Source organism: Rahnella victoriana, from assembly GCF_021276285.1.
GTDB lineage: Bacteria > Pseudomonadota > Gammaproteobacteria > Enterobacterales > Enterobacteriaceae > Rahnella > Rahnella victoriana.
Map to the genome: position 1 here is coordinate 2,590,365 of NZ_CP089919.1, position 56,583 is coordinate 2,646,947.

At 53.3% G+C, this 56,583-nt stretch carries 55 protein-coding genes, 4 tRNA genes and 3 rRNA genes (2 of these 62 running past the window's edge); 49 read left to right on the top strand and 13 right to left on the bottom strand.

Annotated features, from left to right (window positions below; all coding sequences use genetic code 11):
* The 11 genes from lpxD to J9880_RS12045 all read left to right on the top strand — a co-directional run.
* On the top strand, positions 1-493 hold the 3' portion of the coding sequence (gene lpxD, locus J9880_RS11995) for a UDP-3-O-(3-hydroxymyristoyl)glucosamine N-acyltransferase (RefSeq protein ID WP_095923208.1). The gene continues 530 nt to the left of window position 1, outside the view; only the last 493 of its 1,023 coding nucleotides appear in the window; its start codon lies beyond the left edge, outside the window; it ends in the stop codon at positions 491-493.
* Positions 494-641: 148 nt separating this feature from the next.
* Positions 642-1,097 carry a 3-hydroxyacyl-ACP dehydratase FabZ gene (gene fabZ / locus J9880_RS12000; protein WP_095923207.1) on the top strand — a complete coding sequence of 152 codons (456 nt, stop codon included), beginning with the start codon at positions 642-644 and terminating at the stop codon, positions 1,095-1,097.
* A gap of 3 nt (positions 1,098-1,100) precedes the next feature.
* Positions 1,101-1,889, top strand: a complete 789-nt coding sequence (gene lpxA, locus J9880_RS12005; protein ID WP_095923206.1) for an acyl-ACP--UDP-N-acetylglucosamine O-acyltransferase — start codon at positions 1,101-1,103, stop codon at positions 1,887-1,889.
* Positions 1,890-1,907: 18 nt separating this feature from the next.
* Positions 1,908-3,056 (top strand): lipid-A-disaccharide synthase, encoded by a 1,149-nt coding sequence (gene lpxB / locus J9880_RS12010; RefSeq protein ID WP_131693849.1) that lies wholly within the window; start codon positions 1,908-1,910, stop codon positions 3,054-3,056.
* Complete coding sequence (gene rnhB / locus J9880_RS12015; RefSeq protein ID WP_119822817.1) at positions 3,053-3,649, top strand: ribonuclease HII; 597 nt, start codon at positions 3,053-3,055, stop codon at positions 3,647-3,649. Before lpxB ends, rnhB begins: the two co-directional genes overlap by 4 nt.
* A 71-nt stretch (positions 3,650-3,720) precedes the next feature.
* Complete coding sequence (dnaE, locus tag J9880_RS12020) at positions 3,721-7,203, top strand: DNA polymerase III subunit alpha (protein ID WP_095923203.1); 3,483 nt, start codon at positions 3,721-3,723, stop codon at positions 7,201-7,203.
* A gap of 12 nt (positions 7,204-7,215) precedes the next feature.
* Positions 7,216-8,175: an acetyl-CoA carboxylase carboxyl transferase subunit alpha gene (gene accA, locus J9880_RS12025; protein ID WP_013574209.1), complete on the top strand. Its 960-nt coding sequence runs from the start codon at positions 7,216-7,218 to the stop codon at positions 8,173-8,175.
* Between the two features lie 190 nt (positions 8,176-8,365).
* A complete protein-coding gene (locus tag J9880_RS12030) occupies positions 8,366-10,513 on the top strand; it encodes a lysine decarboxylase LdcC (RefSeq protein WP_131693847.1) in 2,148 nt (715 codons plus the stop codon).
* Positions 10,514-10,599: 86 nt separating this feature from the next.
* Positions 10,600-10,989, top strand: a complete 390-nt coding sequence (locus J9880_RS12035; RefSeq protein ID WP_131693846.1) for a VOC family protein — start codon at positions 10,600-10,602, stop codon at positions 10,987-10,989.
* Positions 10,990-10,996: 7 nt separating this feature from the next.
* Positions 10,997-12,343: a tRNA lysidine(34) synthetase TilS gene (gene tilS, locus J9880_RS12040; protein WP_095923200.1), complete on the top strand. Its 1,347-nt coding sequence runs from the start codon at positions 10,997-10,999 to the stop codon at positions 12,341-12,343.
* 68 nt (positions 12,344-12,411) lie between these two features.
* Entirely contained in the window at positions 12,412-12,720 is a 309-nt protein-coding gene (locus tag J9880_RS12045; protein ID WP_232769378.1) for a c-type cytochrome, read from the top strand.
* 66 nt (positions 12,721-12,786) lie between these two features.
* On the opposite strand, the gene rof is transcribed toward J9880_RS12045, so the two are convergent.
* Together rof and J9880_RS12055 are read right to left on the bottom strand one after the other, a co-directional pair.
* Entirely contained in the window at positions 12,787-13,047 is a 261-nt protein-coding gene (gene rof, locus J9880_RS12050; protein WP_095923198.1) for a Rho-binding antiterminator, read from the bottom strand.
* The gene (locus J9880_RS12055; protein WP_015696108.1) at positions 13,034-13,234 is read right to left on the bottom strand and encodes a YaeP family protein; all 201 of its coding nucleotides are present in this window, start codon (positions 13,232-13,234) and stop codon (positions 13,034-13,036) included. The genes rof and J9880_RS12055 overlap by 14 nt, the downstream gene beginning before the upstream one ends.
* 215 nt (positions 13,235-13,449) lie before the next feature.
* Here J9880_RS12055 and J9880_RS12060 point away from each other — a divergent pair, with 215 nt between their 5' ends.
* From J9880_RS12060 to nlpE, 3 genes are all read left to right on the top strand, one after another.
* Complete coding sequence (locus J9880_RS12060) at positions 13,450-14,010, top strand: YaeQ family protein (protein ID WP_095923197.1); 561 nt, start codon at positions 13,450-13,452, stop codon at positions 14,008-14,010.
* Positions 13,977-14,426 (top strand): alternative ribosome rescue aminoacyl-tRNA hydrolase ArfB, encoded by a 450-nt coding sequence (gene arfB, locus J9880_RS12065; protein WP_408637201.1) that lies wholly within the window; start codon positions 13,977-13,979, stop codon positions 14,424-14,426. Before J9880_RS12060 ends, arfB begins: the two co-directional genes overlap by 34 nt.
* A gap of 66 nt (positions 14,427-14,492) precedes the next feature.
* On the top strand, positions 14,493-15,170 hold the full coding sequence (gene nlpE / locus J9880_RS12070; protein ID WP_095923195.1) for an envelope stress response activation lipoprotein NlpE: 678 nt from the start codon (positions 14,493-14,495) through the stop codon (positions 15,168-15,170).
* A 78-nt stretch (positions 15,171-15,248) separates the two neighbouring features.
* Here nlpE and proS read toward each other — a convergent pair whose 3' ends face one another.
* The 6 genes from proS to metN all read right to left on the bottom strand — a co-directional run bounded on the left by proS (position 15,249) and on the right by metN (position 20,938).
* Positions 15,249-16,967 (bottom strand): proline--tRNA ligase, encoded by a 1,719-nt coding sequence (proS, locus tag J9880_RS12075; protein ID WP_119822813.1) that lies wholly within the window; start codon positions 16,965-16,967, stop codon positions 15,249-15,251.
* A gap of 118 nt (positions 16,968-17,085) precedes the next feature.
* Complete coding sequence (gene tsaA, locus J9880_RS12080) at positions 17,086-17,793, bottom strand: tRNA (N6-threonylcarbamoyladenosine(37)-N6)-methyltransferase TrmO (RefSeq protein ID WP_232769379.1); 708 nt, start codon at positions 17,791-17,793, stop codon at positions 17,086-17,088.
* Positions 17,790-18,197: an Rcs stress response system protein RcsF gene (gene rcsF, locus J9880_RS12085; protein WP_015696113.1), complete on the bottom strand. Its 408-nt coding sequence runs from the start codon at positions 18,195-18,197 to the stop codon at positions 17,790-17,792. The genes tsaA and rcsF overlap by 4 nt, the downstream gene beginning before the upstream one ends.
* Positions 18,198-18,382: 185 nt before the next feature.
* Positions 18,383-19,198 carry a MetQ/NlpA family lipoprotein gene (locus tag J9880_RS12090; protein WP_095923192.1) on the bottom strand — a complete coding sequence of 272 codons (816 nt, stop codon included), beginning with the start codon at positions 19,196-19,198 and terminating at the stop codon, positions 18,383-18,385.
* 62 nt (positions 19,199-19,260) lie between these two features.
* On the bottom strand, positions 19,261-19,914 hold the full coding sequence (locus tag J9880_RS12095) for a methionine ABC transporter permease MetI (protein ID WP_015696115.1): 654 nt from the start codon (positions 19,912-19,914) through the stop codon (positions 19,261-19,263).
* Positions 19,907-20,938 (bottom strand): methionine ABC transporter ATP-binding protein MetN, encoded by a 1,032-nt coding sequence (metN, locus tag J9880_RS12100; protein ID WP_119822811.1) that lies wholly within the window; start codon positions 20,936-20,938, stop codon positions 19,907-19,909. The genes J9880_RS12095 and metN overlap by 8 nt, the downstream gene beginning before the upstream one ends.
* Before the next feature lie 177 nt (positions 20,939-21,115).
* Between metN and gmhB the strand changes: the two genes are divergently transcribed.
* The 25 genes from gmhB to dkgB all read left to right on the top strand — a co-directional run bounded on the left by gmhB (position 21,116) and on the right by dkgB (position 43,111).
* On the top strand, positions 21,116-21,682 hold the full coding sequence (gene gmhB, locus J9880_RS12105) for a D-glycero-beta-D-manno-heptose 1,7-bisphosphate 7-phosphatase (protein ID WP_133823608.1): 567 nt from the start codon (positions 21,116-21,118) through the stop codon (positions 21,680-21,682).
* 413 nt (positions 21,683-22,095) lie between these two features.
* Positions 22,096-23,636, top strand: a 16S ribosomal RNA gene (locus tag J9880_RS12110).
* Between the two features lie 71 nt (positions 23,637-23,707).
* Positions 23,708-23,784 (top strand) — tRNA-Ile (locus tag J9880_RS12115).
* Positions 23,785-23,921: 137 nt separating this feature from the next.
* Positions 23,922-23,997 (top strand) — tRNA-Ala (locus tag J9880_RS12120).
* A gap of 214 nt (positions 23,998-24,211) precedes the next feature.
* Positions 24,212-27,115: ribosomal RNA gene (locus J9880_RS12125) — 23S ribosomal RNA — on the top strand.
* A 127-nt stretch (positions 27,116-27,242) separates the two neighbouring features.
* Positions 27,243-27,358: ribosomal RNA gene (gene rrf / locus J9880_RS12130) — 5S ribosomal RNA — on the top strand.
* The 16S, 23S and 5S rRNA genes sit together here with 3 tRNA genes alongside, the layout of an rRNA operon.
* Positions 27,359-27,460: 102 nt before the next feature.
* Positions 27,461-27,537, top strand: a tRNA-Asp gene (locus J9880_RS12135).
* Positions 27,538-27,908: 371 nt separating this feature from the next.
* Positions 27,909-28,634 (top strand): beta-ketoacyl synthase chain length factor, encoded by a 726-nt coding sequence (locus J9880_RS12140; protein WP_095923189.1) that lies wholly within the window; start codon positions 27,909-27,911, stop codon positions 28,632-28,634.
* Positions 28,634-29,446 (top strand): lysophospholipid acyltransferase family protein, encoded by an 813-nt coding sequence (locus J9880_RS12145; RefSeq protein WP_195817512.1) that lies wholly within the window; start codon positions 28,634-28,636, stop codon positions 29,444-29,446. Before J9880_RS12140 ends, J9880_RS12145 begins: the two co-directional genes overlap by 1 nt.
* 3 nt (positions 29,447-29,449) lie before the next feature.
* Positions 29,450-29,707 carry a phosphopantetheine-binding protein gene (locus J9880_RS12150; RefSeq protein WP_095923187.1) on the top strand — a complete coding sequence of 86 codons (258 nt, stop codon included), beginning with the start codon at positions 29,450-29,452 and terminating at the stop codon, positions 29,705-29,707.
* Between the two features lie 10 nt (positions 29,708-29,717).
* On the top strand, positions 29,718-29,972 hold the full coding sequence (locus J9880_RS12155; protein ID WP_095923186.1) for an acyl carrier protein: 255 nt from the start codon (positions 29,718-29,720) through the stop codon (positions 29,970-29,972).
* Between the two features lie 20 nt (positions 29,973-29,992).
* The gene (locus J9880_RS12160; RefSeq protein WP_131692823.1) at positions 29,993-30,583 is read left to right on the top strand and encodes a COG4648 family protein; all 591 of its coding nucleotides are present in this window, start codon (positions 29,993-29,995) and stop codon (positions 30,581-30,583) included.
* Complete coding sequence (locus J9880_RS12165; protein ID WP_232769380.1) at positions 30,550-31,929, top strand: AMP-binding protein; 1,380 nt, start codon at positions 30,550-30,552, stop codon at positions 31,927-31,929. The genes J9880_RS12160 and J9880_RS12165 overlap by 34 nt, the downstream gene beginning before the upstream one ends.
* Entirely contained in the window at positions 31,926-32,270 is a 345-nt protein-coding gene (locus J9880_RS12170; protein WP_095923184.1) for a 3-hydroxyacyl-ACP dehydratase FabZ family protein, read from the top strand. The genes J9880_RS12165 and J9880_RS12170 overlap by 4 nt, the downstream gene beginning before the upstream one ends.
* On the top strand, positions 32,267-33,988 hold the full coding sequence (locus J9880_RS12175; RefSeq protein WP_232770468.1) for a glycosyltransferase family 2 protein: 1,722 nt from the start codon (positions 32,267-32,269) through the stop codon (positions 33,986-33,988). The genes J9880_RS12170 and J9880_RS12175 overlap by 4 nt, the downstream gene beginning before the upstream one ends.
* Before the next feature lies 1 nt (position 33,989).
* The gene (locus J9880_RS12180) at positions 33,990-34,433 is read left to right on the top strand and encodes an acyl-CoA thioesterase (RefSeq protein WP_131692824.1); all 444 of its coding nucleotides are present in this window, start codon (positions 33,990-33,992) and stop codon (positions 34,431-34,433) included.
* Positions 34,430-35,035 carry a LolA family protein gene (locus J9880_RS12185; protein WP_131692825.1) on the top strand — a complete coding sequence of 202 codons (606 nt, stop codon included), beginning with the start codon at positions 34,430-34,432 and terminating at the stop codon, positions 35,033-35,035. Before J9880_RS12180 ends, J9880_RS12185 begins: the two co-directional genes overlap by 4 nt.
* Complete coding sequence (locus J9880_RS12190; RefSeq protein ID WP_232769381.1) at positions 35,025-37,331, top strand: MMPL family transporter; 2,307 nt, start codon at positions 35,025-35,027, stop codon at positions 37,329-37,331. The genes J9880_RS12185 and J9880_RS12190 overlap by 11 nt, the downstream gene beginning before the upstream one ends.
* Positions 37,328-37,903, top strand: coding sequence for a DUF3261 domain-containing protein (locus J9880_RS12195; RefSeq protein ID WP_232769382.1), 576 nt, complete (start codon positions 37,328-37,330; stop codon positions 37,901-37,903). The genes J9880_RS12190 and J9880_RS12195 overlap by 4 nt, the downstream gene beginning before the upstream one ends.
* A 1-nt stretch (position 37,904) precedes the next feature.
* Positions 37,905-39,077, top strand: coding sequence for a beta-ketoacyl-[acyl-carrier-protein] synthase family protein (locus J9880_RS12200; protein ID WP_232769383.1), 1,173 nt, complete (start codon positions 37,905-37,907; stop codon positions 39,075-39,077).
* Complete coding sequence (locus J9880_RS12205; protein WP_131692829.1) at positions 39,074-39,553, top strand: ApeP family dehydratase; 480 nt, start codon at positions 39,074-39,076, stop codon at positions 39,551-39,553. The genes J9880_RS12200 and J9880_RS12205 overlap by 4 nt, the downstream gene beginning before the upstream one ends.
* Positions 39,550-40,281 carry a 3-ketoacyl-ACP reductase FabG2 gene (locus J9880_RS12210; RefSeq protein WP_095923178.1) on the top strand — a complete coding sequence of 244 codons (732 nt, stop codon included), beginning with the start codon at positions 39,550-39,552 and terminating at the stop codon, positions 40,279-40,281. Before J9880_RS12205 ends, J9880_RS12210 begins: the two co-directional genes overlap by 4 nt.
* Entirely contained in the window at positions 40,278-41,507 is a 1,230-nt protein-coding gene (locus J9880_RS12215; protein ID WP_095923177.1) for a beta-ketoacyl-ACP synthase, read from the top strand. Before J9880_RS12210 ends, J9880_RS12215 begins: the two co-directional genes overlap by 4 nt.
* 3 nt (positions 41,508-41,510) lie before the next feature.
* Entirely contained in the window at positions 41,511-42,197 is a 687-nt protein-coding gene (locus J9880_RS12220; RefSeq protein ID WP_232769384.1) for a 4'-phosphopantetheinyl transferase superfamily protein, read from the top strand.
* 110 nt (positions 42,198-42,307) lie between these two features.
* Entirely contained in the window at positions 42,308-43,111 is an 804-nt protein-coding gene (gene dkgB, locus J9880_RS12225; protein ID WP_119822754.1) for a 2,5-didehydrogluconate reductase DkgB, read from the top strand.
* 39 nt (positions 43,112-43,150) lie between these two features.
* Here dkgB and yafC read toward each other — a convergent pair whose 3' ends face one another.
* Positions 43,151-44,047 carry a DNA-binding transcriptional regulator YafC gene (gene yafC / locus J9880_RS12230; RefSeq protein ID WP_232769385.1) on the bottom strand — a complete coding sequence of 299 codons (897 nt, stop codon included), beginning with the start codon at positions 44,045-44,047 and terminating at the stop codon, positions 43,151-43,153.
* A 106-nt stretch (positions 44,048-44,153) separates the two neighbouring features.
* Between yafC and J9880_RS12235 the strand changes: the two genes are divergently transcribed.
* A complete protein-coding gene (locus tag J9880_RS12235) occupies positions 44,154-45,329 on the top strand; it encodes an MFS transporter (protein WP_232769386.1) in 1,176 nt (391 codons plus the stop codon).
* 193 nt (positions 45,330-45,522) lie between these two features.
* A complete protein-coding gene (locus J9880_RS12240; protein WP_119822751.1) occupies positions 45,523-46,323 on the top strand; it encodes an endonuclease/exonuclease/phosphatase family protein in 801 nt (266 codons plus the stop codon).
* An 87-nt stretch (positions 46,324-46,410) separates the two neighbouring features.
* On the opposite strand, the gene mltD is transcribed toward J9880_RS12240, so the two are convergent.
* Together mltD and gloB are read right to left on the bottom strand one after the other, a co-directional pair.
* A complete protein-coding gene (gene mltD, locus J9880_RS12245) occupies positions 46,411-47,796 on the bottom strand; it encodes a murein transglycosylase D (protein ID WP_232769387.1) in 1,386 nt (461 codons plus the stop codon).
* A gap of 69 nt (positions 47,797-47,865) precedes the next feature.
* Positions 47,866-48,621 (bottom strand): hydroxyacylglutathione hydrolase, encoded by a 756-nt coding sequence (gloB, locus tag J9880_RS12250; RefSeq protein ID WP_232769388.1) that lies wholly within the window; start codon positions 48,619-48,621, stop codon positions 47,866-47,868.
* Between the two features lie 43 nt (positions 48,622-48,664).
* Here gloB and J9880_RS12255 point away from each other — a divergent pair, with 43 nt between their 5' ends.
* On the top strand, positions 48,665-49,390 hold the full coding sequence (locus tag J9880_RS12255; protein WP_095923169.1) for a methyltransferase domain-containing protein: 726 nt from the start codon (positions 48,665-48,667) through the stop codon (positions 49,388-49,390).
* Between the two features lie 39 nt (positions 49,391-49,429).
* On the opposite strand, the gene rnhA is transcribed toward J9880_RS12255, so the two are convergent.
* Complete coding sequence (gene rnhA / locus J9880_RS12260; protein ID WP_095923168.1) at positions 49,430-49,897, bottom strand: ribonuclease HI; 468 nt, start codon at positions 49,895-49,897, stop codon at positions 49,430-49,432.
* A gap of 260 nt (positions 49,898-50,157) precedes the next feature.
* Here rnhA and aguB point away from each other — a divergent pair, with 260 nt between their 5' ends.
* From aguB to J9880_RS12280, 4 genes are all read left to right on the top strand, one after another.
* Positions 50,158-51,042, top strand: a complete 885-nt coding sequence (aguB, locus tag J9880_RS12265; protein ID WP_232769389.1) for an N-carbamoylputrescine amidase — start codon at positions 50,158-50,160, stop codon at positions 51,040-51,042.
* 3 nt (positions 51,043-51,045) lie between these two features.
* Positions 51,046-52,131, top strand: a complete 1,086-nt coding sequence (aguA, locus tag J9880_RS12270) for an agmatine deiminase (protein ID WP_119822749.1) — start codon at positions 51,046-51,048, stop codon at positions 52,129-52,131.
* Positions 52,132-52,213: 82 nt separating this feature from the next.
* Positions 52,214-52,951, top strand: coding sequence for a DNA polymerase III subunit epsilon (gene dnaQ, locus J9880_RS12275; RefSeq protein WP_095923165.1), 738 nt, complete (start codon positions 52,214-52,216; stop codon positions 52,949-52,951).
* A gap of 139 nt (positions 52,952-53,090) precedes the next feature.
* Positions 53,091-53,167 (top strand) — tRNA-Asp (locus tag J9880_RS12280).
* A gap of 86 nt (positions 53,168-53,253) precedes the next feature.
* Here the strand turns inward: J9880_RS12280 and J9880_RS12285 are convergent.
* Positions 53,254-54,756: an NCS1 family nucleobase:cation symporter-1 gene (locus J9880_RS12285; protein ID WP_095923164.1), complete on the bottom strand. Its 1,503-nt coding sequence runs from the start codon at positions 54,754-54,756 to the stop codon at positions 53,254-53,256.
* Between the two features lie 177 nt (positions 54,757-54,933).
* Between J9880_RS12285 and J9880_RS12290 the strand changes: the two genes are divergently transcribed.
* The 3 genes in view from J9880_RS12290 to puuE are tightly spaced (each overlapping or abutting the next) and all read left to right on the top strand, a layout consistent with a single transcriptional unit that may run on beyond the window.
* On the top strand, positions 54,934-55,668 hold the full coding sequence (locus J9880_RS12290) for a GntR family transcriptional regulator (protein WP_232769390.1): 735 nt from the start codon (positions 54,934-54,936) through the stop codon (positions 55,666-55,668).
* Positions 55,668-56,426: an aspartate/glutamate racemase family protein gene (locus J9880_RS12295; RefSeq protein ID WP_232769391.1), complete on the top strand. Its 759-nt coding sequence runs from the start codon at positions 55,668-55,670 to the stop codon at positions 56,424-56,426. Before J9880_RS12290 ends, J9880_RS12295 begins: the two co-directional genes overlap by 1 nt.
* Positions 56,419-56,583 carry the beginning of an allantoinase PuuE gene (gene puuE, locus J9880_RS12300; protein ID WP_119822746.1) on the top strand. 774 nt of this gene lie beyond the right edge of the window, so 165 of the gene's 939 nt are visible here — the first part of the coding sequence; the start codon lies at positions 56,419-56,421; the stop codon falls past the right edge of the window. The genes J9880_RS12295 and puuE overlap by 8 nt, the downstream gene beginning before the upstream one ends.

Sequence of the window (56,583 nt, forward strand, 5' to 3'; positions counted from 1 at the left end):
GATCGGCGCTGATGGTTTTGGCTATGCCAACGATCGGGGTAACTGGATCAAGATCCCTCAGCTGGGCACCGTGATTATCGGTGATCGTGTTGAGATCGGAGCCTGTACCACCATCGACCGTGGTGCACTCGATGATACGATCATCAGTAACGGTGTCATCATTGATAACCAATGCCAGATTGCACACAACGTCGTGATTGGAGACAATACGGCGGTTGCGGGCGGTGTTATCATGGCCGGTAGTCTGAAAATCGGTCGTTACTGCCAGATTGGCGGAGCCAGTGTTATCAATGGTCACATGGAGATTTGTGACCAGGCCGTTGTGACAGGAATGGGAATGGTAATGAGACCAATCACTGAACCTGGGGTATACTCCTCCGGTATCCCGTTACAACCGAATAAAGTTTGGCGTAAGACGGCTGCATTGGTAATGAATATTGACGAGATGAATAAGCGCTTGAAAGCTGTCGAGCGTAAAATCGAAAAAGACTAATTACCACCTACGGTGCTGCTTTGTGTTCCCTTCGTTGAGTGAACCTGCGACATACGTTCCTATTTGCGGCCTGCCTGATGACCTTCTTTTGGGGTCTGGCAGGCCGTGTTATTGATGCCATCAGTTTTTTATAGACAGGAAGAGTATTTTGACTACTGACACTCATACTCTGCGTATTGAAGAGATACTGGATTTACTGCCACACCGTTACCCGTTCTTACTGGTTGACCGCGTGCTGGATTTTGAGAAAGGGAAATTTTTGCGCGCTGTGAAAAACGTTTCTTTTAACGAACCGTTCTTCCAGGGCCACTTCCCGGGCAAACCGATTTTCCCAGGTGTTTTGATTCTGGAAGCGATGGCGCAGGCCACCGGCATTCTGGCGTTCAAAAGCGTAGGAAAACTGGAGCCAGGTGAATTGTATTACTTTGCAGCAATTGACGATGCACGCTTTAAACGTCCGGTCTTGCCAGGTGACCAGATGGTTCTGGAAGTTGAATTCATTAAAGAGCGTCGTGGCGTTGCTCGTTTTAAAGGTGTCGCTAAAGTCGATGGTGAGATCGCTTGTGAGGCATCAATGATGTGCGCCCGTCGCCGGGAGTCCTAATACATGATAGACAAAACCGCCTTTATTCATCCAAGCGCTATTGTTGAAGACGGTGCCGTAATCGGCGCCGGAGTGCATATCGGTCCTTTCTGCTACGTGGGTTCCCAGGTAGAAATCGGAGAAGGTACCGAGCTTAAATCACACGTAGTTCTTAATGGCGTGACCAAAATTGGTCGCGATAACCGCATTTTCCAGTTCGTTTCCATCGGTGAAATTAACCAGGATCTGAAATATGCCGGTGAACCAACACGCGTTGAGGTCGGCGATCGCAACAATATTCGTGAGAGCGTCACCATTCATCGTGGTACCGTTCAGGGCGGTAGTCTGACAAAAGTGGGCAGCGATAACCTGTTGATGGTTAACGCGCATATCGCTCATGATTGTGTCATTGGGAATCGCTGTATTCTGGCGAACAACGCGACCCTTGGTGGCCACGTTGAAGTCGATGATTTCGCGATCATTGGCGGTATGACCGCAGTGCATCAGTTCTGCATTATCGGCGCGCATGTGATGGTTGGCGGGTGTTCTGGCGTGGCTCAGGACGTTCCTCCGTTTGTCATTGCGCAGGGTAACCACGCGACACCATTCGGTATCAATATCGAAGGGCTTAAACGTCGTGGTTTCGAAAAAGCCGATCTGCACGCTATCCGCAATGCTTATAAGTTGCTGTATCGCAGTGGTAAAACGCTGGAAGAAGCACAACCGGAAATCGCTGCTATCGCGGCTGAATTCCCGAAAGCTAAACCCTTCAGCGATTTCTTTGCCCGCTCAACACGCGGCATTATTCGCTGATCTGCGCTACGGAAAACAATGCAAAAGCCTGTTCTGACAATTGGTCTGGTAGCCGGTGAAACATCCGGCGATATTCTTGGCGCGGGTCTCATTCGTGCGCTGAAAAAGTATCATCCTGATGCCCGCTTTGTCGGAGTTGCAGGTCCGCTGATGCAAGCGGAAGGATGCGAAGCCTGGTACGAAATGGAAGAACTGGCGGTGATGGGCGTGGTGGAAGTGTTAGAACGGCTGCCACGCCTGTTGAAAATCCGCAAAGATCTGACCCGTCGTTTTAGCGAACTGCAGCCTGATGTGTTTGTGGGCATCGATGCCCCTGATTTCAACATTACGCTGGAAGGGCGCTTAAAGCAGCGCGGTATCCGCACGATTCATTATGTCAGCCCGTCTGTCTGGGCCTGGCGACAAAAACGTGTTTTCAAAATCGGGAAAGCCACGGATCTGGTTCTGGCATTTCTGCCTTTCGAAAAAGCGTTTTACGACAAATTCAATGTTCCCTGCCGTTTCATTGGCCACACGATGGCTGATGCAATGCCGTTGCATCCTGATAAACAGGCTGCGCGTCAGACTCTCAATATTCCTGATGATGTGCACTGTCTGGCGTTACTGCCGGGAAGCCGTCATGCTGAAGTTGAAATGCTCAGTGCGGATTTCCTCAAAACCGCGTTGCTGTTGCGGCAGACCTATCCTGATTTGCACATTGTTGTGCCACTGGTGAATGCCAAGCGCCGCGAGCAGTTTGAGCGTATTAAAGCGGAAATTGCCCCTGATTTACCGGCCCACTTGCTGGATGGCCAGGGTCGCGAAGCGATGATCGCCAGTGATGCCGCGCTGCTGGCTTCGGGCACGGCTGCGCTGGAGTGCATGCTGGCAAAATGTCCGATGGTTGTCGGTTACCGTATGAAGCCTGCCACTTACTGGCTGGCAGAGCGTCTGGTGAAAACACCCTATGTTTCTTTGCCGAATTTGCTGGCAAGACGGGAAATTGTGACCGAACTCCTGCAGACTGAATGCGTGCCGGACAAACTCTCTGCGGCATTGCTGCCTTTACTGGCCGGCGGTGAGAAAAGTCAGGCGCTGCGCGAGACTTTCCTTGAGCTGCATGAAAGCATCCGCCGCGATGCAGACGAACAGGCTGCTCAGGCCGTGATGGAGCTGGCAAACCGATGAGCGATATATTTATCTATCCGCAGGCCGTGTGTATCGCCGGCGTGGATGAAGTCGGGCGTGGCCCGTTGGTGGGCGCCGTGGTCACCGCTGCCGTCATCCTTGATCCCGCAAGACCGATCCTGGGGCTGGCGGATTCCAAGAAGCTGACGGAAAAGCGTCGTGAGGCGCTCTACATCGAAATTAAAGAGAAGGCGCTGGCCTGGAGCCTTGGGCGCGCTGAGCCGCACGAAATCGATGAACTGAATATTCTTCATGCCACCATGCTGGCGATGCAGAGAGCCGTTGCCGGTTTGGCTATCACGCCTGATATGGTGTTGATCGACGGTAACCGTTGTCCGAAGCTGCCAATGGCCTCACAGGCGGTGGTGAAAGGGGACAGCAAAGTGGCTGAAATCAGTGCGGCATCTATTCTGGCGAAGGTCACCCGCGATCGTGAAATGGTTGAACTGGATTTACAGTTCCCTGAATATGGATTTGCCAGGCACAAAGGTTATCCGACGCCGGTGCATCTCGAAAGCCTCGCCCGTCTCGGCGCAACCGCACATCATCGTCAGAGTTTTGCACCGGTGAAACGCGTACTCGGGCTGGCATAACGCCTCATGTGTTACTGCCCGCCCGGGTGAAAGAAATACACTTTTAATTCACTCATTTCTGGATCCTGGATATGGCCGAACCTCGTTTTATTCATCTGCGTGTACATAGCGACTATTCCATGGTGGATGGGCTCGCCAAAGTCGGCCCGCTGGTGAAATGCGCAGCGTCGCTCGGCATGCCTGCTCTGGCGATTACCGATTTTACCAACCTCTGTGGTCTGGTGAAATTTTACGGCGCGGCGCACGGTGCAGGCATTAAGCCGATCATTGGTGCTGACCTGAATGTGCAAAGTGAAATTCTCGGTGATGAGCTGGCTCAACTGACTGTTCTGGCGATGAACAATCAGGGTTATCAGAACCTGACGCTGTTGATTTCACGCGCCTATCAGCGTGGCTACGGCGCGGCCGGGCCGATTGTTGACCTCGACTGGCTGGCAGAACTCAATGAAGGGCTGATCCTGCTTTCCGGCGCAAGAATGGGCGATGTCGGTAAGTTTCTGACCCGTGGCAATGATTTACAGGTCAGTCAGTGTCTCGACTTCTACCAGCAGTATTTCCCCGATCGTTATTATCTCGAACTGATCCGTACCGGCCGTGCGGAAGAAGAAAACTATCTGCATGCCGCAGTCGCGCTGGCGACTGAACGCGGTCTGCCGGTGGTGGCAACCAATGACGTGCGCTTTATGGTGCCGACCGATTTTGACGCCCATGAGATCCGTGTTGCGATCCACGACGGCTTCACGCTGGATGATCCTAAGCGTCCGCGCAATTACACCTCACAGCAATATATGCGCAGCGAAGATGAGATGTGTGAGCTGTTTGAGGATGTACCGGAAGCGCTGCAAAACAGCGTGGAAATCGCCAAACGCTGTAACGTCACTATCCGTCTCGGCGAGTATTTCCTGCCGCAATTCCCGACCGGTGACATGACCACCGAAGATTTTCTGGTGGAGAAATCAAAAATCGGCCTGGAAGAGCGTCTGGAATTTCTGTTCCCTGATCCGGAAGTTCGCGCACAACGACGTCCTGAGTATGACGAGCGTCTGGATATCGAACTGAAAGTGATCAACCAGATGGGTTTCCCCGGCTACTTCCTGATCGTCATGGAGTTCATCCAGTGGTCGAAAGATAACAGTGTACCGGTGGGGCCGGGGCGTGGGTCCGGTGCGGGTTCTCTGGTGGCGTATGCCCTGAAAATTACCGATCTGGATCCGCTCGAATTTGACCTGCTGTTCGAACGTTTCCTTAACCCCGAACGTGTTTCCATGCCCGACTTTGACGTCGACTTTTGCATGGAAAAACGCGACCGGGTGATCGATCACGTTTCAGAAATGTATGGCCGTGAAGCCGTTTCGCAGATCATCACGTTTGGTACCATGGCAGCCAAAGCGGTTATCCGCGATGTGGGCCGCGTTCTGGGCCATCCGTATGGTTTCGTTGACCGTATTTCCAAACTGGTGCCGCCTGATCCGGGGATGACGCTGGAGAAAGCGTTTGCCGCTGAGCCGCAGTTGCCGGAAATCTATGAGGCTGACGAAGAAGTTAAGTCGCTGATCGACATGGCGCGTCAGCTGGAAGGCGTCACCCGTAACGCCGGTAAACACGCCGGGGGGGTGGTGATCGCACCGACGAAAATTACCGACTTCGCACCGCTGTATTGCGATGCTGAAGGCAACCATCCGGTTACCCAGTTCGATAAAAATGACGTGGAATACGCTGGGCTGGTCAAGTTCGACTTCCTCGGTCTGCGAACATTGACCATCATCGACTGGGCGCTGGAAATGATCAACGCCCGTCGTGCAAAATCCGGCGAAGCCCCGCTGGATATCGCTGCCATTCCGCTGGATGACAAAAAAAGCTTCGACATGCTGCAACGCTCGGAAACCACGGCGGTGTTCCAGCTTGAATCCCGCGGCATGAAAGATTTGATCAAGCGTCTGAAGCCCGACAGCTTCGAAGATATGATCGCACTGGTGGCGCTGTTCCGTCCGGGGCCGTTGCAGTCAGGCATGGTAGATAACTTTATCGACCGTAAACACGGCCGCGAAGAGATTTCCTATCCGGATATTCAGTGGCAGCATGAATCCCTGAAACCTGTTCTGGAGCCGACCTACGGCATCATCCTGTATCAGGAACAGGTCATGCAGATCGCGCAGGTCCTGGCGGGTTATTCGCTGGGTGGCGCGGACATGTTGCGTCGTGCAATGGGTAAGAAAAACCCGGTAGAAATGGCCAAGCAGCGCGGCGGTTTTGAAGACGGTGCGAAATCACGCGGCATTGACGGCGAACTGGCGATTAAAATCTTCGATCTGGTAGAGAAATTTGCGGGTTACGGTTTTAACAAATCCCACTCCGCAGCCTATGCTTTAGTGTCGTATCAGACGCTGTGGCTGAAAGCGCACTATCCGGCGGAGTTCATGGCAGCGGTAATGACCGCCGATATGGATAACACCGAGAAAGTGGTCGGGCTGGTGGATGAATGCTGGCGTATGGGGCTGAAAATCCTGCCGCCTGATATCAACAGCGGTCTGTACCATTTCCACGTGAACGACGAAGGTGAAATCGTTTACGGCATTGGCGCAATCAAAGGCGTGGGTGAAGGCCCGATTGAAGCCATCATTGAAGCACGTAATGAAGGCGGCTATTTCAAAGAGCTGTTTGATCTCTGCGCACGCGCCGACGTCAAAAAGCTCAATAAACGCATTCTTGAAAAACTGATCATGTCCGGGGCATTTGACCGGCTGGGGCCGCATCGCGCCGCGCTGATGAGCTCGCTCAGTGATGCGCTCAAGGCGGCTGATCAGCATGCCAAAGCGGAAGCCATTGGTCAGGTGGATATGTTTGGTGTGCTGGCAGAGGCTCCTGAGCAGGTTGAAAAGTCCTACTCGAACGTGATGCCATGGCCGGAACAAACGGTTCTCGATGGTGAACGTGAAACGCTCGGGTTGTATCTCACCGGCCATCCGATCACCCAGTATCTGAAAGAAATTGAACGTTATGGCGGCGGCCAGCGTTTGAAAGATATGCATCCGACGGAACGGGGCAAAATGACCGTTGCGGTGGGGCTGGTTCTCGCCGCGCGTGTCATGGTCACCAAACGGGGTAACCGTATTGGGATCTGTACGCTTGACGATCGTTCCGGTCGTCTCGAAGTGATGTTGTTCACCGAAGCGTTGGAAAAATTCCAGCATTTATTGGAAAAAGACCGTATCCTTATCGCCACAGGACAGGTCAGCTTTGATGACTTCAGTGGCGGGCTTAAAATGATGGCCCGCGATGTAATGGACATCAGTGAAGCACGGGAAAAATATGCTCGCGGTCTTGCTATCTCGCTGACTGACAGGCAAATTGATGACCAGCTTTTGAACCGTCTCCGCCAATCGTTGGAACCACATCGATCGGGGACGATACCAGTGCATCTGTATTACCAACGAGAAAACGCAAGAGCCCGGCTACGATTCGGGGCGTCATGGCGTGTTACGCCAACGGACAAACTATTGCTGGATTTGCGAGGCCTGGTCGGTACTGAGCAGGTGGAACTGGAATTTGACTAAAATAGGAATGCTATGAGTCTGAATTTTCTTGATTTTGAACAGCCGATTGCGGAACTGGAAGCGAAAATTGACTCGCTGACTGCAGTCAGCCGTCAAGACGAAAAATTAGATATTAATCTGGACGAAGAAGTTGCACGCTTGCGCGAGAAAAGCGTTGAACTGACCCGTAAGATTTTCTCTGATCTGGGTGCCTGGCAGATTGCCCAACTGGCACGCCATCCTCGTCGCCCTTATACGCTCGATTACATCAAACATATTTTTACTGATTTTGATGAACTGGCGGGCGATCGTGCCTTCGCAGACGATAAAGCTATCGTTGGCGGTATTGCCCGTTTGGGTGAACGTGCTGTGATGATCATTGGTCATCAAAAAGGCCGTGAAACGAAAGAGAAAATTCGTCGTAACTTCGGCATGCCTGCACCAGAAGGGTATCGTAAAGCGTTGCGTCTGATGGAAATGGCTGAGCGTTTTAAACTGCCAATCATCACCTTCATCGACACCCCGGGCGCTTATCCGGGTGTGGGCGCGGAAGAACGTGGTCAGTCTGAAGCGATCGCCCGTAACCTGCGTGAAATGTCCCGTCTGAACGTTCCGGTTATCTGCACCGTTATCGGTGAAGGTGGCTCCGGTGGCGCACTGGCGATCGGCGTGGGTGACAAAGTTAACATGCTGCAATACAGCACCTATTCGGTGATCTCGCCGGAAGGTTGTGCGTCAATTCTGTGGAAGAGTGCGGATAAAGCCCCTCTGGCTGCGGAAGCGATGGGCATCATTGCACCGCGTCTGAAAGAGCTGAAACTGATCGACTCCGTGATCCCGGAACCTCTGGGCGGCGCTCACCGTAACGTAGAGGCGATGGCCGCTTCCCTGCGTGCACAACTGGAAGCTGACCTCAGCGATCTGGATGTGCTGAGCACGGAAGAATTGCGTAACCGTCGTTATCAGCGTCTGATGACGTACGGCTACTGCTGATCCTGAATGTGATTTCCGAAAGGCCGCGCACTGCGTGGCCTTTTTTTATGGCCCGTTTTCTCTCTCCAATTTTCCTGCATTCTTAAATTTCCCTCTTTTCACCTTAAACTCAATGGCAAAGGGTACCCTGCAGGGACTAACCGTGTTTCTATAATTACCTGAGAGAATTAACAACAGAAGGATTTGTCAGATGAATATTATCGCTATCATGCGCCCGGAAGGGGCCTACTACAAAGATGAGCCAATCCGTGAACTGGATAGCGCACTGACGCTTCTCGGGTTTCAGATCATTTATCCGCGCGATCGGGCTGATCTGCTCAAACTCATTGAAAACAACGCCCGCATTTGCGGCGCTATTTTCGACTGGGATCAGCACAGCGAGGAGTTGTGCACAGCCATTAACGAGCTGAATGAGTATCTGCCGCTGTATGCTTTCATCAATACACATTCGACGCTGGACGTTGATGTGAATGAAATGCGCATGGTGCTGTATTTCTTTGAATATGCCCTGAGTGCGGCGGAGGATATTGCCAAACGCATCCGCCAGTACACCGATGAATACATCGACACCATCACGCCGCCGCTCACCAAAGCGTTGTTTACCTACGTGGAAGAAGGGAAATATACCTTCTGTACGCCGGGGCATATGGCCGGTACGGCATTTCTGAAAAGCCCGGTCGGGACGCTGTTCTATGATTTCTTTGGCGCGAAAACGCTGAAAGCCGATGTGTCGATTTCGGTGACAGAACTGGGTTCCTTACTGGATCACACCGGACCGCACCTCGAAGCGGAAGAGTATATCGCCCGCACATTTGGCTCCGAGCAAAGTTATATCGTCACCAACGGGACCTCGACAGCCAATAAAATTGTCGGAATGTATGCCGCACCGGCGGGCAGTACGGTATTGATTGACCGCAACTGCCATAAATCGCTGGCTCACCTGATGATGATGACCAATATCGTGCCGGTCTATTTGCGGCCGAACCGTAATGCCTATGGCATTCTCGGCGGAATTCCTAAGCGGGAATTCACCAGAGAAAGTATCGAGGCGAAAATCGCACAGACTGAGAATGCCACCTGGCCCGTCCATGCGGTGATCACCAATTCCACGTACGATGGCTTGCTGTACAACACGGATTACATCAAAAGTACGCTGGATGTGCCGTCGATTCATTTCGATTCCGCCTGGGTGCCATACACCAATTTCCACCCGATTTATGACGGTAAAAGCGGGATGAGTGGCGAACGAATTCCGGGAAAAGTCATCTACGAAACGCAATCGACACATAAGTTACTGGCGGCTTTCTCACAGGCTTCGATGATCCACATTAAAGGGGATTACGATGAAAGCACCTTTAATGAAGCTTATATGATGCACACCACCACATCGCCGAACTACGGCATTGTGGCTTCCGCAGAAACTGCCGCAGCAATGTTGCGGGGCAATCCCGGGCGTCGCCTGATCAACCGCTCGGTGGAACGTGCGCTGCATTTTCGTAAAGAGATCCAGCGGCTGCGTGAAGAAACCGAGGGCTGGTTCTTTGATATCTGGCAGCCCGAACATATTGATGAAGCCGAATGCTGGCCGCTGAATCCGGATCAAAACTGGCATGGTTTCGCGAATGCAGATACGGATCATATGTATCTGGATCCGATCAAGGTGACGATCCTGACACCCGGTATGGATGAAACAGGCAAACTGGAAGAAGAGGGGATCCCGGCCGCATTAGTGGCGAAATTCCTCGATGAACGCGGCGTGGTGGTGGAAAAAACCGGGCCGTATAATCTGCTTTTCCTGTTCAGCATCGGCATTGATAAAACCAAATCCATGAGCCTGATGCGCGGGTTGACCGATTTCAAACGCAGTTACGATCTCAATCTGCGCATCAAAAATATGCTGCCGGACCTGTACGCAGAAGATCCTGATTTTTATCGCAATATGCGTATCCAGGATCTGGCACAAGGGATCCACAAACTGATCGTCCGCCATGACCTGCCGCGTTTAATGCTGGAAGCGTTCGATGTGTTGCCGGAAATGAAAATGACGCCATATGAAATGTTCCAGCATCAGGTTCGTGGTCATATTGATGAATGCGACATTGATGAACTGGTGGGCAAAGTATCAGCCAACATGATCCTGCCTTATCCCCCTGGCGTGCCGGTGGTGATGCCGGGTGAGATGATCACGGAGGAAAGCCGCGCGGTACTCGATTTCCTGATTATGCTTTGCTCGATCGGCGAACGTTACCCGGGATTTGATACGGATATTCATGGAACCCGTCTCACAGAAGACGGGCGCTATCTGGTGAAAGTCTTAAAACTTCCGGAAGCCAGCTAACAAACCGCCCTCTTCATGAGGGCTTTTTATTGACGAGTTCAGACGCCCTGAGTAACGTGCACATCAGAAATCAACAGGACATGACAATGCTAAATCTTCGCCAGATCCATCACATCGCCATCATCGGTACTGATTATCAGACCAGCAAACGTTTTTACTGTGACATTCTCGGGTTCACGTTGCTGGGCGAGTTTTACCGCGAAGAACGCGATTCCTGGAAAGCCGATCTGGCGCTGAACGGTCAGTACACCATTGAACTCTTTAGTTTTCCGCATCCCCCGGCCCGGCCAAGCCGTCCTGAAGCCTGCGGATTGCGCCATCTGGCGTTCAGTGTGGAAGATATCGGACAGTCGGTGTCCGCGCTGACGGACGCGGGAGTTATCTGTGAACCGGTAAGAACCGACCCTTATACCGGGAAAAAATTCACATTCTTCAACGATCCTGATGGATTACCCCTGGAACTGTACGAATCCTGATAATTCTATGAACTCAAAAACAGCCGCAACATTCCTTTCTGAACATCTGCGCACGAAGATCGGCAACGCGCGAAAGCTCTGCGTGGCGTTCAGTGGCGGCCTGGATTCCTCGGTTCTGCTGGCCGGGTTGGCCGGATTGCGCGACAGTACGCAGCCTGATATCGAATTGCGCGCGCTGCATATCCATCATGGATTAAGCCGTTTTGCGGATGACTGGGTCGTTCACTGCCAGACATTTTGTCAGCAACGCAATATCCCCTTCTCCGTAGTAAAAGTGCAGGTCAATGCGCAGGAAGGCGGGATTGAAGCGGCGGCGCGAACGGCACGTTATCTGGCATTTTCTGAAAATCTGACTGACGGCGAAGTATTACTGACTGCGCAGCATCTGAATGACCAATGCGAAACGTTCATGCTGGCGCTTAAGCGTGGCAGCGGGCCAGCCGGTCTCTCGGCGATGAGTGCCGACAGTTCCGCTCACGGCTATCGTTTATTGCGGCCGTTGCTTGATCTCAGCCGAGAACAGCTTGAGGCATACGCGGCGCAGCATCAGCTGAACTGGATTGAAGATGACAGTAACCGCGATGACCGTTTCGATCGTAATTTTTTGCGCCTGAAAATTCTGCCCGATCTCTATGAACGCTGGCCGCACTTTGCTCAGGCTACCACCCGCAGCGCCTTGCTTTGCGCAGAGCAGGAAGCATTGCTTGATGAGTTACTCAGTGAATCTCTGGAAACCCTCACCGATCGGCAGGGGAGCTTGTCCGTCGATGGCCTGAGTCAAGTTTCGGCAGTGAGACGCCCGGCGTTAATACGCCGCTGGCTGGCAACCTGTGGCGCAAAAATGCCCTCGCGTGAACAATTGCAGAGAATATGGGATGAAGTGGCACTCAGCCGCGAAGATGCGCAGGCGCAGTTAGTGCTGGGTAAACGGGTCGTCCGGCGTTTTCGTCAGCGTCTGTATTTATTGCCAGAATTTCAGTCCCTGAGGGAACTGGTTCTCCGCTGGGATCCGGCGGAAAAACTGATGCTGCCGGACGGGCTGGGTTTTCTTGCTGTCGATCCTGATCTCACCGCAGAGGTCAATGGCTGTGCGATTCGACAGCCACGCGCTGATGAAACGATCACTGTGCGGTTTCAGGCGCAGGGAATGATCGAAAAAGTCGGGAGGGATCGCGCGCGTCAGGCTAAAAAATTGTGGTCAGAGTTGGGGATACCCCCCTGGCAGCGGGATCGTATCCCGTTGATTTATTACAATGAACAACTGATGGCCGCGCCGGGGTGGTTTATTACCCGCCAGGCTCTGGCCGATAATTATGAAGCGCAATGGCAGGTTATCTGGTCGGTTGCGCCATAAAAATGAAAGATTTATTTGGGCGAAGGGGATTCGTCCGCGGAGGCGTAATACAGGTAATGGCAACACTCATGGCAGGAATCGCGGGACTTGTGCTCGCAAGTACACCGGCGCTGGCGGGCGGGAATATTGCTGACGGGCAGGCTAAGTCCGCCAGTTGCGCGGCATGTCACGGTGCAGCGGGAAAAGCCGTTAATTCGATTTACCCTAATCTGGCCGGGCAACATGCAGATTATCTGGCGCTTTCGCTGCATGCTTACAAGAAAGGTGACCGAAGTGGCGGGCAGGCTGGTGTGATGCAGGCTTTTAGTTCGTCATTGTCCGATCAGGATATCAGTGATTTGTCGGCTTATTACGCCAGTCTGACGCCGCTGAAATAGGGCTGTCGCAGAAATGCAAACGGGCAATCCTGAGATTGCCCGTTAGGTAAACTGAGACGGTTGTCGCTATTCTGCGCTGACGACAACGGTGCCAATTTCCGGATGGCTAAAGCTTTCAATGTGATCCAGACGCAGATCCCGTTGTTCGCCGTTCGCCTCTACCACCAGATATTCCACTTTCTTACGCATTAATAGATCGTTCGCTTTAGCCTCAACGACTTCTCCACTACGTAGCTTCAGCGTCAAAACCAGGTGATGCTGGCAGGCGAGCTCGAGATTATCGTAGTCATCACAATTGATGGGTTGGTACTCATCATTCATCGACATAATCGCTCACCAATAAGTTAGCGGCGGCGTAGGCCGCCTGGTCCCTAACGGAAGACGGAAGTTCAGCATTTGCTGCGACTTCGTCCAATGCTTTCAATACACAGCCCAACGCATCGGGCACATATCCAAGATCGCCACTGGCGATTTCGGAATATTTACGGCGTACCAACTCACAGTATTGTTGCATAAGTTCTCCCTAAAAAGCGTATCCCTCTGAGGAAAGCGCAGAAAGATAAGCTCTCAGTATTTAACGACTATAGCACAGGAGAGTGTGAGTTATTAGCAGCCCTGTAAAGGTAAATCGTTTGCGTAAAGCCATTATTGAGGATAACCATCGGGGGAAAACTGGTCGCGGCAGGATGCTTTCAAGTACACTGTGCGTCTATTATCAAGGGGTTTACCATGGCGTTAAAAGCAACCATTTATAAAGCAGCGGTCAATATCGCTGATATGGATCGTAATTTCTTTCATGACGCCAGCCTGACTCTGGCACAGCATCCTTCAGAAACAGAACAACGCATGATGCTGCGTCTGCTGGCATGGATTTACCATGCCGACGAACGACTGACTTTTACCCGCGGACTGAGTGCCGAAGACGAGCCTGAAATCTGGCGTAAGAATGACCACAATGGCATCGAGTTATGGGTAGAACTGGGTTTACCTGATGAGAAGCGTCTGAAAAAGGCCTGTAACCAATCGCGTGAAGTCGTCCTTTACGCGTATGGTGAGCGTGCGGCGAAAGTCTGGTGGTCGCAAATCGAAGGGAAAGTCAGAGGTTTTGAGAACCTGCGCATCCGTTATTTAGAAGATGAGTTGTTGAATCAGCTGACTGCTTTTGGCAGCCGGACCATGAATCTACAGGCGACGTTGCAGGACGGAACTATCTGGCTTTCTGATGCTCAGAGTAATTTGGAAATTCATTTTTCTGAATGGAAAGAGTCTGTTGTAAAAGAAACCAGGTAATCAGCGTGCTAATCCTTTCTGAAAAACTGGAAATACCCGACAGCGAGATCGAATTAACGGCGATCCGTGCGCAGGGTAACGGCGGTCAGAACGTCAATAAAACCTCAACGGCTATCCATTTACGCTTTGATATTAAAGCGTCGAGTTTGCCAGAATATTATAAAGAGCGGTTACTGGCGTTTAATCATCATTCTGTGACCGCTGACGGCTGGGTGATTATCAAGGCTCAGGAATACCGGAGTCAGGAGATGAATCGTGAAGCGGCTCTTGCCCGCTTGAGCTCATTGATTTCGCAGGCGATGGTTATTGAAAAACCGCGCCGGGCAACAAAACCGACCCGGGGATCGAAAATTCGTCGGGTAGAAAGTAAGGTTCGCAAAGGTGCGACGAAAGCATTGCGGGGCAAGATTCGTTAGCCCTAAATTCGTGCTGCAGGACATTTTTTATCGCAGCACCGGGATAAAAGCAGTAGGGGAGAAACTGTGAAAAAAATCATTATTAGTGCAGTGCTGGCGCTCGGGGCGCTGTCACTGTTTGGCTGTCATACCGCCGCGTTTAATCATGAAAAACCCTTGCAGGCGATGCAGCAAAGTTACAGCGGCATATTGCCTTGTGCCGATTGCAGTGGCCTGAAGACGTCACTTTTCCTTCAACAGGACGGAACCTATATCCTGCAGGAAATTTATCAGGGAAGTAAAGACGGCGATCAGGCGTTCGCCAGTTACGGAAGTTGGGCACGGACGGCTGATAAACTGGTACTGACAGGAAACGATGGTGAGAAACGCTACTTCCATCCGAAAGATGAAAATCTGGAAATGCTGGATCAAAGCGGGGAGCCAATCACCTCCACATTCAATTACACGTTGAAACCGGTGCAGCAGAATTTGCCGAAGACGCCGATGGCATTGACCGGAATGATGCAATACAGCGCCGATGCGGCATCCTTTAAGGATTGCGCGACCGGCAATGTATTCCCGATGTCAGCCAATAAATCGCTGGAAGAAGGGTATCTTGCAGCGCGGAAAACCCCGAATCAGCTGGTCTTTCTTTCAATGGACGGACATTTCATGACAGAACCGTCAATGGAAGAAGGGCAGATGCAGAAGGCTGTAGTGGCAGATAAAAATGTCAGGTTTGATGCCACCAAATCCTGTCCGTAATCACATTCACTAAAGCGCACAAAGAAAAATGCCCGCATTATGCGGGCATTTTTACAGGCAAATGATCGTCAGCTGATCTTAACGCGGGATCTGGCTCAGCAGATATTCAACGATATCGCTTTGTTTGATCATCTGTTTTTCGCCAGTGCGACGGTTTTTGTATTCCAGCTCTTCAGCATCCAGATTACGATCACCAATCACCACGTGATGCGGCACACCGATCAGTTCCATATCCGCGAACATAACGCCCGGACGTTCTTTGCGATCATCGAGGATCACATCAATACCGTGTGAGCGCAGTTCTTTGTACAACGCTTCTGCGGCATCTTTCACGCGGAAAGATTTATGCATGTTCATTGGCAGAATAGCGACCTGGAATGGTGCGATAGCATCCGGCCAGATAATGCCGCGATCGTCATGGTTCTGCTCAATCGCCGCAGCGACCACACGGGTCACGCCGATACCGTAACAACCCATGGTCATCACCTGGTTTTTGCCATCTTCGCCCTGAACGGTCGCGTTCATCGCTTCTGAGTATTTTGTCCCCAGCTGGAAGATATGACCGACTTCAATCCCGCGTTTGATCACCAGCGTACCCTGACCATCCGGGCTTGGATCGCCTGCGACCACGTTACGGATATCGGCGACTTCTGGCAGCGCAGTATCGCGATCCCAGTTAATACCGAAATAGTGTTTACCGTCGATGTTTGCGCCTGCGCTGAAATCGCTCATGGCGGCAACAGTGCGGTCGGCAACAATTGGCATTGGCAGATTTACCGGGCCGAGTGAACCCGGGCCAGCCGCAACGATTTCACGAATTTCTGCTTCTGTTGCAAAGGTCAGTGGTGACGCCACTTGCGGCAGTTTTTCGGCTTTGATTTCGTTCAGCTCATGATCACCGCGAACCAGCAGGGCGACCAGCTTATGGCCGCTTTCTTCTGTTGCGTGAACCATCAGGGTTTTCACGGTTTTCTCAACCGGAACCTGGAACTGTTCAGTCAGTTCAGCAATGGTTTTTGCGTCCGGCGTTTCAACAACACGCATCTCTTCGGTTGCAGCAGCACGTGGCGTACTTGGTGCCAGTGCTTCAGCAAACTCAATGTTGGCGGCAAACTCAGAAGAGTCAGAGAACACCACATCATCTTCGCCGCTTTGTGCCAGTACCTGAAACTCATGTGAGGCGCTGCCGCCGATAGAACCGGTATCCGCCAGCACGGCACGGAAATCCAGACCCATGCGGTTGAAAATCTGGCTGTAGGCCGCGTACATCGCGTCATAGGTTTCCTGCAAAGATTCCTGCGTCGTGTGGAACGAGTAGGCATCTTTCATCAGGAATTCACGGGAGCGCATCACACCAAAACGCGGGCGAACTTCGTCACGGAATTTGGTCTGGATCTGGAAGAAGTTCAGTGGCAGCTGTTTGTACGAGCTGACTTCATTACGGATCAGATCGGTAATCACTTCTTCGTGGGTTGGACCCAGAACGAAAGGACGCTCGCCGCGATCAACGAAACGTAATAATTCCGGACCATATTGTTCCCAACGTCCGCTCTCCTGCCATAAGTCGGCGGGCTGAACTACCGGCATCGACACTTCAATAGCGTTCGCGTTGTTCATTTCTTCGCGTACGATGTTTTCAACTTTTTTGAGAACACGTAAGCCGGTCGGCAGCCAGGTATACAGGCCCGAGGCCAGTTTACGGATCATCCCCGCGCGCAGCATCAACTGGTGGCTGATAACTTCCGCGTCGGCTGGCGTCTCTTTCAGTGTAGAGAGCAGATATTGAGTAGTACGCATGATGTGTTGGTTCCGTTAGCACTGCAAATTGCAATCGGGCTGCCATAGGCAGCCAAAACGTGAAAAGTGGCTTAGTTTACCAGCGAGTTGCTGTTGCCAAAAGAGACGCAGAGGAAATTTAGTTTTCGTCGAGGGACAATACCTGATTCAGAGAACCCACAACCCGCCAGCGGACATTAAATTCCAGCAGGCGAACAGCGTAATCGCGTTCTGCGGATTCCCCTTTGCGGTAAGCAGGACGCGGATCCTGACCTAAAACCTGCGTGATGAAACGGCGCAGATGCGGATAGTGCCGCGCTTGTTCCGCCAGCTGTTGTTCAGCCTGAGGTAAAAACTCGACCGGCATATCGGCATCCGGCGCGTGCTGGGCAAACCCGGCGCGCGCATCAGGATGGCTTTCCGCAAAAGGCAGATAGGGTTTAATATCGACAACCGGCGTGCCATCCACTAAATCCAGACTGCCAAGTTGCAGAACGACATTCTGTCCCTGACAGCGGATCCCTTTCAGTTCAACCAGAGACATGCCGAGCGGGTTAGGCCGAAAAGTGGACCGTGTGGCAAAAACACCGGTGCGCGCATTGCCACCAAGGCGTGGCGGGCGAACCGTCGGGCGCCATCCTCCCTCCATCGTCTGATGAAAAATGAACATCACCCATAAATGGCTGAACTCTTCCAGCCCGCGAACGGCTTCAGGCTGGTTGTAAGGCGCATGCAGATGTAATTCACCGCCGCCATCCTCAATCAAACCAGGCTGACGCGGGACAGCAAACTTCTCTTTATAGGGCGAGTGAATTGTCCCTATTTGTTCAAAAGCAAAAGAGGTCATTTAAACGTGACGTTCAGGGCAGAACCCTGACAAATTGCCTGCTGGAAGCAGCCTGGCACACCGCTGATGATCTGGCACTGATGCAGCAACACGGCATTGGCTTTCATATAAGATGCGCGGGTCAGCATTCTCTTACGCGCCGTTGCCAGACTTGGCGGCGTATCGTTTTGAGCGCTCTGGCAGGACTCTCCGGAGACTTCACCCAGATCACGGAACGGCGTTCCGACTAGAGCTTCTGCATCTTTATACAGTTTTACAGGAGCAGGGCGCACTGGAGCCGGCTTTGGTTTGACTGGTTTTGGTTCTTCTTTAACAACAGGCGCAGGAGGTGTTGGCTGTGTGTGTTGAGTCAGGGAACAACCCGCCAGCAAAAGTGCCGACAAACAGAGAGGTAAAGCACGCATGGTATATCCTCTGCTTTTTAATATGTTTACAGGAAAGAATGTGGCGTTATTGAACCAAGGTATTGAGAAAATAACAAGGCGGGCAACTGCCCGCCTTGTTATTTATTTCTGAAAAAGGTCTTTGAGAAAGTAATATTTGCGAAATGAATCGCCCGGAGAAATCCTCAGCGGCTCATTTCACGTCATTACCAGCCTTTTACAGCGCCGCCGTTGAAGATTTTGTTCGCAGCAGCGTTCACTTCGTCAGACTGATACGCCTGAACGAATTTCTTCACGTTTTCTGCGTCTTTGTTATCTTCGCGTGCAACGATCAGGTTTACGTATGGAGAATCTTTATCTTCTACGAAGATACCGTCTTTTTCCGGCGTCAGGTTGATCTGGCTGGCGTAAGTGGTGTTGATAACTGCCAGTGCGATTTTCGCATCATCCAGTGAACGTGGCAGCTGTGGTGCTTCCAGCTCGACCAGTTTCAGGTTTTTAGGATTCTCAGTCACATCCAGAACGGTCGGCAGCAGGCCAACACCGTCTTTCAGTTTGATCAGGCCTTGTTTTTGCAGCAACAGTAAAGAACGGCCGAGGTTAGTCGGATCGTTTGGCAATGCAACCTGATCGCCATCTTTCAGTTCATCAATTGATTTGATTTTCTTAGAGTAACCCGCGATAGGGTAGACGAAGGTGTTGCCGACCGGCACCAGCTTATAGCCACGATCTTTAATCTGCTGATCAAGATAAGGTTTGTGCTGGAAAGCGTTAACATCAATATCGCCTTTGCTCAACGCTTCGTTAGGCAATACGTAATCGTTGAATGTCACCAGCTCAACATCAAGACCGTATTTTTCTTTCGCCACTTTCTGTGCAACTTCAGCAACCTGCTGTTCAGAACCGACAATCACACCCACTTTGATGTGGTTTGGATCTTGTTCTTTTGGCCCGCAGCCAACTAAAGCCAGCGATCCCAGAAGCGCGCCGACAACTGCAATGGATTTGAATTTGTTAGACATGTCCTTTCCTCAATAAGCGGATAAAAATCATTCACAGGGTAGCTATTACCGCTGTTGTTTCGTTATTTATGTGTGACTGCTTTTACGATGCGGTCGCCACAAAACTGAATTAAATACACCAAAACCACTAACAGGACTAATACCGTATTCATCACCGTGGCGTCATAACCGATATAACCGTATTGATAACCGATTTGCCCCAGACCACCGGCACCGACAGCACCACCCATAGCAGAATAGCCTACGAGAGTGATCAGTGTGATGGTGGCGGCATTGACCAGACCTGGCAGGGCTTCCGGTAACAGGATTTTACGGATGATCTGCATCGGCGTTGCGCCCATTGCGCGGGAAGCTTCCACCAGACCGCTTGGGATCTCCAACAGGGCGTTTTCAACCATACGGGCAATAAAGGGTGCCGCACCTACGGTCAGCGGGACAATTGCCGCCTGTAAACCGATAGAGGTACCCACAATCATGCGGGTGAACGGAATCATCCACACCAGCAGGATAATAAAAGGAATGGAACGGAAAATGTTCACCAACGCCGACATCACGCGGTAGACATTTTTATTCTCTGCAATCTGGCCCGGACGGGTGACATACAGCAGCACGCCAAAAGGCAGACCCAGCACAAAACCAAAGAAACCAGAGGTCAGCGTCATGATGACTGTTTCCCAGATACCCCGGCCCATTAACCACATCATTGCCTCAGACATAACCGAGCACCTCTACTTTCACCTGATTCTCATGCAGGAACTGAATCGCCGCCTGAGTGTTTTCTTCTGAACCGTGCATTTCCGTCAGCATAATCCCGAACTTCACACCGCCGGCATAATCCATCTGAGCACTGATAATATTGTTGTTAATGTCAAAGCGACGTACAGCTTCTGATAGCAGCGGAGCATCCACTGACTGACCGGTAAATTCCAGCCGCAGTAAAGGCACACGACCTTCTTCCGCTGTGGGGATCATGCGCACGGCGTAATCTTCCGGGATATCCAGATGTAAGGTCGACTGAATGAACTGCTGAGCCAGCGGCGTTTTAGGATGAGAGAACATTTCGCTCACTTTATCCTGCTCAATCAGTTTGCCATCGCTGATCACGGCAACCTGGTCGCAAATGCGTTTTACAACATCCATCTCATGAGTGATCAGCAGAATGGTCAGTCCCAGACGACGGTTGATATCTTTCAGCAGTTCCAGAATGGCGCGGGTGGTTGCCGGATCCAATGCACTGGTGGCTTCATCACACAGCAATACTTTAGGATTACTGGCCAGCGCACGGGCAATCGCCACACGTTGTTTTTGTCCGCCGGAAAGATTAGCCGGATAAGCGTCATGCTTATCTTCCAGACCGACCAGCTTAAGCAGCTCGGAGACGCGCGTCTTAATGTCTGCGGAAGAGAGATTATCGAGTTCCAGTGGCAGTGCTACGTTGCCATACACGGTACGTGACGACAGCAGATTAAAATGCTGGAAAATCATGCCAATCTGGCGACGTGCACGGGTCAGTGCTTTCTCTGAGAAAGACATCAGTTCCTGACCATCGACCAAGACCTGGCCTTCCGTCGGACGTTCCAGCAAATTGACACAGCGGATTAACGTACTTTTCCCCGCGCCGGAAGAGCCGATAACGCCATAAATTTGTCCGGCAGGGACGTGAAGACTCACGTCAGAGAGCGCGACAATCTGGCGCGAACCCTGCTGGAAAACCTTGGTGATGTTTGAAAGTTTAATCATATTTTTTTTATTCTGTCTTTTTGCCGTGACGTGGTGAAATTAACTCTGCGGGGCTCTCCCCGAAGCATGTCGTGGATGCTAAGGCGTCTAGACGTCTAAGTCAACCAGGTTAGCATTCTCACGGACATTGAAAACATGCGATACTGGCGCCGTTAATCAGCCATCAGGAGCAAATTCGTGGCACAACCTGTTTCAGCAATCTTTCTCGACCGTGATGGCACTTTGAATGTCGATCACGGTTATGTACATGAAATCGATGATTTCAAGTTTATCGACGGTGTCATTGATGCCTGCCTTAAATTAAAGGAAATGGGCTTTTTACTGGTGCTGGTCACCAATCAGTCCGGTATCGCGCGGGGTAAATTTACTGAAGAGCAGTTTATGACGCTCACAGAGTGGATGGACTGGTCACTGGCCGACCGCGGTGTGGATCTGGATGGTATCTACTTCTGCCCGCATCATCCGGAAGGTGCCGTGAAAGCGTTTACTCAGGTCTGTGATTGCCGTAAGCCGCAACCGGGTATGTTTTTGACAGCCAAAGAAGAGCTGAACATTGATATGGCCTCTTCTTATATGGTGGGCGATAAGCTTGAAGATATGCAGGCCGCTGCCGCCGCAGGCGTAGGACATAAGATTTTAGTTCGTACCGGTAAGCCTGTGACCGCAGAAAGTGAAAGTGCAGCGGACATGGTACTGGAAAGCCTTGCTGCATTGCCTTCCTTTATAGCAAAAGGGCAGAAATAGCAGCCTTTGGATAAAAAAACGGCAAACGAAATAAAACTGTATTTATTCGCTTGCCATTAAAATCCAACTCCCTATAATGCCGCTCCATCGACAGGGAACAACGTGAACAACATCACGAAGTGACCGGGTCGGAAAGATTAAAAACAGTGATGACCGGATGAAATAAACGGTTGACACTGAATGAGGAAAGCGTAATATACGCCACCTCGAGTTAGCAAGCGAAAGCGCGTAACTCACTGCTCTTTAACAATTTATCAGACAATCTGTGTGGGCACTCACAAGACGATATCAGCCACTTCGGTGGCAAAAAATATCAAGTCTTAAAGAGTGACCAAGCAGTAATTCATTTAGTTGAATTATTACGAAAGTTAATTTTTGAGCATCGCTTCACTTGTTGAAGCAAATCGAACTTTTAATTGAAGAGTTTGATCATGGCTCAGATTGAACGCTGGCGGCAGGCCTAACACATGCAAGTCGAGCGGCAGCGGGAAGTAGCTTGCTACTTTGCCGGCGAGCGGCGGACGGGTGAGTAATGTCTGGGAAACTGCCTGATGGAGGGGGATAACTACTGGAAACGGTAGCTAATACCGCATGACCTCGCAAGAGCAAAGTGGGGGACCTTCGGGCCTCACGCCATCGGATGTGCCCAGATGGGATTAGCTAGTAGGTGAGGTAATGGCTCACCTAGGCGACGATCCCTAGCTGGTCTGAGAGGATGACCAGCCACACTGGAACTGAGACACGGTCCAGACTCCTACGGGAGGCAGCAGTGGGGAATATTGCACAATGGGCGCAAGCCTGATGCAGCCATGCCGCGTGTGTGAAGAAGGCCTTAGGGTTGTAAAGCACTTTCAGCGAGGAGGAAGGGTTCAGTGTTAATAGCACTGTACATTGACGTTACTCGCAGAAGAAGCACCGGCTAACTCCGTGCCAGCAGCCGCGGTAATACGGAGGGTGCAAGCGTTAATCGGAATTACTGGGCGTAAAGCGCACGCAGGCGGTTTGTTAAGTCAGATGTGAAATCCCCGAGCTTAACTTGGGAACTGCATTTGAAACTGGCAAGCTAGAGTCTTGTAGAGGGGGGTAGAATTCCAGGTGTAGCGGTGAAATGCGTAGAGATCTGGAGGAATACCGGTGGCGAAGGCGGCCCCCTGGACAAAGACTGACGCTCAGGTGCGAAAGCGTGGGAGCAAACAGGATTAGATACCCTGGTAGTCCACGCTGTAAACGATGTCGACTTGGAGGTTGTGCCCTTGAGGCGTGGCTTCCGGAGCTAACGCGTTAAGTCGACCGCCTGGGGAGTACGGCCGCAAGGTTAAAACTCAAATGAATTGACGGGGGCCCGCACAAGCGGTGGAGCATGTGGTTTAATTCGATGCAACGCGAAGAACCTTACCTACTCTTGACATCCAGAGAATTCGCTAGAGATAGCTTAGTGCCTTCGGGAACTCTGAGACAGGTGCTGCATGGCTGTCGTCAGCTCGTGTTGTGAAATGTTGGGTTAAGTCCCGCAACGAGCGCAACCCTTATCCTTTGTTGCCAGCACGTAATGGTGGGAACTCAAAGGAGACTGCCGGTGATAAACCGGAGGAAGGTGGGGATGACGTCAAGTCATCATGGCCCTTACGAGTAGGGCTACACACGTGCTACAATGGCATATACAAAGAGAAGCGAACTCGCGAGAGCAAGCGGACCTCATAAAGTATGTCGTAGTCCGGATTGGAGTCTGCAACTCGACTCCATGAAGTCGGAATCGCTAGTAATCGTAGATCAGAATGCTACGGTGAATACGTTCCCGGGCCTTGTACACACCGCCCGTCACACCATGGGAGTGGGTTGCAAAAGAAGTAGGTAGCTTAACCTTCGGGAGGCGCTTACCACTTTGTGATTCATGACTGGGGTGAAGTCGTAACAAGGTAACCGTAGGGGAACCTGCGGTTGGATCACCTCCTTACCTAAAGATACGCATTGTGCAGTGTCCACACAGATTGTCTGATAGAAAGTAACGAGCAGAAATACCTTAATAGGCTTGTAGCTCAGGTGGTTAGAGCGCACCCCTGATAAGGGTGAGGTCGGTGGTTCAAGTCCACTCAGGCCTACCAATTCGTCCTCATGCTGCGTTGTCGTCACACTCGTTTGCGGTTGCAAACGTCGTATGAACTCCGCCTTGATGAGAAAGTAATTGGCTAACTCATCTTCCTGATGTGTTAGTGATTAAGGTATCTGTAAGTGACTGTATGGGGCTATAGCTCAGCTGGGAGAGCGCCTGCCTTGCACGCAGGAGGTCAGCGGTTCGATCCCGCTTAGCTCCACCATTACCGTACAGCCCCTAAATAATACTTCAGAGTGTATTGGAAACAGTATGCTGCGAAGTATTTTGCTCTTTAACAATCTGGAACAAGCTGAAAATTGAAAGTTTACAGCTGAACATCACTCTCCGTAGAAGTACTGAGTGGTGGATTAGTCTGTAACAGAGTCTCTCAAATAATCGCAGCGCGATGATGTCTTTAAGACACCTTCGGGTTGTGAGGTTAAGCGACTAAGCGTACACGGTGGATGCCTAGGCAGTCAGAGGCGATGAAGGGCGTGCTAATCTGCGAAAAGCGTCGGTAAGGTGATATGAACCGTTATACCCGACGATACCCGAATGGGGAAACCCAGTGTGTTTCGACACATTATCATTACATGAATACATAGTGTAATGAGGCGAACCGGGGGAACTGAAACATCTAAGTACCCCGAGGAAAAGAAATCAACCGAGATTCCCCCAGTAGCGGCGAGCGAACGGGGAAGAGCCCAGAACCTGAATCAGGGTATGTGTTAGTGGAAGCGTCTGGAAAGTCGCACAGTATAGGGTGATAGTCCCGTACACAAAAATGCATACGTTGTGAGTTCGATGAGTAGGGCGGGACACGTGACATCCTGTCTGAATATGGGGGGACCATCCTCCAAGGCTAAATACTCCTGACTGACCGATAGTGAACCAGTACCGTGAGGGAAAGGCGAAAAGAACCCCGGCGAGGGTGAAATAGAACCTGAAACCGTGTACGTACAAGCAGTGGTGAGCCTACTTTGTTGGGTGACTGCGTACCTTTTGTATAATGGGTCAGCGACTTATATTTTGTAGCAAGGTTAACCGTATAGGGGAGCCGTAGGGAAACCGAGTCTTAACTGGGCGTCAAGTTGCAAGGTATAGACCCGAAACCCGGTGATCTAGCCATGGGCAGGTTGAAGGTTGGGTAACACTAACTGGAGGACCGAACCGACTAATGTTGAAAAATTAGCGGATGACTTGTGGCTGGGGGTGAAAGGCCAATCAAACCGGGAGATAGCTGGTTCTCCCCGAAAGCTATTTAGGTAGCGCCTCGTGAACTCATCTTCGGGGGTAGAGCACTGTTTCGACTAGGGGGCCATCCCGGCTTACCAACTCGATGCAAACTACGAATACCGAAGAATGTTATCACGGGAGACACACGGCGGGTGCTAACGTCCGTCGTGAAGAGGGAAACAACCCAGACCGCCAGCTAAGGTCCCAAAGTCATGGTTAAGTGGGAAACGATGTGGGAAGGCACAGACAGCCAGGATGTTGGCTTAGAAGCAGCCATCATTTAAAGAAAGCGTAATAGCTCACTGGTCGAGTCGGCCTGCGCGGAAGATGTAACGGGGCTAAACCATGCACCGAAGCTGCGGCAGCGACACTTAGGTGTTGTTGGGTAGGGGAGCGTTCTGTAAGCCGTCGAAGGTGAACTGTGAGGTTTGCTGGAGGTATCAGAAGTGCGAATGCTGACATAAGTAACGATAATGCGGGTGAAAAACCCGCACGCCGGAAGACCAAGGGTTCCTGTCCAACGTTAATCGGGGCAGGGTGAGTCGACCCCTAAGGCGAGGCTGAAAAGCGTAGTCGATGGGAAGCTGGTTAATATTCCAGCACTTGGTGTTACTGCGAAGGGGGGACGGAGAAGGCTAGGCTAGCCGGGCGACGGTTGTCCCGGTTCAAGCGTGTAGGGGTGTAGTCCTGGTAAATCCGGATTACTTTAACCCTGAGGCGTGATAACGAGCCACTACGGTGGTGAAGTAGTTGATGCCAAGCTTCCAGGAAAAGCCTCTAAGCTCCAGGTAACACGAAATCGTACCCCAAACCGACACAGGTGGTCAGGTAGAGAATACTCAGGCGCTTGAGAGAACTCGGGTGAAGGAACTAGGCAAAATGGTGCCGTAACTTCGGGAGAAGGCACGCTGGCGCGTAGGTGAAGGGACTTGCTCCCGGAGCTGAAGCCAGTCGAAGATACCAGCTGGCTGCAACTGTTTAATAAAAACACAGCACTGTGCAAACACGAAAGTGGACGTATACGGTGTGACGCCTGCCCGGTGCCGGAAGGTTAATTGATGGGGTTATCCGTAAGGAGAAGCTCTTGATCGAAGCCCCGGTAAACGGCGGCCGTAACTATAACGGTCCTAAGGTAGCGAAATTCCTTGTCGGGTAAGTTCCGACCTGCACGAATGGCGTAATGATGGCCAGGCTGTCTCCACCCGAGACTCAGTGAAATTGAACTCGCTGTGAAGATGCAGTGTACCCGCGGCAAGACGGAAAGACCCCGTGAACCTTTACTATAGCTTGACACTGAACATTGAGCCTTGATGTGTAGGATAGGTGGGAGGCTTTGAAGCGTGGACGCCAGTCTGCGTGGAGCCAACCTTGAAATACCACCCTTTAATGTTTGATGTTCTAACTCGGCCCCATAATCTGGGGTGAGGACAGTGTCTGGTGGGTAGTTTGACTGGGGCGGTCTCCTCCTAAAGAGTAACGGAGGAGCACGAAGGTTAGCTAATCACGGTCGGACATCGTGAGGTTAGTGCAATGGCATAAGCTAGCTTGACTGCGAGAGTGACGGCTCGAGCAGGTACGAAAGTAGGTCATAGTGATCCGGTGGTTCTGAATGGAAGGGCCATCGCTCAACGGATAAAAGGTACTCCGGGGATAACAGGCTGATACCGCCCAAGAGTTCATATCGACGGCGGTGTTTGGCACCTCGATGTCGGCTCATCACATCCTGGGGCTGAAGTAGGTCCCAAGGGTATGGCTGTTCGCCATTTAAAGTGGTACGCGAGCTGGGTTTAGAACGTCGTGAGACAGTTCGGTCCCTATCTGCCGTGGGCGTTGGAAGATTGAGAGGGCTGCTCCTGTACGAGAGGACCGGAGTGGACGCATCACTGGTGTTCGGGTTGTCATGCCAATGGCATTGCCCGGTAGCTAAATGCGGAAAAGATAAGCGCTGAAAGCATCTAAGCGCGAAACTTGCCTCGAGATGAGTCTTCCCTGTGGCTTTAAGCCACCTGAAGGGACGTTTAAGACTAAGACGTTGATAGGCTGGGTGTGTAAGTGCAGCGATGCATTGAGCTAACCAGTACTAATGACCCGAGAGGCTTAACCTTACAACACCAAAGGTGTTTTAGCAGAGACTTTGAAGTAGATTTTCAGCTGATTGTTCCGAGATTGGTTCGTATGGCGGTGTGTGGTGAGAACTCATGACACGATGCGGTATGAATGAAACAGAATTTGCCTGGCGGCAGTAGCGCGGTGGTCCCACCTGACCCCATGCCGAACTCAGAAGTGAAACGCCGTAGCGCCGATGGTAGTGTGGGGTCTCCCCATGCGAGAGTAGGGAACTGCCAGGCATCAATTTTTATAATAAAGAACGTGTTCCTTTTCCCCTGACAAGGAAAATAACAGGAACAAACATGTATCAGACGCTTTCTGATGTATGTGAAAGAACCGGTGGAGCGGTAGTTCAGTTGGTTAGAATACCTGCCTGTCACGCAGGGGGTCGCGGGTTCGAGCCCCGTCCGTTCCGCCACTAATTGCATAGCCCCTGAATCGAAAGATTCAGGGGTTTTTTGCATAAATAAAACCGTAAAAAAGCCACATTAGCTGTGATCATTATCCTTACGCGCTTTGTTTTATTTCCTCTCGATCATTTTATCCCTTCAAATTCTCCCGAAAATAAATTCAATGTACTAAGTGATATAACAATTATTACCCGATCTTAAATATAATGATTATCACTTTTAATCCAACCATAAATAATAAATGCGTTATTTAAAAATATTCGTTATCAGGTTAATACTAAAATTCTTAGCTCAGTTCAATAAGTTGTCAGATTACAGATGCAACTTTTAAGAAAATATCATAAAGTCTTAATATGGATAAATCACAAAGATAATCACCATGAAATTCTCACTGGATATACATGACTGGCGGGCTTTAGCTCCGGGGATCCACAGTTGTGAGCACTGGATCCAGTGGGCTCAGCAGCCTGATAGCAATACGTTTTCAGGCGATATTGCCAAAAGCCAGCATATCCCTATGATGGCTGCCCGAAGAATGAGTATCGGAAGCCGTTTAGCGGTGGATACCGGGCTGGCATTACTCGAAAAGCATGATGTGGATGCCGCCATTTTTACCAGCCGGCATGGTGAACTGGAGAAAACGGGGCGTATTTTACATTCTCTTGCACAGCAAGAAGCCATTTCACCGACAGAATTTTCGATGTCAGTCCACAACACTGCGGCGGGCTGGTTAACCATTATCAGTAAAAATCCATTACCCGTGACTTCATTGGCCGCAGGAAACGACAGTTTTCAGCAGGCAATACTGGAAGCTCAGTCGATGCTGGTCACCGGCGCCACTCGTGTGATGTTGGTGGATTTCGAGGGTGAAATTCCCGATATATATCACGAATCGGTAAGTTCTGAGTTTCTGCCTTACGCCGTAGCAATAATATTAACGGCTGGCGATACTTTGCATTGTCAGCGTATTTCATTGCCGGTTGAGGATATGAATTCGGCTCTTCCGCAGAGCCTGAAATTTTTACGCGGTTATCTCTCTTCTGCCCCTTTATTTAATGTCAGTGCTGACAACCGCCACGGCTGGCAATGGGTTCGTGATTTGTGATGAGAGAAACAGCAGCACCCGAAGAAACGTCTTCCCTGACGAACCGTATCTGGCGGTGGCTGGCAACCGGATTCTTTTTCGCACTTTTCGGAATTGGCGGACTGTTGCTTTCGATTATCTGGTTTACTCTGTTGCGGCTCATCATCCGACAGCCGGAGAAACTGCACCGGATGACGCTGAACAGTATCCGCAACAGTTTTCGCTTCTTCCTGGCGGGATTACGTCTGGTGGGGGTAATGGATTACCGGTTTACAGGCGACGAAAAGTTTCAGCAGGATGCCGGATGCCTGATTGTGGCGAATCATCCCAGCCTTTTGGATTATGTGATCCTGGCGTCACGGATGCCGCGTTGTGATTGCATCGTCAAACAGGCTTTACTGCGTAACCCGTTCTTACGCGGTGTGATAAAAGCGGCGGGTTACCTGATTAATTCCGGATCTGACGCCCTGTTGCAGGCCTGCGATACCCGGCTGAAAGCAGGAGGGACGTTACTGGTTTTTCCTGAAGGAACGCGCACGTTGCCCGAAAAACCGATGACGCTGCAACGTGGCGCCGCTAACATTGCATTGAGAGCGGGTTGCGATATCAGGATTGTTCATATTTCATGTCAGCCACCGATGCTGACTAAAAAGGGGAAGTGGTACCAGATCCCCAAAGCAAAACCTCAGTTTGTGATAACCGTGGGCGAGAAGATAAAAGCGAATAACTTTTTAGCTGAAAGTGATCTTTCACCTGCTCTGGCCGCAAGACGACTGACACAGCATTTGCGTACTGAACTGATGCGCAGCAATACTCAAAATAACGAGAAATAAGTCATGGATTCATTAAGTAACGACATTAAAACACTGATCATCGCGACGCTTAATCTGGAAGGCATGACACCCGATGAGATTGATACGCAAGCCCCCCTTTTTGGTGACGGATTAGGGCTGGATTCTATCGACGCTCTGGAGTTAGGTCTGGCGTTGAAAAAGCAATACGGTGTGATCCTTTCGGCGGAAAGTCAGGAAATGCGCGAGCATTTTTATTCGGTTGAAAGTCTGGCCAGATTTATTTCAGTACAGCGTGGTTAAAGAGATTCCTATGCAGAAGCAAGAAATTTACCAGCAAATTAGCACCTTATTAATCAAGCTATTTGAAATTGATGAAGACGATATCAGCCCGGACGCCGAACTCTATGAGGATCTGGATTTAGACAGCATTGATGCTGTCGATCTGGTGGTTCATTTGCAAAAAATCACTGGCAGAAAGATCCGGCCAGACATGTTCAAATCCGTGCGTACCGTTCAGGACGTGGTTGATGCAATTGATGAATTGCTCAACACGCCTGCGGCCTGATTTCTGCGGATCCCGCTGTCATGGATAAGCGCCGGAGCCTTTTACTTCTCAAGCTTAAAACAATTGTCCGCTGGGCAATGCCACTGGCGGTTATTGCTTACCCGATAGCCGTCTGGTGTGGCCTGAAAAACTGGGGAACCGGTATTCTGGCTCCCTTGTTAATCACTGTATTTCTTCTGCGTTTACTGACGTTTCGCGGGAAACTCTCCCGGTTAACATTCTTTGGAAAAGCCATTGCTGTTACGGGTATTGTGCTGGTCGCCGCCAGTGTTGTACTGCGTGAAACCTCGCTGCTGTTGTATTACCCGGTCGCGGTTAATGGGATATTACTGGGATTATTCTTCAGTTCCCTGTATGGCCGGCAATCGCTTGTTGAACGTCTTGCCCGGCTGAGTGAACCGGATTTACCCCCTGAAGGGGTGATTTATACCCGGCGGGTCACTCAGGTCTGGTGCGTTTTCTTTCTGTGTAATGGCACGTTTGCTTTATACACCTGCCTGAAAGGTGATATGGCACTCTGGGCTTTATACAACGGTGGCATCAGTTATCTGCTGATTGGCTTATTAATGGGTATGGAATGGATAGTCAGAAAGCGCCTGCGACACTTATGACGCTGCCAATGAGCCAATGGCTCAGCGCGGAAAGAGCAGATGACCATCTGGTGGCCTGGAATGAAAGCCGGGAATGGCGACAACGCGAATTCCGCCAGGATGTTTTGTCTTTGCTGGCTGCCCTCCGTGCTGCCCCTCATTCACGCTGGGCGTTATGTCTTGAAGACCATTACTCTTTTGCTGTGGCGCTGCTGGCGGTACTTTATAGTGGCAAAACGCCGGTATTGCCTGGCCATTTCCGCCCGGCCGTACTGGCTGAGCAACGCGATGAGTTTGATGCGCTGATCACCGATCTTCCTTTGCTGGCAGCGTGCCCGGTAATCCGTTTTCCCATTGTTGCGGATGAATCGCTCTCCGTTTTACCGGAGTGGCCAGACAACGCGTCGCTGACCTTGTTTACCTCCGGTTCGACCGGCAGACCACAGAAAATCATCAAACCGGTATCTTGTCTGGAAAAAGAGAGTCAGTGGCTTTTGGCCCGCTGGGGCACTGAGTTTACCGCAGTACGCTTTGCCGCCACTGTGGCTCCGCATCATATGTATGGACTGAGTTTTGCCTTCATGCTGCCATTATCACTGGGTTTGCCTTTCGCGACGAAAAGCGTTGAATACCATGAGCAGCTTTCCCCCCTGACGAACGGACATAACGTCGTGTTCATCAGCAGCCCGGCCTTTCTTAAAAGGCTGGATCCGGGATTGAAAACCGCCACACTCCGGCAGGTGTTTTCTGCGGGCGGTCCGCTGGACAATGATATTGCGTCACTGGTGCAGCAAGTTTGTGGTTGCTCAACCACAGAAATTTACGGCACGACAGAAAGCGGGGTGATTGCCTTTCGCCAGCCGTCACGGTCCGAAGACGCGTGGACACTTTTTGATGGTGTTGAACTCCGGCCTCATACTGACGGATCGGTTTCGCTGATGTCTCCGCTGATCCCGCAAGCGGAAGGCATAACGCTCAGTGACGAGATCCGACTATTGCCGCCCGGGCAGCGCCATTTTACCCTGCTGGGACGCAAGGATCGGATCGTCAAAATCGCCGAGCAACGCATCTCGCTGACTGAAATCGAGCAGCGATTAGAGGCGCTGGATCTTTTAACCGATGCCTGCGTTCTGACTCTCGAGAAAAACGGACGGATCTACATCGCTGCGGTGCTGGTGCTGAACCCGCAGGGCGAGCAGCGATTGCACACGCAAGGTCAGAGAGCTTTCCTCGCCCAAATCCGCCATGCGCTGCGTGAGTGGTTATCGCCGGTGTCCGTACCGCGTTACTGGCGTTTCGCCCCCGCGATCCCGCTCAACCCGCAAGGCAAACGTGCAACGGCACAATTACAGGAAATATTTTTATGATCTTGCCTGAAGTGCTCAGTCAGCAATTTACCGGCGATACGAGTGTGCAGCTCGGGCTCCGACTGTCGGCGGATCTCTTCTGGTTCAAAGGCCATTTCCCGACGTCTCCCATCCTGCCCGGTGTCACGCAGGTTAACTGGGTCATGATTTACGCGGACGAACTTCTCGGGCTGAATCAGGCTTTTTCGGGGATGGAAGTGGTGAAGTTTCAGCGCCCGCTGCTGCCGGATGAAGTCGTGAGTTTGCAGATCGACTGGCTGAAAGAGAAACACCGGTTAGTCTTCCGCTACAGTGTGGGTGGATCCGTCGCCAGCAGTGGAAAAATCACATTATGTCCATGACGTCTTCTGCCCCTTTTTCTGCCTGCCTGATTATCCCGTGCTACAACCACGGTGCGATGATGGCGAACGTGCTGGAAAATCTCCGGCCATTCGGTCTGCCGTGCATTGTGGTGGATGATGGCAGTGATGCGCCGACGGCCGAGGCGTTGCAGCAGCTGGCCAGCGTCACGCCGTGGATGCACCTGACGCGTCTGCCCTCCAACCTGGGCAAAGGCGGCGCAGTGATGGCCGCGTTGCGTCTGGCGGCAGAGCAGGGCTTCACCCATGCTGTACAGGTGGATGCCGACGGCCAGCATCAGCTTGCTGACGTTCCCGCCATGCTGGCCGAGGCCAGAAAACACCCCGATTGCCTGATCTCCGGCCAGCCGGTATACGATGAAAGCGTTCCGAAATCGCGTCTTTATGGCCGCTACATCACGCATTTCTGGGTGTGGATCGAAACGCTGTCCTTTTCGGTGAAAGACAGCATGTGTGGTTTTCGCGTATATCCTCTCGAACCCTGCCTGCAACTGATGGCGCAGAAGACACTGGGTTTGCGGATGGATTTTGATACGGAAATCATGGTGCGTCTTTACTGGCAGGGTACGCGCAGTCGCTTCCTGCCTACACGGGTCATTTACCCCGACGATGGCCTCTCGCATTTTGATGCGGTAAAAGACAACCTGCAGATCTCATGGATGCACACCCGGCTGTTTTTTGGCATGTTGCCGCGTATTCCTTTTCTATTGCGCCAGAGGCAAAAAACGCAGGAGCAGGCGCACTGGTCAACGACGCAGGAGCGTAAAGGATTATGGGGGATCCGCCTGATGCTGGCGGTTTACCGCACGCTGGGCTATCAGGCTTTTCATGTGCTGCTTTATCCGGTGATCGGCTGGTTCTGGCTGACCGGGGGCAAACAGCGTGCGGCTTCTGCTGACTGGCTTGAACGCGTCAGTGCCACCGCGGCCCGGCGCGGGATGGCTTTGCCGTATCCGCTGAGTACATTCCGGCATTTCATGCGCTTCGGTGAGTCGCTGCTCACTAAACTGGCGAGCTGGCAGGGCGATAAAACCCTGACCGACGCGGTGCTGGTCAATCCTGAGATCTGCGAGGCGCATATCGCCTCCGGTCGCGGCACGCTGATCCTCGCCTCCCACTTAGGAGATATCGAATCCTGCCGTGCGATTGGCACGCTGGACCATCGGATCACCGTCAATGCACTGGTTTTCACCGACAATGCCGAGCGATTTAATCAGGTGATGAAAGAGATTAATCCACAGGCGGTGGTCAATCTGATCCAGGTCAGCCAGATGGGGCCTGACACCGCCATCTTATTGCAGGAAAAACTGGATGCCGGCGAATGGGTGGCGATCGTGGGCGACCGCACCTCTGCCAGCCAGCATCTGCGCGGTGAGCATTCCCGTGTGATTTACAGCGAATTTCTGGGCAAGCCAGCCGCATTTCCGCAAGGCCCGTTTATTCTGGCGGCGGCGTTACGCGCGCCGGTTATGTTGATGTTTGGCATCATGCAACAGCACCGGCTGCATATTTATTGCGAATATTTTGCCGATCCGCTGATCCTCCCGCGTGCGAATCGCCTGCCCGCCTTGCAGGCTGCCGTCGATCGCTACGCCGCACGTCTTGAGCATTACAGCCTGCTGGCCCCTCACGACTGGTTTAATTTTTATGATTTCTGGCAGCGTCCGGCGGATGCTGCCTCTGACAGGAAACCTGACTGATATGACCTCCAAACGTGATCCGCGCTTTAACGACCCGCGATTTTCTACCCGGGTGGATATCACCATTCCTTTTCACGATGCTGATGCGATGGGTGTGGTCTGGCATGGCAATTATTTTCGATATCTGGAAATCGCCCGCGAACAGTTACTTAAGCAATTTGATTACGGCTATCGCCAGATGCAAGCCTCCGGTTATGTCTGGCCGATTGTGGATACCCGCCTGAAATACATCGCGCCGGTGCTGTTTGAACAGCGTATTACCGTGCACGCGCAGCTGGAAGAAATCGAAAACCGCCTGCGCATCGGTTATCAGATTTACGACATCGATACCGGGAAACGCACCACAACCGGTTACACATTGCAGGTCGCGGTAGATGCCACCACGCAGGAAATGTGTTTTGTCTCGCCGCAGGTGCTTTTCGATAAAACAGGAGTCAGCCTGTGAAAGCTTTTCTGCTCATCGTCATGACGTTTTTCAGCGTGGCGGCACACGCGGTGACGCTGGAAGAACTTCAGCAGCGTTTCAGTCAGGTGCCGGTGCTGCGCGCTGAGTTTGCCCAGCAACGTACTATCAGTGGCATGGCTCAACCGCTTAATTCCACAGGCAATTTGCTGATCGCCCAGCAGCAGGGATTATGGTGGCAGCAGGAAAAACCCTTCAGTCTGACGTTATTACTGACTGAAAACCGCATGGTGCAAACTATGGCCGGACAGGAGCCTCAGGGAGTGACGGCAGAAACCAATCCGCAAATGTTCCAGTTCAACTCCCTGCTCAGCGCGCTGTTTCATGCTGACCGCAAAGTGCTGGAAGAGAACTTCAGCCTTGATTTTACCGATCTCGGTAAAGGGGCGTGGACGCTGATCCTGACGCCGAAAGTCTCGCCGCTGAACCGCCTGTTCCGCCGCATCACGCTCAATGGCGACACCTTTTTGAACAATATCGACATTGATGACATGCAGGGCGATGCCACGCATATTCGCTTCTTCAACCAGAAAACCACGCCCGCCACGCTAACCGATGCCGAGAAACGCCATTTTGCGTCCTGACCTTCACCGCAGACTGGCACAATGCTGGTTGCTGATGATTGCGCTGCTGGTGGCGGCGTTATTCTGGCTGCTGCCGCGCAGTCAGGTTAACAGCAGCGTACTGGCGCTGTTGCCGCAGCAACAGGAAAGCGACATACCGCAGGCAATTTCGGACGGTTTTACGCAGCGGCTGGATCGTCAGCTGATGTGGCTGGTCAGCCCGCCGCCGGGAGCCGGTACGGAACCGGTGAATGACTGGCTGAAACAGTTACAGGCGATGCCGGAACTCAGTCAGGTTCAGGGGCCGGTGGATGCGCAACGCCAGCAGGAATGGGGAACCTTTTTCTTCCGGCACCGTAACGCCTTACTCGATGAGGCGACCCGCCAGCGGCTGACGTCCGGTGCAGATCAGCAAAGTCAGTGGATCCTCGGTCAGGTGTATTCGGCGTTTGCGGGCGTCAGCGGCAAAGAGCTGGCGAACGATCCGTTATTGCTGGTTCGTGCCTCACAAATGGCGCAGCAGCAAAACAGCGGTGGCATGACGCTGGATCAGGGCTGGCTGATGGCGCGTGATAAACAGGGGCGCACCTGGTATTTACTGCATGGCGAACTGAAAGCCTCGTCGTACGACATCACCTCCGCAAAACACACGGTCGCGGCGCTTGATGCGGCGAAAGACGCATTTAAGGCGCGCTGGCCGGGGGCGCAGGTGCTTGAGCGCGGCACGATTTTCTACAGCAATTACGCCAGTCAGCAGGCGGAACACGATCTTTCGACCATAGGTGCCGCATCGGTTATTGGCGTGTTCGTGCTGATCTTGCTGATGTTCCGCTCGGTTCTGCCGATGTTACTCAGCTTACTGTCGATTGCCATCGGCGCGCTGTCCGGCACGGTATTTACCCTGTGGGTGTTTGGCGGGATCCACGTGATGACACTGGTACTGAGCACCAGCATTGTCGGGATCTCTGCCGATTATACGTTGTATTTCCTCACCGAACGGCGCGTACATGGCGGCACCAGCACCCCGCTGGAAAGCCTGAAAAAGCTGTTCCCCGCGTTATCCATGGCGCTGCTGACCACGGTGGCTGCCTATCTGATGCTGCTGATTGCGCCTTTCCCCGGCCTGCAACAACTGGCTGTGTTTGCCGCCGCCGGGCTGAGTGCAGCCTGTATCACCGTGATGTGCTGGTATCCGTATTTGTCCCGTCATTTGCCGGTTGGCCCGACGCCGGGGCTGACGCTGATCCTGCGTTGGTTACTGGCCTGGCGAAGCCGCAAAGCGCTGCGGTTAGGTTTACCGTTAGTGATACTCGCGCTGGCGACAGTCGGCATATCGCAGCTGACCATCAATGATGACATTGCCGATTTACAGGCGCTGCCCGCCGGATTACAGCAGCAGGAACAGCAAATTGCCGCGCTGACCGGGCAAACCAACGATCAGAAGTGGCTGGTGGTGTATGGCGATAATCCCGAACAGACCTTACAACGGCTTGAAGCCCTGCGGCCCAAACTGATTCAGGTGAAAGAGAAAGGTGTGATTGACGGGTTCCGCGCGGTTGGGTTGCCTTCGCAGGCACAGCAGCAACGCGATCTGTCCCTGCTGCGCCAGCGTGCGCCGCAGATCATTGCGCAGCTGCAGCAGGCCGGTATTGCCGTGGCCGCCCCCGATCTCAGTGCCCGGCGGGTTGACGTCCCTGACTGGCTGAACAGCGTGGTCAGCGAAGGCTGGCGCTTGCTGTGGTTGTCCCTGCCGGACGGGCGCAGCGCCACGCTGATCCCGGTGAACGGTGTTCATGACAGCGCCGCGATGGCCGCACTGGCAGCTTCCACGCCCGGTAGCGGATGGATCGATCGCAAAACGGAATTCAGCAGTCTGTTCTCCCAGTACCGGGTATATCTGACAGCCTTGCTGGCGCTGGCCGTGGCGGTGATTGCCGTGATTTATCTGTGGCGGTTTGGGCTGCCGCACGGGCTTATCTGTCTGCTACCGACCGTACTTTCCCTGAGCATGGGCCTCGCTGCGCTGGGATTCAGCGGGCATCATCTCAACCTGTTCTCCCTGCTGGCGCTGATTCTGGTGCTGGGGATTGGCATTAATTACACCCTGTTCTTCACCAATCCGCGCGGCACGCCGACCACCTCGATGTTTGCCATTTTTATGGCAGTGGTCACGACGCTGCTGACCTTCGGCATGCTGGTGTTCAGCTCAACACAAGCCATCAGTAGTTTTGGCATTGTCCTGAGCGTTGGCATAGTGACGGCTTTCCTGTTGTCGCCGCTGACCTTGCCCGCAAAAAAACGAGGACGCAAACCATGATCCGATGTATGCCGCCGCTGCTGGCGCTGCTTATTGTCATGCTTGGCGGATGTGTCGCACACAAACCGTCCGGCACTGAACCGCAGGCATGGCTCAAACGCGGCGTGCAGGTGAATTTACCCGCGCCGTCGCTGGAAAAACCCTTCACTCAGCAACAGTTGCTGACCGCCACGGTGAACGGTAAACAGCAGTCGTTACTGGTATTACTGAATGCTGACGGCAAATCATTGCAGCTTGCCGGGCTTTCCCCTCTGGGGATCCGTCTGTTCAAAGTGGTCTACGATCAAACAGGGATCCACACCGAACAGGCGATCAGGATCGAAGGGTTGCCGCCAGCCAGTCAGGTTCTGGCCGATATCATGTTGAGTTACTGGCCTGCGCAGCGCTGGCAGCCGTTGTTGCCGCCGGGCTGGACGCTGGAAGATCAGCCGCTGCGCCGGACGTTACGGGATACAGAAGGCAATACCATCACCCGCATCGACTACCTGCCGCGGGGCAGTGCGCGTCAGCCGGTGTCGATCACACAGATGGCGTTTCACTACCAGATAACCATCCAGAATGTCGGTGACTGATATGATTTATTTTTCCGCCGTGGGCATGGTGAACGCGCTGGGAGACAACAATGCGCGCATCGCTGCCAGCCTGAGGGCTGGCGTCGCGCCCGGCATGTCGTTGCAGGAAGGCTGGCTGACGGAAAACCGGCCAGTCTGGCTCGGCAGCGTGACCGGCGATCTGCCTGCCATCCCGTCCCGGTTTGCACCGCACCGCAGCCGGAATAATCAGTTATTGCTGGCGGCGCTGGCGCAAATTCGCACGCAGGTCGATGCCGCTATTGGCCGGTACGGTAAAGATCGCGTCGCGGTGATCATGGGTACCAGCACCTCCGGCATTGCCGAAGGGGAACAGGCGGTGCGCAGTTTGCATCAGCACGGGACATTCCCGCCGGGCTACGACTATCAGCAGCAGGAACTGGGTGATCCTTCGCAGTTTATGGCGGAATGGCTGGATCTCAGCGGTCCCGCTTACACCTTATCCACCGCGTGTTCTTCCAGCGCCAAAGCGATCATCAGCGGAAAGCGGCTGATCGACGCCGGACTGGCCGATGCCGCGCTGGTGGGCGGTGCGGACAGTCTGTGCCGCATGCCGGTGAATGGCTTTAACAGTCTGGAATCTTTCTCACGCGGACGTTGTACGCCGTTCGGACAGGATCGTGACGGCATCAATATCGGCGAAGCGTCGGCACTGATCCTGCTGACCCGTGAACCCGCAGACGTTGCGCTGCTGGGCACCGGAGAATCTTCCGACGCCTGGCATATGTCCGCGCCGCATCCTGAAGGTCTGGGCGCGGAACGGGCAATCGCGATGGCACTGCAACAGGCCGGACTTCAGGCCAGTGACGTGGGATACATTAATGCTCACGGCACCGCCACGCCGCTCAACGATCAGGTTGAAGCCGCCGTGATCCACAGAATGTTTGGCGGCGGGACGTCATGCAGCTCCACCAAACACCTCACCGGCCACACGCTGGGCGCGGCAGGGGCGACGGAAGCCGCACTGAGCTGGCTGATCCTGACCAGCGGTTTACCGTTGCCGCCACAGGATTTCAGTGTCACGCCAAGGGATCCCGGCCTGCCTGCGATCCGGCTGGTGGAAGGGCATGAGCCGCTGACCCGGCCCGTGATCCTGTCGAACTCTTTTGCCTTTGGGGGCAATAACGCCAGCATTCTGATCGGGAGGCCGTCATGAATACCCTGTCTGCAGAGGCATTCCTGCCACATGCTGCCCCGATGGTGTTGCTGGATAGCGTCATTGAAGTCGCAAACGACACGGCATTGTGCAGCGTGGTGGTGTCGCCGGACAGCGTGCTGGCACCGTTTCTGAATGCCCGGGGCGCGTTGCCCGCGTGGTACGCCATCGAACTGATTGCGCAAACCGTGGGGGTGTGGAGTGGCTGGCATGGCGCGCAGCAAGGGGAAGCGCCTCAGGTTGGCATGCTTCTCGGCGCAAGAGCGGTGAAATGCAGCGTCGCGGAATTTGCCGCAGGCAGTGAATTGCTGATTCAGGTTTCGCTGGTTTTGCGTGACGAGAAAATCGCGAGTTTTGAAGGTGTTATCAGCATTAAACAGGAAAAAGACAACCTGCAGGTTGCCACGGGAAGGCTGAATACCTATCAGCCAGACAAGGAAGAACTCATTACGCTCACACAGGGGAAACCACAATGACACGTTCGGTATTAGTGACCGGTGCCAGCAAAGGCATCGGCCAGGCCATTGCCCGCCAGCTTGCCGGCGATGGTTTTCAGGTAGTGATCCACTACCACAGCGATAAAACCGGGGCAGAAAACACGTTACAGCAGATCACGGCTCACGGCGGTGAAGGGCGACTGGTGCAGTTTGATATCAGCAACCGCCAGCAGTGCCGCGAGGTGATTGACGCCGATATCGCCACGCACGGCGCGTATTATGGCGTGGTCAATAACGCCGGGATCACCCGTGACGCAGCCTTTCCGGCACTGACTGACGAAGACTGGGACGGCGTGATCCACACCAATCTGGACAGCTTTTACAACGTCTTACAGCCCTGCGTGATGCCGATGATCGGCCTGCGTCAGGGCGGGCGCATTATCGCGCTTTCCTCGGTTTCCGGCATTACGGGCAACCGCGGCCAGGTCAATTACAGCGCCGCAAAAGCGGGGATCATCGGTGCCTGCAAAGCGCTGTCACTGGAACTGGCAAAGCGCAAAATCACCGTAAACTGTATCGCACCGGGGCTGATTGATACCGGTATGCTGGAGATGGAAAAACCGGCGCTCGACGCCGCCATGAGCATGATCCCGCTTAAACGCATGGGGCAGGCGGAAGAAGTCGCGGGGCTGGCCAGCTATCTGATGTCTGATATTGCCGGTTATGTTACCCGGCAGGTGATCTCCATCAACGGAGGAATGGTATGACGCATCGCGTTGTGATTACCGGCATGAAAGGGATTACCGCGTTTGGCCATCACTGGGATGAGATTTCGGCCCGCCTGCAACAGGGCAAAAATGCCGTCCGCCATATGGATGAATGGCTGATTTATCAGGGGCTGAATACGCATCTTGCCGCGCCCGTTGATGATTTTGTGTTGCCCGCGCATTACACCCGAAAACGCATCCGCTCGATGGGACGGGTTTCCCTGCTGTCTACCCGCGCAGTGGAACTGGCGCTGGAACAGGCGGGTTTACTCGACGATCCGATCCTGACCGACGGTGAAACCGGCATTGCGTTCGGTTCATCCACCGGAAGTACCGGGCCGGTCAGCGAATTCGCCACCATGCTGACGGAAAAACACACCAATAATATTACCGGCACGACCTATGTGCAGATGATGGCGCACACCACGGCGGTCAACACCGGGCTGTTTTTTGGCCTGAAAGGCCGGGTGATCCCGACGTCCAGCGCCTGCACCTCTGGCAGTCAGGCCATCGGTTACGCCTATGAAGCCATTAAACACGGTTACCAGACCCTGATGGTGGCAGGGGGCGCGGAAGAGCTGTGCCCGTCCGAAGCGGCAGTGTTCGACACCCTGTTTGCCACCAGCCAGCAAAATGATCACCCGGATTTATCGCCGCGCCCGTTTGATGCACAGCGCGACGGTCTGGTGATTGGTGAAGGCGCGGGGGCGCTGATCCTCGAGTCGCTGGAACATGCTCAGGCGCGTGGTGCGAAGATATACGCCGAAGTCATCGGGTTTGCGACCAACTGCGACGCCGCGCATATCACCCAGCCACAGCAATCGACCATGCAGATTTGTATCGAAAAATCGCTGAAAAATGCCGGCATTCCGGCCTCTGAAATTGGCTATATCAGTGCGCATGGTACGGCGACGGATCGCGGTGACATTGCCGAAAGTCATGCCACCGCTGCCGTGTTTGGCAATCAGACGCCGATTTCCTCGCTAAAAAGTTACCTCGGCCATACGCTCGGTGCCTGCGGGGCGCTGGAAGCCTGGATGTCGCTGGAAATGATGCGCGAGGACAGGTTTGTGCCGACCATCAACCTGACCCATCCCGACCCGCTGTGTGGCGACCTCGATTATGTGATGGGGGAGTCGCGGCATATTCAGACGGAGTTTATTCAGTCCAACAACTTTGCATTCGGTGGCATCAATACGTCACTGGTTTTCCGCCGCTGGCCGTAAACGATGAATTCCGCGTACCTTGTGACCGCGCTGCTGGATGATGCTTTTTCGCTGTCACGCCTGCCCGCAGAATTGCGCGCAAAAAGTGACAGTCTGTCTGCTGCCCGTCGCCAGCAATGGCTGGCGGGCAGGGCGTTGCTGGCGGAAGCACTGGCGGCTTTGTACGGCGGCGACATGCTGCCCGCAATGCAGCTTTCCGAGCAGGGAAAACCCTCTTTTACCGATCCTTCCCTGCCGCATTTTTCCCTCAGTCACAGTAAAAATCATCTGCAACTGGTGCTGTGTGCGGCGGCAGAAACCGGCGGCGATGTGGAGCAGATCCGCCCGCGACCCCGCTATCTTGCGGTGGCGAAGGAAGCATTCACTTCGGCGGAATGTCAGTGGCTGGCAGAACAGCCCGATCCGGTTATGGCCTTCTGGCAACTGTGGTGCCTGCGTGAAGCCTGGCTGAAACAGCAGGGCGGCAGCGTGTGGCAGATGGACAGGATCCGTCCCGATCCGGTGGCAGGAAAATATACCTCTGAACCTTTTACCGACAGCCTGTTATGGGTTGCCGGTGACGACGCCGTGATGCGGGCGCTGGCGCTGCCTGCCCGCGTCACGGAGGTAAAAGAATGGGTGTTTAACGCCGCGTCCGGCAGGCTACAGCCGCAGGCGCCGCGCCAGTGGTTGCGCTTTTCACCCCGCTGATTATTGCGCTGTCATCAAAAGTCTTGTGGCAAAGCAGTCGTTTTTATCCATGAAGCACCGGTTCATACTCTCTTCCAACATTGACCTGATTACTATTAAGAGAGAGCACAATGAGCATTCCTGCATTCGGTCTGGGTACCTTCCGCCTGAAAGATGACGTGGTAAAAGCGTCGGTCGCCACCGCCGTAGAACTGGGCTATCGCGCCATTGATACCGCACAGATTTATGATAACGAAGCCGCCGTCGGCGAGGCGCTGGCAGACAGTGGCGTCGCCCGTGAAGAACTCTACATCACCACCAAAATCTGGATCGAAAACCTCGCTGCGGACAAGCTGGCCGACAGCCTGAAAGAAAGCCTGCGTAAGCTGAAAACGGATTATGTCGATCTGACCTTGATCCACTGGCCGTCGCCAAATCAGGCGGTCAGCGTGGCAGAAACGATGCACGCGCTGGTGGAAGCGAAGAAAATGGGGCTGACCCGTGAAATCGGTATTTCCAACTTCACCGTTGCCCTGATGCAGGAAGCTATCGACGCGGTCGGTGCGGATCAGATCGCGACCAATCAGATTGAACTGTCGCCGTTCCTGCAAAACCAGACCGTGGTGGATTTTGCCCGTCAGAACGGCATCGCCATCACGTCTTACATGACGCTGGCTTACGGCGATGCGCTGAAAGACGCGACCATTATTGAGATCGCCGCACGCCATAACGCGACGCCTGCGCAGGTGGTGCTGGCCTGGGCGTTGCAGCTGGATTACGCGGTGATCCCGTCATCGACCAAACGCGAAAACCTGCAAAGCAATTTGCTGGCGCAGCAACTGACCCTGACCGAAGCGGATATGCAGCAGATCGCCGCGCTGGAACGCAATGGCCGTCTGGTCAGCCCGGAAGGTCTGGCTCCAGACTGGGATTGATCGTTAAACGCCTCCCCTTCGCCGGGGAGGAATCAACCTTCACCCCCCACGGGTTCCCAGCTTCTCACTGAGAAAATCAATAAAGCACCGGATCCGCGTGCTGACCGTCTGATCGCTGTAATACACCGCGTGGAACGGCATGGCGATGCGCAGGATATCCGGCACCAGCAGTTTCACCAGATCGCCGCGCGCGACATCTTCATCCGTCATGAAATCCGACAGACAGGCAATCCCGTTGCCCTGTAAACACAGCCTGCGCAGCGTTTCACCACTTCCGGAACTGATAAACGGCGTGACCGTCAGTTGCTGACCGTCAGCGCACAGCAGCGGCCATTTATTCAGCGCAACCACTTCGTTAAAACCCAGACAGCGGTGCTTCAGCAGGTCATCGGCATTTTCCGGCGTTCCCCATTTATTAAGGTAATCCGGCGAGGCCAGCACGCTGCGGTAGCTCAGCATCAGCTTGCGCGCCCGCAGGCTGGAATCTTCCAGCTCACCCACGCGGATCGCCACATCCACTTTATGCTCAATCAGATTGATATTGCTCTCGGACGAAAATAGCGCGAGCGACATCTTCGGGAAACGTTCGGTAAATTCCGCCACCAGCGGCGATATGAGATGCAAAATGACCGGCGTCGCGGCATCAACCCGCAACAGCCCCTGCGGGTCGTCGCGGTTCTCCAGCAGGTCATCTTCGGCGGCCGCCATGTCATGCAGGATTTTCTGCACACGAACAAAATACCGCTCGCCTTCGTGCGTCAGGCTGATCTGACGCGTGGTGCGGTTGAGCAGGGTGATCCCCAGTTTTTTCTCCAGACGTTTCAGGGTCCGGCTGACCACGGAATTATCCTGCCCCAGCTGTTCTGCTGCGCGACTGAAACTGCCGCTTTCCACCACCGTGACAAAGGTAATCAATTCTTCAGAACTGGCTCGCATTGTTGTTACTCCAGCATAAATCAATTGATACTTTGGTTATTTCTGTCATTTAAGCACAAGCCGATAATAGCCGCTATCAAATCGATATTCATGTGGAGTAAAGGTTATGCCGCTTGCACTATTAGCACTGACCATCAGTGCGTTCGCTATAGGAACAACAGAGTTTGTTATCGTCGGCCTTGTGCCGACCATCGCGCAGCAACTGGGGGTTTCCGTCCCGTCGGCCGGTTTGCTGGTTTCCATTTACGCGCTTGGCGTGGCGATTGGCGCACCGGTGCTGACCGCGCTGACCGGCCGTGTACCGCGTAAAGCCCTGCTCATCGGCCTGATGGTACTGTTCACGCTGGGCAATCTGCTGGCGTGGCAGTCACCCAATTACAATACGCTGGTGATGGCGCGTCTGCTGACCGGGCTGGCGCACGGTGTGTTCTTCTCGATTGGCTCGACCATCGCCACCAGCCTGGTGCCTAAGGAAAAAGCGGCGTCGGCCATTGCCTTGATGTTCGGCGGCCTGACGGTTGCGCTGGTCACCGGGGTGCCGCTGGGGACATTTATCGGGCAGCATTTCGGCTGGCGCGAAACTTTCCTCGCCGTCTCGCTGATTGGCGTGATAGCGATTATCGCCAGCGCCATTCTGGTGCCCAATAACATCAAAAATAAACCGGCGGCGCGCATTGCCGATCAGGTAAAAGTGCTGATGAACCCGCGTTTACTGCTGATTTACGCCATTACCGCGCTGGGTTACGGCGGCGTATTCACCACCTTTACCTTTCTCGCGCCGATGATGCAGGAGCAGGCTGGTTTCTCTGCCAGCATGGTCAGCTGGATCCTGCTGGCATACGGTGTGTCGGTAGCGGTGGGTAATATCTGGGGCGGCAAACTGGCTGACCGTCACGGCGCAGTCAAAGCGCTGACGATCATCTTTGCGGCACTGGCCGCGTTGTTACTGATTTTCCAGTTCACTTCAGGCTTTGGTGTTCCGGCGTTAATCACCCTGCTGGTGATGGGCATCTTTGCTTTCGGTAACGTGCCGGGATTACAGGTGTACGTGGTACAGAAAGCCGAAGAGGTGACGCCTGATGCGGTGGATGTCGCCTCCGGCCTGAATATCGCCGCCTTCAACGTCGGTATTGCCTTAGGTTCGGTGATTGGCGGGCAGGTGGTGTCTACGATTGGGCTGGCGCAAACGCCATGGATTGGTGCGGTGATCGTCGCGGGTGCGCTGTTACTTATCCGCCTGAGCGGGCATCTGGATCGCAAGCCCAAAGCGGCGCTGGCCTGATTATTCCTGAATTTTGTGTCTTCACGGCTCGCCTCTGGCGGGCCGTTTTTGTTTTTATGCTAGCCTGTAGATGTGACCAGGTTGTATACCAATGTAAACAGATTTGGCCTGAGCGCCTGCGGGCGTATACTGAACTTTCGCTGTGGGAATCTCTCTCATATAGCAACGATATAACGGGTAACAGGCGATTAGCGTGCGGAAAAAAACATATGCAATGAGGTATGTCGCAGGTCAGCCCGCAGAGCAAATCTTTCCGGGCGTCCTCGCACATTTGGGGCCGGATTTGCCGCCGGGTGCTGCGCTGCCGAATTCGAATATTTTGCGCGTCATGGTGTGGAATATCTTCAAACAACAGCGGGCTGACTGGTTGTCAGTCCTGCGCGATTACGGCAAAGATGCGCAACTGGTGCTGCTTCAGGAAGCGCAAACCACGCCCGAGTTGATCCGGTATGCCACGTCGAATTATCTGGCGGCGGATCAGGTACCCGCGTTTATGCTGCCTCAGCACCCCTCTGGCGTGATGACACTCTCTGCTGCGCATCCGGTCTATTGTTGTCCGCTGCGTGAGCGTGAGCCGCTTCTGAGGCTCTCTAAATCGGCACTCGTCACCGTGTATCCGCTTCTGGATGGGCGTTTGCTGATGGTGGTGAATATCCACGCGGTGAATTTCAGTATCGGGATCGACGTGTACAGTAAGCAGCTTGACCCGATTGGTGAGCAGATTGCTAACCATAAAGGCCCGGTGATCATGGCGGGGGATTTCAATGCCTGGAGCAGGCAACGCATCAATGCGCTGTTCGGCTTTGCGGGCAATATCCATCTGGAGGAAGTGCGCTTCCCGGCGGACTATCGCAAACGCGCCTTTGGCAGGCCGCTGGATTTCATTTTCTATCGCGACCTGAGCGTCACCAGCGCGTCAGTGATGGAAACGCGGGCGTCGGATCATAACCCGCTGCGGGTGGAATTCCTGGCTGATAAGCCGCTGACGCAGTAACGCTTAATTCGTCCGTCAAAAAAACGCAGACATAAAAAAAGCACCCGGAGTGATCAGGGTGCTTTTTTATTGCCGGTACCTTCAGACTCAGGTATCAGGGCTCATTTTGTTGCTGACGAACAACGTTAACTTGTTGCCCGGCTGCAGGTTGTCGGCATTCGCATTCCAGCGCATCACATCTTTGATGTTGACGCCGTGACGCTTGGCAATGCTCGACAATGAATCGCCTTTACGTACCTGGTACGTGATACTGCCGCCATTCACACTGGTGCTGCTGACGCTGTTATCCGCCACTTGCAGTGTTTGCCCAACTTTTAACGCGCCTGCTGAGCGCAAATTGTTCCAACGCTGTAAATCACGGGTCTTCACATTCAGTCGGGCTGCAATACCAGACAAGCTGTCGCCGGAGCGCACCTTGTACTCTTTTGCACCAGACGGCGTGTTGCTGGCCAGTTTGGTTTCCTGTACTGCGGCGATATCGCCATCAGCCAGTGAATCTTTTAACTGGTCGGCATGCGCCTTCGGCAGAACAATGTAATGCGGGCCATTCGGCGCGGTCACATTCTTCTTGTAGCCAGTGTTAAACGACTTGAGTTTGGTCAGGGACATGCCCGCCATCTCAGCCGCCTGAGTCAGCTGCATCTGCTGGCCGACTTCAACACGCGCCAGAGCACGGTCTTCACTCGGTTTCGGCAGACTGATACCGTATTTCTTGCTGTGCTTGAGGATGTCGCTCAACGCTAACATTTTCGGCACATAAATCGATGTTTCACGTGGCAGCGCCAGCGCCCAGAAATCCGTTGAACGGCCCTTGGCTTTGTTCGCTTTCACCGCTTGCATGACACGGCCTTCACCGCTGTTATACGCAGCCACGGTCAGTAACCAGTCGCCACCAAACATCTTGTTCAGACGTTGCATCATATCAAGCGCAGCAGTCGTCGAAGCCACAACATCGCGGCGTCCGTCATACCACTGGTTTTGTTTCAAACCATAATTTCGACCCGTCTGCGGCACAATCTGCCACAACCCGGCAGCGTTCGCTGACGAGGTTGCTTTGGGGTCAAAAGCGCTCTCCACTATGGGTAGCAGTACCAGTTCCATCGGCATATTACGTTTCTTAATCTGCTCGGTGATCCAGTACATGTACGGCTCTGCCCGTAATGTTACATCGTGGAGATAGCTCTTATTTTTTAAATATTTAACTCTTTGCTCGCGGATCCGGGGATTATCCGGAACCTTCATCTTCAGCTCGTCGCCTATGAAGTTCCACAAATTTTGTTGGGAGACAGTGTCGTTTCCATCCAACCATCCCCCAGATGCCGCTCGGCCATCATCTGTGTACTGTCCTGCTTCACTTTGACTTGCTGAAGACAAACTCTGTGCATGTTGTTCCGGTACCTTCACGCCCTGCCTGGACGCCTGGCAACCTGTGAGCAACATGGAGGCGATTATTAGGATCGCGTTTGCCTTCATGTGTGTGTCATAGTTGCTTAAAAGACGAGCGATAATACTTTGCTTCGAAAAAAAACACAACCTTTGGGTCTAGAAGCTATCCTTGAGTGCCCTTAAACGGGCAAAAACCTGCCAGTGAGGCGTTAAGGGATCGCTAAGGTTTAATTTGTTTTGTAAATCAACATCATCACATCGTAAAAAGAGGTTAATTTTACGCTCAAGACCGAGGGTTGAAGGCAGGGAAGATTGTCCCTTTTCCCGCATTTGTTGCACTTTGTGCTCATGAGAATGAATATCATCATCAGCCGGTAAAATAGCACGCGCAAACTTAAGATTTGAGAGAGTGTACTCGTGCGCGGCGCAGATTAAAGTTTCATCAGGCAAGGCAGCTAACCGTTGAAACGACTGGTACATTTGCTCCGGCGTTCCTTCAAACAACCGACCACATCCGGCAGAAAACATCGTATCGCCGCAGAAAAGATAAGGCGCGCTATAGTATGAAATGTGACCAAGTGTGTGCCCGGGCGTAGCAAAGATCTGCCATTCCAGACCGCCGATTACCCATTTATCGCCGTTTTTAAGACTAATCTGACTAAATTTGTTCTCAGTTTCGTGAGGTCCGTACACTTTCAGACCCGGAAAATGGCTGCAAATCTCGTTTACGCCCCCCACATGGTCATGATGATGATGGGTCAGAAGGATCGCCGTCGGGGTTAAATTGGCCTTTTTCAGCGCCGCTAAAACCGGAGCCGCCTCACCGGGATCGACAATCAGGCAATGCCCCTGCTGGTCATCCAGCATCCAAATGTAATTGTCCTGCAACGCAGGAATACTGATAAGATTCATGGCAACCTCTCTTTGGCAACTGCTTGAAAGAAGATAACAAACTATGCGACCAGCCCGCGCCCGTAAGACCATTGTTGCACCGGCTTCATGGGAAGATATCCCGTGCGGAGACCATTACCGTGCCGCGCTTGAGCAACAACTGCAACCCTGGTGGGGCAAACTCTACGGTTTTCACCTGCTGAAAATCGGCGCATTAAGTGCCGAAATCGACGCGCAGGCGTGTCCTATCTCGCATCAGGTGAACTTTGCGCCCGAAGGCGAGGGGCTGCATGTGCGGGGCGATCCGTACTATTTACCCTTTGCGGCCAAGTCGGTGGATGCCTGCCTGCTCAGTCATACGCTGGCCTACGCGGACGATCCGCACCGTATTCTGCGGGAAGTGGATCGCGTGCTGATTGATGATGGCTGGATGGTGCTCAGCAGCTTTAACCCGCTCAGTCTGCTGGGGATCGGAAAACTGATGCCGGTGTTTCGAAAACGCCAGCCATACAGCAGCCGCCTGTTTACCCAGATGCGCCTGCTCGACTGGCTGTCATTGCTCAATTATGAAGTGATGGTGCACCGGCGTTTTCACGTGCTGCCGTGGAAAAAGAATGGCGGCAAATTACTGAGTACGCATCTTCCCGCGCTGGGCTGTATGACGCTGATCATCGCCCGCAAACGCACCTTCCCGCTGACGCCGACGGCGAAGAAAGTGCCCGCGCAGAAACAAAAAATACCGCAGGCGGTGGGCGCAACCAAGAGCTACAGAAAAGAGCATCGCGACTGAAGCTTTGCTCCTTCTCCTGTTACGATGGGTTCTGCGACGTTAATTCTCTGCCTGATAGCCGACATCATCCAGCGTCGGATTGCCCGCCGCGTCTTTTGCCAGTATGTCACACCGTTCATTTTCAGGATGTCCGGCGTGACCTTTAACCCACATCCAGTTCAGCTGATGCGTCTGGATCGCCGCATCAAGGCGCTTCCACAAATCGACGTTTTTCACCGGTTTTTTGTCTGCGGTTTTCCAGCCCCGTTTCTTCCAGTTATGGATCCACGACGTGATCCCCTGACGGACGTACTGACTGTCGGTGCTCAGTGTCACTTCGCACGGTGACGTCAGGGCTTCCAGTGCCACAATCGCCGCCATCATTTCCATGCGGTTATTGGTGGTCAGACGGAAACCTGCGCTGAACTCTTTTTCGTGCTGTTTATAGCGTAAAATCGCACCGAAACCGCCGGGGCCGGGGTTACCCAGGCAGGAGCCATCGGTGAAAATCTCTACCTGTTTGGTCATTTCTGGCAGGCTCTGTGATCAAAAGTAAACGCCAAGTCTGACATAAACCGGCGTGCCCGGCACAGTAATATCTTGGGGTGTAACTGTCTGAAAGAGGGGCGTGTCAGCCGTTACCCGGCCATTCATCACTCTTTTGGCTGGAGAGCGCGGTCTTTTGCAATATAATAGGAAAATGCAGAGTGCCAGTTCAAAACTCTGAGTGAGTTGAGTCTTTCATGGTTTTTTCACTGCCAATTTTTTCAATGCTTTAAGGATGTCTAATGAGAAATGTAACGGTTTCTGCAACACAAATGAGCTGCAGCTGGGATCTGGAAAAGAATATTGTTAACGCCGAAAAGCTGGTTCGCGAAGCGCAGGCGAAAGGCGCGCAAGTCATTCTTATTCAGGAACTTTTCGCTGCACCGTATTTCTGTATTGATCAGAGCCCTGAGCATTACAGTCTGGCGCAAGAGCTGGATGACAGCCCGCTCATTCGTCATTTCTCTGCGCTGGCGAAAGAACTGGAAGTGGTGCTGCCTCTGAGCTTCTTTGAGAAGTGCAACAACGCCTATTACAACTCGCTGGTCATGATCGATGCTGACGGCAGCGTACTGGATGTGTATCGCAAAACGCACATTCCGAACGGCCCGGCCTATCAGGAAAAGCAATTCTTCATTCCCGGCGACACCGGTTTCAAAGTGTGGAACACCCGTTACGCGAAAATTGGCGTGGGCATTTGCTGGGATCAATGGTTCCCGGAAACCGCACGTTGTCTGGCATTGCAGGGCGCGGAAATCATCTTCTATCCGACGGCCATCGGTTCCGAACCTGCCTATCCGGACATTGACAGCCAGCCACACTGGACCCGCGTTCAGCAGGGGCACGCGGCGGCAAACCTGGTGCCGGTGATCGCTTCAAACCGCATCGGCACTGAAAAAAGCAAATTCATTCCTGATTACGAGATGACGTTCTACGGTTCCTCCTTTATTACGGATCAGACCGGTGCGCTGGTCGAACAGGCCAACAAGACGGATGAAGCGGTGCTGGTTCACACCTTTGATCTCGATGCCATCGCTGCCCAGCGCGCATCCTGGGGTCTGTTCCGTGACCGTCGCCCTGAAATGTACGGCGCTATCGCCACATCTGACGGTTCAACAAGGAAATAACGGATGTCTTCTATTGATATCACCCCTCAGGCTGAAGGTTTTGTGATGCCCGCTGAATGGGCATCACAGCAAGCGGTCTGGATGATCTGGCCTTACCGTACTGACAACTGGCGCTCCAACGGCCGTCCGGCGCAGTTGGCTTTTGCGAATGTCGCGGCAGCGATTGCCACCACCACGCCGGTCTTTATGGCGGTGCCGGCAGCGGAAATGGCGAACGCGCGTGAAGTGATGCCTGCCCAGATTACGCTGGTGGAAATGGAAAGTGATGACGCGTGGATGCGTGACACCGGCCCGACCATTGTGGTGAATCCGCAGGGTGATCGTCTGGCGATCGACTGGACGTTTAACGCGTGGGGCGGTTTCCACGGCGGCCTTTACTCCAGCTGGGAACGCGATCAGTTGGTTGCCCGTCAGGTTGCCAATTATCACCACATTCCGTACCTGTCGACCGATCTGGTGCTGGAAGGCGGCTCGATTCATGTCGATGGTGAAGGGACCTTGCTGACCACCGCTGAATGCCTGCTGAATCCGAACCGCAATCCTGATTGGTCGAAAGCAGAGATTGAGGCGAAGCTGCGGGAAACGCTCGGTGTTGAGCAATTTATCTGGCTGGAAGAGGGCGTGTTCAACGACGAGACCGACGGTCACGTGGACAACATGTGCTGTTTTGTTCGTCCGGGTGAGGTCGCGTTGCACTGGACTGACGACCAGCAGGATCCGCAGTACGCGCGCTCTCTGGCGGCGTTAAAGGTGCTGGAAGCGGCGAAAGATGCTCAGGGCCGCAGCCTGAAAATCTGGAAAATGCCGTCGCCTCCGGTCATGCATGCTAGCGCAGAAGAAACCATCGGCGTGTTGCCTGGCACGGCCATTGAGCGTGTGGAAGGTAACCGTCTGGCGGCCTCTTACGTCAATTACCTGATCAGCAATAACCACATCATCTTCCCGCTGCTGGATGCGAAAACCGATCCGCTGGCTGAAGCGATGTTTGCTCAGATGTACCCGGATTATAAAATCACCGGCATTCCGGCCCGTGAAATTCTTCTGGGTGGTGGTAACATCCACTGCATTACGCAGCAAATCCCCGCGTAAGATAAATTGCCCGGCACGCGTCTCTGTTTCGTGGCCGGGCAGATCGTTTCTGCAATTGACCGTCACCGTTGGATAATGAGCCATGGATTTACAAAACACCTCTAACAGGATCGTCGTTCTCGATACCGAAACCACCGGTATGAATAAGCTGGGCGTCCATTATGAAGGACACCGGATTATCGAAATCGGTGCCGTTGAAGTGATTAACCGCCGCCTGACCGGCCGCAACTTCCATGTCTATCTCAAACCCGATCGTCTGGTGGATCCTGAAGCTTTTGGCGTTCACGGTATCAGTGACGAGTTTCTGGCCGATAAACCGACCTTTGCTGAGATTGCTGACGACTTTATCGAGTACATTCGCGGCGGCGAGTTAGTCATTCATAACGCCACGTTCGACATCGGCTTTATGGATTACGAGTTCGACATGCTCGGACGCGATCTGCCGAAAACGGAAACGTTCTGTAAAATCACCGACAGCCTGGCGATGGCGCGTAAGCTGTTCCCCGGCAAGCGTAACAACCTCGATGCCCTCAGCGATCGCTACCTGATCGACAACAGCAAGCGAACGCTGCACGGCGCGTTGCTTGACTCCGAAATTCTTGCCGAAGTTTATCTGATGATGACCGGCGGCCAGACCAGCATTAAGTTCACCCACGAAGGCGAGCAAAATACCGGTGCGGACGGTCTGGGGATCCAGCGCGTGGCGCGTCCGGCATCCGGTTTAAAAGTGATTACGGCGACGGAGCAGGAACTGGCGTGGCACGAAGAAAGATTGGATCTGGTGGTGAAAAAGGGCGGCAGCTGTTTGTGGCGTTCGTAAGCGGCTTTTACTGAGTTTTGCACTGAAATTATCCAGCCTGCGGAAAAACTGTGCGGTTGATTGAAAATATCAGGAAAAGCATTGACGTAAAGGCGGGCATTCCTTAATATCCGCTCCGTTCTTAACCAGAACAAAACGCGGAGCGGTAGTTCAGTTGGTTAGAATACCTGCCTGTCACGCAGGGGGTCGCGGGTTCGAGCCCCGTCCGTTCCGCCACTATTCAGAAGCCCTGAGTGAGAAATCACTCAGGGCTTCGTCGTTTCAGCCGTCCTGGCTTCATCCCTCCCTGCAAAACGACCTGTTTATTCCACTTCGGTTTTCATAAAGCCCATTGCGCCGCTGGTTACGCGGTCATGACGGGCGATATAACGATAAAAACCTCCGGCCAGAAACGCACCGATAAACCAGCTGAAGTTCGCCACCTGATGCAGGCTCGGGGTAAAGCTGATGATCAGACCAATCGCCACCGCAGGTACCAGCGCGGCAATCGCTTTCGGGTTAAACCCGTTGCGGTACCAGTAACGGCCGGAAGGTGTGGCGTTAAACAGCGCATCCACATCCATATGACCGCGTTTAATCAGGTAATAATCCGCCAGCAGAATCCCGAACAATGGCCCGATGAATGACCCCAGAACGTCCAGCGTATAGTGGATAATTTCCGGTGACTGGAACAGGTTCCACGGCGTCAGCAGAACGGAACCGACGGCGGCGATCATCCCGCCGGTACGGAAACTGATTTTCTGCGGTGAACAGTTGGAGAAGTCGAACGCCGGTGACACAAAGTTCGCTACGATATTGATACCGATGGTCGCGATGATCATGGTCAGCAGACCGAGCGCCACCGCCACGCTGTTACCCACCCGGCTGACGGTTTCGATAGGATCGGTGATCATCTGGCCGAACAGAGATTGCGTCCCGGAAACGATCACCACGGTGACAATCGAGAACAGCAGGAAGTTAAACGGCAGCCCCCAGCGGTTACCGCGACGGATTTCGCCCATGCTTTTGCCGTAACGGGAGAAGTCGCCGAAATTGAGCAACGGACCGGAGAAGTAGGACACCACCAGCGCCGTCGCGGTCAGCATTTCCCAGCCCTGCTGGCCGACGGTCAGCGTTTTGGTGGACAATGTGAAAGAGATATTGCTCAGACCGGTTTTATACAAAATCCAGCCCGCCAGCATCAGCATGACGATATACACCGCCGGACCTGCCACATCGATAAAGCGTTTGATGGCGCTCATCCCGTGCCAGAACACCATCGCCTGCAACACCCACATAATACCGAAACAGATCCAGCCCAGCGCCGACAGACCCAGCCAGTGCGGCACGGTCAGCGGTGTCAGCGACGGGAAGAACTTCAGCAGCACCAGCATTAATGCGTTAGCCGCCAGATAGGTCTGAATGCCGTACCAGGCGAAAGCGATCAGCCCGCGGATCACCGCCGGAATGTTCGCGCCAAACACGCCGAATGCCTGACGGCAAATGACGGCGTAAGGTACACCGGCCTGCTGGCTGGGTTTCGCCACCAGATTGGCACAAATCTGCACGATACAAATCCCGCACAGCAAACACAGCAGCACCTGCCAGCTGGTCAGGCCAAGGGTGAAGAAACTCGCGGCGACCACATAACCGCCCATGCTGTGCACATCGGACATCCAGAAAGAAAAGATGTTGTACCAGCTCCAGTTCTGATGACGGGTGGGAGCAAGATCATCGTTACACAGCCGCGGGCTGTAATAAGGTTTGATGATCCCGGCGCTCTGTTCAGATGACGCCGTGGCGGAGGTGATTTCCTGATTTGGCATAAATCGTGCTCCTGTCATAAACAACATGTGAAAGTCGGAAGCCGGGTCCCGGCTGCCTAAAGTGAAAAAGCAGTCACAGGAGCACTGCATGAATCAGGCCAAATTTCATTTTTTGTATACAAAAAATCACTTTCATGTATACGATTAAATTCTCGAACGGTATACGGAGTAACGGCAATGACCAGTTGGAACGGGCTAAATACAGCCTATTTTACCGAGGATAAGGACGACCATATTTATAACGCGCTGGTGAGATCTATCGTGGAACACCAGCTTTTGCCTGGCAGCAAATTGCCGGAAGAAGCGCTGGCTGAGGTGTTTTCAGTAAGCCGCACGGGGATCCGCCGCGTCCTGCAACGCCTTGCCGCAGTGCAACTGGTCACGTTATTGCCCAAACGTGGTGCGCATGTCACCACGCCGGATGCTCAGGAATCCCGCGATGTGTTCGCCACCCGTAAAATTCTGGAGTGCGCCAACCTGCCGCAGGTGATCGCGCATTGCCAGTCGCCGCATCTGGTGGCGATGAAAAAACTGGTGCAGGAAGAAAAGCGCGCTCACGATGAACGCAACGGCGCTGCGGCGATCCGCCTTTCCGCCGCCTTCCACGTTCAGCTACAGGCCATTTCCGGCAATAAAGTGCTGACCGAATCCGTCTCGCAACTGACCCTGCGTTCCTCGCTGGCGATTGCCGCCTGGGGCGCGCCGTGGCAACAGGGCTGCCGTTGTCATGACCATGACGACCTTATCGATTTGCTGAAAAAGCGCGATGTCGCCGGGCTGACGGAGAGCATGGCGCATCACTTCGACAGCATCGTCGCCAGCCTGCGTTTTGAGCAGAACAACGGACACACGCCGGATTTTGCGCAGATTTTTGGCACGCAGAAGCCGGTCACCGGTAAGGACGCTGACTGATGGCCAACCCGCTCTGTATACAACTGATCAACCCGAACACCAGTCTGGCGATGACTGAGGTCATGGCGCACACCGCCCGCTCGGTGGCGTCGCCGGAGACACAAATTCTGGCGGTTTGCCCTGAAGAGGGGGCACCGTCCATTGAAGGGCATTTCGATGAAGCGATTGCGACGCTCGGCGTATTGCAGCAGATAAAAGCCGGGCGTGACGCGGGCGTGGACGGGCACATTATTGCCTGTTTCGGCGATCCGGGATTACTCGCTGCCCGCGAGCTGGCACGTGCGCCGGTGATCGGCATTGCCGAAGCGGCGATGCATCTTGCCACCTTGCTGGCGACGCGTTTCTCGATTGTCACCACCTTACCGCGCACGCTGACCATCGCCCGCCATTTGCTGCATCAGTACGGCTTTGAACGCCATTGCGCCGCTTTACATGCCATCGATTTGCCGGTGCTGTCGCTGGAAGACGGCAGCGGACTGGCGCAGGAAAAAGTGCGTGAGCAATGTATCGCGGTCAAAAAATCCGACGGCAGCGGGGCGATTGTCCTGGGTTGCGGCGGAATGGCCGATCTGGCGCAGGCACTGACGCTGGAGCTGAATATCCCGGTGATCGACGGGGTCAGCGCGGCGGTGAAAATGGTTGAGTCGCTGGCGGCGCTGCGTCTGACGACCAGTAAACATGGCGATCTGGATTATCCGCTGGAAAAACCTTTGTCTGGCCGTTTTGCCGGGCTGAATCTGAGAGAACACTATGTCTGATATGGAATACGGTTTTAGCGAAACTTATCCGCGTGACTTAATCGGTTACGCCGGACGTCCGCCGCACGCCAACTGGCCGGGCAACGCCCGCATCGCCGTGCAGTTTGTGCTGAATTACGAAGAGGGCGCAGAGAACAACGTTCTGCACGGTGATGCC

What these genes read in the sequence shown, in the direction of transcription:
- lpxA (WP_095923206.1), top strand. Translation starts at nt 1,101, where the DNA reads ATGATAGACAAAACCGCCTTTATTCATCCAAGCGCTATTGTTGAAGAC.
- lpxB (WP_131693849.1), top strand. Translation starts at nt 1,908, where the DNA reads ATGCAAAAGCCTGTTCTGACAATTGGTCTGGTAGCCGGTGAAACATCC.
- rnhB (WP_119822817.1), top strand. Translation starts at nt 3,053, where the DNA reads ATGAGCGATATATTTATCTATCCGCAGGCCGTGTGTATCGCCGGCGTG.
- dnaE (WP_095923203.1), top strand. Translation starts at nt 3,721, where the DNA reads ATGGCCGAACCTCGTTTTATTCATCTGCGTGTACATAGCGACTATTCC.
- accA (WP_013574209.1), top strand. Translation starts at nt 7,216, where the DNA reads ATGAGTCTGAATTTTCTTGATTTTGAACAGCCGATTGCGGAACTGGAA.
- J9880_RS12030 (WP_131693847.1), top strand. Translation starts at nt 8,366, where the DNA reads ATGAATATTATCGCTATCATGCGCCCGGAAGGGGCCTACTACAAAGAT.
- J9880_RS12035 (WP_131693846.1), top strand. Translation starts at nt 10,600, where the DNA reads ATGCTAAATCTTCGCCAGATCCATCACATCGCCATCATCGGTACTGAT.
- tilS (WP_095923200.1), top strand. Translation starts at nt 10,997, where the DNA reads ATGAACTCAAAAACAGCCGCAACATTCCTTTCTGAACATCTGCGCACG.
- J9880_RS12045 (WP_232769378.1), top strand. Translation starts at nt 12,412, where the DNA reads ATGGCAGGAATCGCGGGACTTGTGCTCGCAAGTACACCGGCGCTGGCG.
- rof (WP_095923198.1), bottom strand. Translation starts at nt 13,047, where the DNA reads ATGTCGATGAATGATGAGTACCAACCCATCAATTGTGATGACTACGAT.
- J9880_RS12055 (WP_015696108.1), bottom strand. Translation starts at nt 13,234, where the DNA reads ATGCAACAATACTGTGAGTTGGTACGCCGTAAATATTCCGAAATCGCC.
- J9880_RS12060 (WP_095923197.1), top strand. Translation starts at nt 13,450, where the DNA reads ATGGCGTTAAAAGCAACCATTTATAAAGCAGCGGTCAATATCGCTGAT.
- arfB (WP_408637201.1), top strand. Translation starts at nt 13,977, where the DNA reads ATGGAAAGAGTCTGTTGTAAAAGAAACCAGGTAATCAGCGTGCTAATC.
- proS (WP_119822813.1), bottom strand. Translation starts at nt 16,967, where the DNA reads ATGCGTACTACTCAATATCTGCTCTCTACACTGAAAGAGACGCCAGCC.
- tsaA (WP_232769379.1), bottom strand. Translation starts at nt 17,793, where the DNA reads ATGACCTCTTTTGCTTTTGAACAAATAGGGACAATTCACTCGCCCTAT.
- rcsF (WP_015696113.1), bottom strand. Translation starts at nt 18,197, where the DNA reads ATGCGTGCTTTACCTCTCTGTTTGTCGGCACTTTTGCTGGCGGGTTGT.
- J9880_RS12090 (WP_095923192.1), bottom strand. Translation starts at nt 19,198, where the DNA reads ATGTCTAACAAATTCAAATCCATTGCAGTTGTCGGCGCGCTTCTGGGA.
- J9880_RS12095 (WP_015696115.1), bottom strand. Translation starts at nt 19,914, where the DNA reads ATGTCTGAGGCAATGATGTGGTTAATGGGCCGGGGTATCTGGGAAACA.
- metN (WP_119822811.1), bottom strand. Translation starts at nt 20,938, where the DNA reads ATGATTAAACTTTCAAACATCACCAAGGTTTTCCAGCAGGGTTCGCGC.
- J9880_RS12140 (WP_095923189.1), top strand. Translation starts at nt 27,909, where the DNA reads ATGAAATTCTCACTGGATATACATGACTGGCGGGCTTTAGCTCCGGGG.
- J9880_RS12145 (WP_195817512.1), top strand. Translation starts at nt 28,634, where the DNA reads ATGAGAGAAACAGCAGCACCCGAAGAAACGTCTTCCCTGACGAACCGT.
- J9880_RS12150 (WP_095923187.1), top strand. Translation starts at nt 29,450, where the DNA reads ATGGATTCATTAAGTAACGACATTAAAACACTGATCATCGCGACGCTT.
- J9880_RS12155 (WP_095923186.1), top strand. Translation starts at nt 29,718, where the DNA reads ATGCAGAAGCAAGAAATTTACCAGCAAATTAGCACCTTATTAATCAAG.
- J9880_RS12160 (WP_131692823.1), top strand. Translation starts at nt 29,993, where the DNA reads ATGGATAAGCGCCGGAGCCTTTTACTTCTCAAGCTTAAAACAATTGTC.
- J9880_RS12165 (WP_232769380.1), top strand. Translation starts at nt 30,550, where the DNA reads ATGGATAGTCAGAAAGCGCCTGCGACACTTATGACGCTGCCAATGAGC.
- J9880_RS12170 (WP_095923184.1), top strand. Translation starts at nt 31,926, where the DNA reads ATGATCTTGCCTGAAGTGCTCAGTCAGCAATTTACCGGCGATACGAGT.
- J9880_RS12175 (WP_232770468.1), top strand. Translation starts at nt 32,267, where the DNA reads ATGACGTCTTCTGCCCCTTTTTCTGCCTGCCTGATTATCCCGTGCTAC.
- J9880_RS12180 (WP_131692824.1), top strand. Translation starts at nt 33,990, where the DNA reads ATGACCTCCAAACGTGATCCGCGCTTTAACGACCCGCGATTTTCTACC.
- J9880_RS12195 (WP_232769382.1), top strand. Translation starts at nt 37,328, where the DNA reads ATGATCCGATGTATGCCGCCGCTGCTGGCGCTGCTTATTGTCATGCTT.
- J9880_RS12200 (WP_232769383.1), top strand. Translation starts at nt 37,905, where the DNA reads ATGATTTATTTTTCCGCCGTGGGCATGGTGAACGCGCTGGGAGACAAC.
- J9880_RS12205 (WP_131692829.1), top strand. Translation starts at nt 39,074, where the DNA reads ATGAATACCCTGTCTGCAGAGGCATTCCTGCCACATGCTGCCCCGATG.
- J9880_RS12210 (WP_095923178.1), top strand. Translation starts at nt 39,550, where the DNA reads ATGACACGTTCGGTATTAGTGACCGGTGCCAGCAAAGGCATCGGCCAG.
- J9880_RS12215 (WP_095923177.1), top strand. Translation starts at nt 40,278, where the DNA reads ATGACGCATCGCGTTGTGATTACCGGCATGAAAGGGATTACCGCGTTT.
- J9880_RS12220 (WP_232769384.1), top strand. Translation starts at nt 41,511, where the DNA reads ATGAATTCCGCGTACCTTGTGACCGCGCTGCTGGATGATGCTTTTTCG.
- dkgB (WP_119822754.1), top strand. Translation starts at nt 42,308, where the DNA reads ATGAGCATTCCTGCATTCGGTCTGGGTACCTTCCGCCTGAAAGATGAC.
- yafC (WP_232769385.1), bottom strand. Translation starts at nt 44,047, where the DNA reads ATGCGAGCCAGTTCTGAAGAATTGATTACCTTTGTCACGGTGGTGGAA.
- J9880_RS12235 (WP_232769386.1), top strand. Translation starts at nt 44,154, where the DNA reads ATGCCGCTTGCACTATTAGCACTGACCATCAGTGCGTTCGCTATAGGA.
- mltD (WP_232769387.1), bottom strand. Translation starts at nt 47,796, where the DNA reads ATGAAGGCAAACGCGATCCTAATAATCGCCTCCATGTTGCTCACAGGT.
- gloB (WP_232769388.1), bottom strand. Translation starts at nt 48,621, where the DNA reads ATGAATCTTATCAGTATTCCTGCGTTGCAGGACAATTACATTTGGATG.
- J9880_RS12255 (WP_095923169.1), top strand. Translation starts at nt 48,665, where the DNA reads ATGCGACCAGCCCGCGCCCGTAAGACCATTGTTGCACCGGCTTCATGG.
- rnhA (WP_095923168.1), bottom strand. Translation starts at nt 49,897, where the DNA reads ATGACCAAACAGGTAGAGATTTTCACCGATGGCTCCTGCCTGGGTAAC.
- aguB (WP_232769389.1), top strand. Translation starts at nt 50,158, where the DNA reads ATGAGAAATGTAACGGTTTCTGCAACACAAATGAGCTGCAGCTGGGAT.
- aguA (WP_119822749.1), top strand. Translation starts at nt 51,046, where the DNA reads ATGTCTTCTATTGATATCACCCCTCAGGCTGAAGGTTTTGTGATGCCC.
- dnaQ (WP_095923165.1), top strand. Translation starts at nt 52,214, where the DNA reads ATGGATTTACAAAACACCTCTAACAGGATCGTCGTTCTCGATACCGAA.
- J9880_RS12285 (WP_095923164.1), bottom strand. Translation starts at nt 54,756, where the DNA reads ATGCCAAATCAGGAAATCACCTCCGCCACGGCGTCATCTGAACAGAGC.
- J9880_RS12290 (WP_232769390.1), top strand. Translation starts at nt 54,934, where the DNA reads ATGACCAGTTGGAACGGGCTAAATACAGCCTATTTTACCGAGGATAAG.
- J9880_RS12295 (WP_232769391.1), top strand. Translation starts at nt 55,668, where the DNA reads ATGGCCAACCCGCTCTGTATACAACTGATCAACCCGAACACCAGTCTG.